This window comes from Pantoea phytobeneficialis (assembly GCF_009728735.1).
Lineage (GTDB): Bacteria > Pseudomonadota > Gammaproteobacteria > Enterobacterales > Enterobacteriaceae > Pantoea > Pantoea phytobeneficialis.
Genome location: NZ_CP024636.1, coordinates 4,182,654 through 4,240,170, shown reverse-complemented (window position 1 = coordinate 4,240,170; position 57,517 = coordinate 4,182,654). Strand labels below are relative to the sequence as shown.

Annotated in this window: 53 protein-coding genes and 1 riboswitch (1 of these 54 running past the window's edge); of the genes, 27 read left to right on the top strand and 26 right to left on the bottom strand. The window is 54.1% G+C overall.

The window, feature by feature from the left end; genetic code table 11:
• The 4 genes in view from CTZ24_RS19745 to rfaD are tightly spaced (at most 17 nt apart) and all read right to left on the bottom strand, a layout consistent with a single transcriptional unit that may run on beyond the window.
• A protein-coding gene (locus CTZ24_RS19745) for a glycosyltransferase family 9 protein (RefSeq protein WP_021186112.1) crosses the window boundary here: on the bottom strand, window positions 1-765 show its 5' portion. The gene continues 312 nt to the left of window position 1, outside the view; 765 of the gene's 1,077 nt are visible here — the first part of the coding sequence; the start codon lies at window positions 763-765; the stop codon falls past the left edge of the window.
• Window positions 762-1,739 carry a lipopolysaccharide heptosyltransferase RfaC gene (rfaC, locus tag CTZ24_RS19740; protein ID WP_021186113.1) on the bottom strand — a complete coding sequence of 326 codons (978 nt, stop codon included), beginning with the start codon at window positions 1,737-1,739 and terminating at the stop codon, window positions 762-764. Before rfaC ends, CTZ24_RS19745 begins: the two co-directional genes overlap by 4 nt.
• 2 nt (window positions 1,740-1,741) lie before the next feature.
• Window positions 1,742-2,785, bottom strand: a complete 1,044-nt coding sequence (rfaF, locus tag CTZ24_RS19735) for an ADP-heptose--LPS heptosyltransferase RfaF (RefSeq protein ID WP_208724418.1) — start codon at window positions 2,783-2,785, stop codon at window positions 1,742-1,744.
• Window positions 2,786-2,802: 17 nt separating this feature from the next.
• Window positions 2,803-3,735, bottom strand: coding sequence for an ADP-glyceromanno-heptose 6-epimerase (gene rfaD / locus CTZ24_RS19730; protein ID WP_021186115.1), 933 nt, complete (start codon window positions 3,733-3,735; stop codon window positions 2,803-2,805).
• A gap of 231 nt (window positions 3,736-3,966) precedes the next feature.
• Here rfaD and CTZ24_RS19725 point away from each other — a divergent pair, with 231 nt between their 5' ends.
• On the top strand, window positions 3,967-5,163 hold the full coding sequence (locus tag CTZ24_RS19725) for a glycine C-acetyltransferase (RefSeq protein WP_208724417.1): 1,197 nt from the start codon (window positions 3,967-3,969) through the stop codon (window positions 5,161-5,163).
• Window positions 5,164-5,173: 10 nt separating this feature from the next.
• A complete protein-coding gene (tdh, locus tag CTZ24_RS19720) occupies window positions 5,174-6,202 on the top strand; it encodes an L-threonine 3-dehydrogenase (RefSeq protein WP_208724416.1) in 1,029 nt (342 codons plus the stop codon).
• 30 nt (window positions 6,203-6,232) lie between these two features.
• Here tdh and CTZ24_RS19715 read toward each other — a convergent pair whose 3' ends face one another.
• Both CTZ24_RS19715 and envC read right to left on the bottom strand, forming a co-directional pair.
• The gene (locus tag CTZ24_RS19715; protein WP_208724415.1) at window positions 6,233-7,138 is read right to left on the bottom strand and encodes a divergent polysaccharide deacetylase family protein; all 906 of its coding nucleotides are present in this window, start codon (window positions 7,136-7,138) and stop codon (window positions 6,233-6,235) included.
• Window positions 7,139-7,141: 3 nt separating this feature from the next.
• Entirely contained in the window at window positions 7,142-8,443 is a 1,302-nt protein-coding gene (gene envC, locus CTZ24_RS19710) for a murein hydrolase activator EnvC (RefSeq protein ID WP_208724414.1), read from the bottom strand.
• Window positions 8,444-8,692: 249 nt separating this feature from the next.
• Between envC and CTZ24_RS19705 the strand changes: the two genes are divergently transcribed.
• From CTZ24_RS19705 to cysE, 5 genes are all read left to right on the top strand, one after another.
• Entirely contained in the window at window positions 8,693-9,124 is a 432-nt protein-coding gene (locus tag CTZ24_RS19705; RefSeq protein WP_013511012.1) for a rhodanese-like domain-containing protein, read from the top strand.
• A gap of 17 nt (window positions 9,125-9,141) precedes the next feature.
• Window positions 9,142-9,396, top strand: coding sequence for a glutaredoxin 3 (gene grxC, locus CTZ24_RS19700; protein ID WP_013511011.1), 255 nt, complete (start codon window positions 9,142-9,144; stop codon window positions 9,394-9,396).
• 39 nt (window positions 9,397-9,435) lie between these two features.
• Window positions 9,436-9,903 carry a protein-export chaperone SecB gene (secB, locus tag CTZ24_RS19695; RefSeq protein WP_021186120.1) on the top strand — a complete coding sequence of 156 codons (468 nt, stop codon included), beginning with the start codon at window positions 9,436-9,438 and terminating at the stop codon, window positions 9,901-9,903.
• Complete coding sequence (gene gpsA / locus CTZ24_RS19690; protein WP_208724413.1) at window positions 9,903-10,922, top strand: NAD(P)H-dependent glycerol-3-phosphate dehydrogenase; 1,020 nt, start codon at window positions 9,903-9,905, stop codon at window positions 10,920-10,922. Before secB ends, gpsA begins: the two co-directional genes overlap by 1 nt.
• A gap of 68 nt (window positions 10,923-10,990) precedes the next feature.
• Complete coding sequence (gene cysE, locus CTZ24_RS19685; RefSeq protein WP_013511008.1) at window positions 10,991-11,809, top strand: serine O-acetyltransferase; 819 nt, start codon at window positions 10,991-10,993, stop codon at window positions 11,807-11,809.
• Here the strand turns inward: cysE and trmL are convergent.
• The 3 genes from trmL to cpxR are packed head-to-tail and all read right to left on the bottom strand — an operon-like array spanning window position 11,806 to window position 14,386.
• Complete coding sequence (gene trmL / locus CTZ24_RS19680; protein WP_208724412.1) at window positions 11,806-12,279, bottom strand: tRNA (uridine(34)/cytosine(34)/5-carboxymethylaminomethyluridine(34)-2'-O)-methyltransferase TrmL; 474 nt, start codon at window positions 12,277-12,279, stop codon at window positions 11,806-11,808. The genes cysE and trmL overlap by 4 nt on opposite strands.
• 35 nt (window positions 12,280-12,314) lie before the next feature.
• A complete protein-coding gene (gene cpxA, locus CTZ24_RS19675; protein WP_021186123.1) occupies window positions 12,315-13,691 on the bottom strand; it encodes an envelope stress sensor histidine kinase CpxA in 1,377 nt (458 codons plus the stop codon).
• Entirely contained in the window at window positions 13,688-14,386 is a 699-nt protein-coding gene (gene cpxR, locus CTZ24_RS19670; RefSeq protein WP_013511005.1) for an envelope stress response regulator transcription factor CpxR, read from the bottom strand. Before cpxR ends, cpxA begins: the two co-directional genes overlap by 4 nt.
• A 149-nt stretch (window positions 14,387-14,535) precedes the next feature.
• On the opposite strand from cpxR, the gene cpxP reads away from it, so the two are divergent.
• The 5 genes from cpxP (at window position 14,536) to CTZ24_RS19645 (ending at window position 19,314) form a co-directional block, all read left to right on the top strand.
• The gene (cpxP, locus tag CTZ24_RS19665) at window positions 14,536-15,045 is read left to right on the top strand and encodes a cell-envelope stress modulator CpxP (RefSeq protein WP_208724411.1); all 510 of its coding nucleotides are present in this window, start codon (window positions 14,536-14,538) and stop codon (window positions 15,043-15,045) included.
• Between the two features lie 178 nt (window positions 15,046-15,223).
• The gene (fieF, locus tag CTZ24_RS19660; RefSeq protein WP_208724410.1) at window positions 15,224-16,126 is read left to right on the top strand and encodes a CDF family cation-efflux transporter FieF; all 903 of its coding nucleotides are present in this window, start codon (window positions 15,224-15,226) and stop codon (window positions 16,124-16,126) included.
• 208 nt (window positions 16,127-16,334) lie between these two features.
• On the top strand, window positions 16,335-17,297 hold the full coding sequence (pfkA, locus tag CTZ24_RS19655) for a 6-phosphofructokinase (RefSeq protein WP_084877898.1): 963 nt from the start codon (window positions 16,335-16,337) through the stop codon (window positions 17,295-17,297).
• Between the two features lie 142 nt (window positions 17,298-17,439).
• A complete protein-coding gene (locus CTZ24_RS19650) occupies window positions 17,440-18,429 on the top strand; it encodes a sulfate ABC transporter substrate-binding protein (protein WP_208724409.1) in 990 nt (329 codons plus the stop codon).
• A gap of 129 nt (window positions 18,430-18,558) precedes the next feature.
• Window positions 18,559-19,314, top strand: a complete 756-nt coding sequence (locus CTZ24_RS19645; protein WP_208724408.1) for a CDP-diacylglycerol diphosphatase — start codon at window positions 18,559-18,561, stop codon at window positions 19,312-19,314.
• Between the two features lie 41 nt (window positions 19,315-19,355).
• On the opposite strand, the gene tpiA is transcribed toward CTZ24_RS19645, so the two are convergent.
• From tpiA to fpr, 3 genes are all read right to left on the bottom strand, one after another.
• Window positions 19,356-20,123 carry a triose-phosphate isomerase gene (gene tpiA / locus CTZ24_RS19640; protein WP_013510999.1) on the bottom strand — a complete coding sequence of 256 codons (768 nt, stop codon included), beginning with the start codon at window positions 20,121-20,123 and terminating at the stop codon, window positions 19,356-19,358.
• Window positions 20,124-20,243: 120 nt separating this feature from the next.
• The gene (locus tag CTZ24_RS19635; protein ID WP_208724407.1) at window positions 20,244-20,834 is read right to left on the bottom strand and encodes a YiiQ family protein; all 591 of its coding nucleotides are present in this window, start codon (window positions 20,832-20,834) and stop codon (window positions 20,244-20,246) included.
• A gap of 104 nt (window positions 20,835-20,938) precedes the next feature.
• On the bottom strand, window positions 20,939-21,685 hold the full coding sequence (fpr, locus tag CTZ24_RS19630) for a ferredoxin--NADP(+) reductase (RefSeq protein ID WP_208724406.1): 747 nt from the start codon (window positions 21,683-21,685) through the stop codon (window positions 20,939-20,941).
• A gap of 290 nt (window positions 21,686-21,975) precedes the next feature.
• On the opposite strand from fpr, the gene emrD reads away from it, so the two are divergent.
• Window positions 21,976-23,172 carry a multidrug efflux MFS transporter EmrD gene (gene emrD / locus CTZ24_RS19625; protein WP_208724405.1) on the top strand — a complete coding sequence of 399 codons (1,197 nt, stop codon included), beginning with the start codon at window positions 21,976-21,978 and terminating at the stop codon, window positions 23,170-23,172.
• Here emrD and glpX read toward each other — a convergent pair.
• From glpX to CTZ24_RS19610, 3 genes are all read right to left on the bottom strand, one after another.
• Complete coding sequence (gene glpX, locus CTZ24_RS19620; protein WP_208724404.1) at window positions 23,162-24,172, bottom strand: class II fructose-bisphosphatase; 1,011 nt, start codon at window positions 24,170-24,172, stop codon at window positions 23,162-23,164. The two genes, emrD and glpX, sit on opposite strands and share 11 nt — an antisense overlap.
• Window positions 24,173-24,267: 95 nt before the next feature.
• Complete coding sequence (gene glpK, locus CTZ24_RS19615; RefSeq protein ID WP_208724403.1) at window positions 24,268-25,782, bottom strand: glycerol kinase GlpK; 1,515 nt, start codon at window positions 25,780-25,782, stop codon at window positions 24,268-24,270.
• A 30-nt stretch (window positions 25,783-25,812) separates the two neighbouring features.
• Window positions 25,813-26,655 (bottom strand): MIP/aquaporin family protein, encoded by an 843-nt coding sequence (locus CTZ24_RS19610; RefSeq protein WP_208724402.1) that lies wholly within the window; start codon window positions 26,653-26,655, stop codon window positions 25,813-25,815.
• 430 nt (window positions 26,656-27,085) lie between these two features.
• On the opposite strand from CTZ24_RS19610, the gene zapB reads away from it, so the two are divergent.
• Window positions 27,086-27,325, top strand: coding sequence for a cell division protein ZapB (gene zapB, locus CTZ24_RS19605; RefSeq protein WP_208725598.1), 240 nt, complete (start codon window positions 27,086-27,088; stop codon window positions 27,323-27,325).
• Window positions 27,326-27,384: 59 nt separating this feature from the next.
• On the opposite strand, the gene rraA is transcribed toward zapB, so the two are convergent.
• The 6 genes from rraA to priA form a co-directional block, all read right to left on the bottom strand.
• The gene (rraA, locus tag CTZ24_RS19600) at window positions 27,385-27,870 is read right to left on the bottom strand and encodes a ribonuclease E activity regulator RraA (protein WP_013510991.1); all 486 of its coding nucleotides are present in this window, start codon (window positions 27,868-27,870) and stop codon (window positions 27,385-27,387) included.
• Between the two features lie 150 nt (window positions 27,871-28,020).
• Window positions 28,021-29,352: an ATP-dependent protease ATPase subunit HslU gene (hslU, locus tag CTZ24_RS19595; protein ID WP_208724401.1), complete on the bottom strand. Its 1,332-nt coding sequence runs from the start codon at window positions 29,350-29,352 to the stop codon at window positions 28,021-28,023.
• Between the two features lie 11 nt (window positions 29,353-29,363).
• Window positions 29,364-29,894 carry an ATP-dependent protease subunit HslV gene (gene hslV / locus CTZ24_RS19590; protein ID WP_071883917.1) on the bottom strand — a complete coding sequence of 177 codons (531 nt, stop codon included), beginning with the start codon at window positions 29,892-29,894 and terminating at the stop codon, window positions 29,364-29,366.
• 88 nt (window positions 29,895-29,982) lie between these two features.
• Entirely contained in the window at window positions 29,983-30,861 is an 879-nt protein-coding gene (gene ftsN, locus CTZ24_RS19585; protein ID WP_208724400.1) for a cell division protein FtsN, read from the bottom strand.
• 152 nt (window positions 30,862-31,013) lie between these two features.
• Window positions 31,014-32,045, bottom strand: a complete 1,032-nt coding sequence (cytR, locus tag CTZ24_RS19580; RefSeq protein WP_208724399.1) for a DNA-binding transcriptional regulator CytR — start codon at window positions 32,043-32,045, stop codon at window positions 31,014-31,016.
• A gap of 167 nt (window positions 32,046-32,212) precedes the next feature.
• On the bottom strand, window positions 32,213-34,411 hold the full coding sequence (gene priA / locus CTZ24_RS19575) for a primosomal protein N' (RefSeq protein WP_208725597.1): 2,199 nt from the start codon (window positions 34,409-34,411) through the stop codon (window positions 32,213-32,215).
• A gap of 226 nt (window positions 34,412-34,637) precedes the next feature.
• Here priA and rpmE point away from each other — a divergent pair, with 226 nt between their 5' ends.
• Entirely contained in the window at window positions 34,638-34,853 is a 216-nt protein-coding gene (gene rpmE / locus CTZ24_RS19570) for a 50S ribosomal protein L31 (protein ID WP_013510985.1), read from the top strand.
• A gap of 79 nt (window positions 34,854-34,932) precedes the next feature.
• Here the strand turns inward: rpmE and metJ are convergent, their stop codons facing one another.
• On the bottom strand, window positions 34,933-35,250 hold the full coding sequence (gene metJ / locus CTZ24_RS19565) for a met regulon transcriptional regulator MetJ (RefSeq protein ID WP_013510984.1): 318 nt from the start codon (window positions 35,248-35,250) through the stop codon (window positions 34,933-34,935).
• 277 nt (window positions 35,251-35,527) lie between these two features.
• Here metJ and metB point away from each other — a divergent pair, with 277 nt between their 5' ends.
• From metB to metF, 3 genes are all read left to right on the top strand, one after another.
• Window positions 35,528-36,688 (top strand): cystathionine gamma-synthase, encoded by a 1,161-nt coding sequence (gene metB / locus CTZ24_RS19560; protein ID WP_013510983.1) that lies wholly within the window; start codon window positions 35,528-35,530, stop codon window positions 36,686-36,688.
• A gap of 2 nt (window positions 36,689-36,690) precedes the next feature.
• Window positions 36,691-39,126 carry a bifunctional aspartate kinase/homoserine dehydrogenase II gene (locus CTZ24_RS19555; protein ID WP_208724398.1) on the top strand — a complete coding sequence of 812 codons (2,436 nt, stop codon included), beginning with the start codon at window positions 36,691-36,693 and terminating at the stop codon, window positions 39,124-39,126.
• A gap of 217 nt (window positions 39,127-39,343) precedes the next feature.
• Window positions 39,344-40,237 carry a methylenetetrahydrofolate reductase gene (gene metF, locus CTZ24_RS19550; protein ID WP_208724397.1) on the top strand — a complete coding sequence of 298 codons (894 nt, stop codon included), beginning with the start codon at window positions 39,344-39,346 and terminating at the stop codon, window positions 40,235-40,237.
• A 106-nt stretch (window positions 40,238-40,343) separates the two neighbouring features.
• Here metF and ppc read toward each other — a convergent pair whose 3' ends face one another.
• Both ppc and argE read right to left on the bottom strand, forming a co-directional pair.
• Window positions 40,344-42,995 carry a phosphoenolpyruvate carboxylase gene (gene ppc, locus CTZ24_RS19545; protein WP_208724396.1) on the bottom strand — a complete coding sequence of 884 codons (2,652 nt, stop codon included), beginning with the start codon at window positions 42,993-42,995 and terminating at the stop codon, window positions 40,344-40,346.
• A gap of 244 nt (window positions 42,996-43,239) precedes the next feature.
• On the bottom strand, window positions 43,240-44,388 hold the full coding sequence (argE, locus tag CTZ24_RS19540) for an acetylornithine deacetylase (RefSeq protein WP_208724395.1): 1,149 nt from the start codon (window positions 44,386-44,388) through the stop codon (window positions 43,240-43,242).
• Window positions 44,389-44,555: 167 nt separating this feature from the next.
• Between argE and argC the strand changes: the two genes are divergently transcribed.
• The 5 genes from argC to oxyR all read left to right on the top strand — a co-directional run bounded on the left by argC (window position 44,556) and on the right by oxyR (window position 50,227).
• Window positions 44,556-45,560 carry an N-acetyl-gamma-glutamyl-phosphate reductase gene (gene argC, locus CTZ24_RS19535; protein ID WP_208724394.1) on the top strand — a complete coding sequence of 335 codons (1,005 nt, stop codon included), beginning with the start codon at window positions 44,556-44,558 and terminating at the stop codon, window positions 45,558-45,560.
• Window positions 45,561-45,578: 18 nt separating this feature from the next.
• A complete protein-coding gene (gene argB, locus CTZ24_RS19530) occupies window positions 45,579-46,355 on the top strand; it encodes an acetylglutamate kinase (protein ID WP_208724393.1) in 777 nt (258 codons plus the stop codon).
• Between the two features lie 24 nt (window positions 46,356-46,379).
• Window positions 46,380-47,597: an argininosuccinate synthase gene (locus tag CTZ24_RS19525; RefSeq protein ID WP_208724392.1), complete on the top strand. Its 1,218-nt coding sequence runs from the start codon at window positions 46,380-46,382 to the stop codon at window positions 47,595-47,597.
• A 73-nt stretch (window positions 47,598-47,670) separates the two neighbouring features.
• A complete protein-coding gene (gene argH, locus CTZ24_RS19520; RefSeq protein WP_208724391.1) occupies window positions 47,671-49,044 on the top strand; it encodes an argininosuccinate lyase in 1,374 nt (457 codons plus the stop codon).
• A 265-nt stretch (window positions 49,045-49,309) separates the two neighbouring features.
• Window positions 49,310-50,227, top strand: a complete 918-nt coding sequence (gene oxyR, locus CTZ24_RS19515) for a DNA-binding transcriptional regulator OxyR (protein WP_013510974.1) — start codon at window positions 49,310-49,312, stop codon at window positions 50,225-50,227.
• Here the strand turns inward: oxyR and sthA are convergent.
• Entirely contained in the window at window positions 50,210-51,610 is a 1,401-nt protein-coding gene (gene sthA / locus CTZ24_RS19510; protein ID WP_013510973.1) for a Si-specific NAD(P)(+) transhydrogenase, read from the bottom strand. The genes oxyR and sthA overlap by 18 nt on opposite strands.
• 193 nt (window positions 51,611-51,803) lie before the next feature.
• Between sthA and fabR the strand changes: the two genes are divergently transcribed.
• Together fabR and CTZ24_RS19500 are read left to right on the top strand one after the other, a co-directional pair.
• Window positions 51,804-52,448 carry an HTH-type transcriptional repressor FabR gene (gene fabR / locus CTZ24_RS19505; RefSeq protein WP_208724390.1) on the top strand — a complete coding sequence of 215 codons (645 nt, stop codon included), beginning with the start codon at window positions 51,804-51,806 and terminating at the stop codon, window positions 52,446-52,448.
• 18 nt (window positions 52,449-52,466) lie between these two features.
• Entirely contained in the window at window positions 52,467-52,823 is a 357-nt protein-coding gene (locus tag CTZ24_RS19500) for a YijD family membrane protein (protein WP_208716880.1), read from the top strand.
• Window positions 52,824-52,855: 32 nt separating this feature from the next.
• Here the strand turns inward: CTZ24_RS19500 and trmA are convergent, their stop codons facing one another.
• On the bottom strand, window positions 52,856-53,959 hold the full coding sequence (trmA, locus tag CTZ24_RS19495) for a tRNA (uridine(54)-C5)-methyltransferase TrmA (protein WP_208724389.1): 1,104 nt from the start codon (window positions 53,957-53,959) through the stop codon (window positions 52,856-52,858).
• Between the two features lie 115 nt (window positions 53,960-54,074).
• Window positions 54,075-54,252, top strand: a riboswitch (cobalamin riboswitch).
• Window positions 54,253-54,320: 68 nt separating this feature from the next.
• Here trmA and btuB point away from each other — a divergent pair.
• Both btuB and murI read left to right on the top strand, forming a co-directional pair.
• Window positions 54,321-56,195: a TonB-dependent vitamin B12 receptor BtuB gene (gene btuB / locus CTZ24_RS19490; protein WP_208724388.1), complete on the top strand. Its 1,875-nt coding sequence runs from the start codon at window positions 54,321-54,323 to the stop codon at window positions 56,193-56,195.
• On the top strand, window positions 56,140-56,994 hold the full coding sequence (gene murI, locus CTZ24_RS19485) for a glutamate racemase (RefSeq protein ID WP_208724387.1): 855 nt from the start codon (window positions 56,140-56,142) through the stop codon (window positions 56,992-56,994). Before btuB ends, murI begins: the two co-directional genes overlap by 56 nt.
• Window positions 56,995-57,517: the final 523 nt, after the last annotated feature.

The window sequence follows — 57,517 nt, the reverse complement described above, 5'->3', positions numbered from 1 at the left end:
CAGGCTGATAATGTTTTTTTTGTCAGCAGTCAGCGTTAATAATTCATCCAGCCAGGGTTGTTCCGCCGGAGGTCCAAAAACATAAAACGTACAAGGTAGGGAGGACAATGACTCAATGATCTGAGCCCAGATGGCAGCAGGGATAGTCTTGGCTTTATTTCCGGCAGAGATACTGATGCCAATCTTTATACCTTGTACGGGAGTACTAAGCGGCAGGGGAATCGTGGTCGGAACATACAAAGGCGAGGTGGCATGTTTGGGAAAATCGGTATAGCGATAATCCCGATTAATGAGTTTCAGGTAGCTATCCAGCGTCAAACTCTGCCTGGTATGCTCAACGATGCCCGTCGCGCTACGATAAAACACTTTATGGTAGGACTTACGAACATAGGTCAGTAAAAATTGCTTATTTGGCGCATTGCATAATGACGCGAAGAACAGATTAACACTATTCGGCTGTGTCAGATAAACATTGTCGTAGCGATTCATCAGGGTAAACGCCAGACAAAGTTTGCTCCATAAGCTGCGCTTTGCGTCTTCAATCAGATAGTAATGGGCGATGGTGTCATCATGACGTACCAAAGGCTCTACAGCGCGGCTGATTAAAACGTCAGATTGGCCTAACGCACGCAACATCGGTGTTATATTAATAAAATCGCCGATCTTCGCTGTCTGGATGACTAAACTTTTTCCGGTGGGTTTTTTAAAAAGTTTCATCATGTACTGCAATGGCAGCAGCATCAGATAGATCAGAACATAATTCATTTTGCGTCTTCCGCTATTACAGTCTGAAGATGTGCCATTACTTCATCGGCTACCAAATCACCCAATGCTCTGGTTGGAGAAACAAGCGCCATCTGATTCTTCCCATATCCACCAATCAGCCCCGGATCCGTTGGGCCATACAGGGTAATGTTCGGGCGATCCAATGCTGCCGTAAGATGGCTCAACCCGGTATCAACGGAAACCACAGCGCATGCTCCTGCCAACTGGCGAGCCACCTGCTCCAGTGTCAGACGTGGCAGCACCTCAACATGGTCAAAACCTTCCGCCAGACGCAACGCGCGCTGATGCTCATGTTCGGCACCCCAGGGTAATTTCACGCGCAGACCGGTTGGTTGCACCAATTTAATAAGCTCGCGCCAGTGTGCTTCCGGCCAATGTTTATTGTCGCGCGTCGTCGCGTGTAAAAACACCAGATACTGATGCGCATCTTGCGGCAGTGAACTCAGGAAATGTCCGGCGATCGCATAGTCACCCTGCGTGGTTGGTTTTTCATAACCGAGGCTTTTCGCGAACAGTTCACGAGTACGTTCTACCGCGTGCTGCTGTTTATTGATTTCATGGCGTTTGTCATACCACCAACTGGCGAAGGGTTCGCGAGCGCTGCGGCTGTCCTGTCCGTGCTTCACGCCTTTTGCCAGGCGAGTGACCAACGCTGCGCTTTTGATCAACCCTTGCGCATCAATCACCACATCGTACTGACGTGACTGCAACTCACGTTTAAATAACACGCGTTCTTCACGTTGCTGGCTGCCAAACCAATGCTTGCGCCAGCGGCGGATGGCGACCGGCATGACTTTATCCACGGCAGGATGCCATGCTGGAATTTGGGCAAAGTTTTCTTCCACCGCCCAATCAAAACGAATGCCGGGAATGGCCTGCATGGCATCGGTCAATGCAGGCAGGGTGTGCAGTACGTCGCCCATTGAGGACGTTTTCACAATCAGGACGTGCATGTTTACTCCTGCGCCGCAGTTAGCAAAGCGCTTAATTCCTGGTGCACGCGCATCGGTTGAATATCTATCAGACTCTGGTGATAACCTTCTGCGGCATCCCCTTTCCGGACTTTGTGATAGCCGGTGATCAGGCGAATGACTCGCGCCTGATGTGACAATGGCGGCGTGAAGTCAGGGCTGCTTGGCCCGTACAACGCGACCAGCGGGCGATTGAGCGCAGCGGCAATATGCATCAATCCGGAATCATTGCTCACCACCGCAGCACAGTGCGCCAGCAGAATGACCGCCTGCTCCAATTGGGTATCACCCGCAAGGTTTTTACAGTGATGGCGCGCGGCTTCCGGCAGGGTCTGCACAATGGTATCGCCGGTTTCGCGATCTTTAGCCGAACCGAACAGCACCACCTGATAGCCTTCGCTGATGAGTTGTTCCGCCAACGCAGCATAATGATAATGTGGCCAGCGTTTTGCCGGACCAAACTCAGCGCCGGGGCAAAAGCCAATGACAGGACGATCGGCAGAAAGTCCAAACTGGGCGGCCGTCATGCGTTTCTCATCGTCTTCAACTCTGAGCTGCGGCCACAACAATGGCTGCGGCAGCTGCTGCGCAGATGGCACAGGTTTGTCGTAGCCCAACGCCACATAACGCTGAACCATTAACGGAAACGCTGCTTTATCCAGCACCCGCACATCATTCAATACGCCGTAACGCAGCTCACCACGCCAGCCAGTACGGCGTTTGATTCCGGCAAAAAACGGTACCAGCGCCGACTTGAAGGAGTTCGGCAGCACATAAGCGCGATCGTAGCCACTCGCCTGTAAGGTTTTGCCCAGCCGACGACGTTCGCCCAGCGCCAGGGCACCATGACCGAGTGGCATCGCCAGCGCCTGATTGACTTCCGGCATACGTGACAGCAGCGGTCGGCACCAGGCGGGTGCCATAACATCAATAACAGCCTCAGGATGCTCAGCCTTGAGCGTGCGATAGAGACTTTGCGACATCATCATATCGCCGACCCAGGAGGGGCCAATAACCAGAATTTTCATCGCTGCTGCCGGATCCCTTATGCGTTACGGTTCAGCCACACCATATATTCCGCAACCCCCTGGGCCACGGTTTTGAACGGCTTGTCATAACCCGCCGCACGGAGCCTGGTCAGATCTGCCTGGGTGTAGGCCTGATAGCGGCCTTTCAGCTTGTCCGGGAACGGGATGTATTCGATCTCGCCCTGCTGATGGAATTTCAGCACCGCGTCCGCCACTTCCTGGAAGGACTCCGCACGGCCGGTACCGCAGTTGTAAATGCCGGAGATACCATTTTCCCAGCACCACAGGTTCACCGCAGCCACGTCATCAACATGGATAAAATCGCGACGGAAAGTATCGCTGCCTTCAAACAGCTTCGGATTTTCGCCGTTGCTGATTTGCGTGTTGAGGTGGAATGCTACGCTTGCCATGCTGCCTTTATGGCCTTCACGCGGGCCGTACACATTGAAGTAACGGAAGCCGCACACCGGCGAATCCGCTTCCGGCAGAATCTGGCGCACGTAGTGGTCAAACAACATTTTCGAGTAGCCATAAACGTTGAGCGGCTGCTCGTATTGACGCTCTTCGATAAAGTTGTCGTTACGACCGCCGTATGTGGCGGCAGAAGAGGCGTACAGGAAGGGGATTTCGCGTTCCAGGCAGAAGTGCAGCAGATCTTTGGAATACTGATAGTTGTTGTCCATCATGTATTTGCCGTCCCACTCGGTGGTGGCTGAGCAGGCACCTTCGTGGAACACCGCTTCAATCGGCCCCAGATCTTCACCGGACATGATGTAGGTGAGGAATTCCTCTTTATCCATGTAATCAGAGATGTCCAGATCCGCCAGGTTCACGAATTTGGTGCCATCTTTCAGATTATCCACCACCAGAATGTCAGTATGACCGCGATCGTTCAACGCCTTGACGATGTTGCTGCCAATCATGCCAGCGCCACCCGTTACGATAATCATGTGCTTTGCCTTTAAACAGTTGGGGTGAAACAGGAGGTTTCACGCACTAATACCTAACATCATAACATTTCAGCCCGCAGCAGGCAGCCAGATGACTCCGGAAGGCCGTCATATTTCACGTTCGCAGCGTGAACTATGCTGCAAAATGGAGATTTCATCGGCTGAAATGTCGTTGATGCGCTTTTCTATCAGTAATATGTGCCAAAATTTTGCTATATGAGGAGCAGAATCATGTCCAGTCGATTTTATTCGCAAATCCGTCAACAACTTGAGACAACGCGTCAGGATGGATTGTTCAAACAGGAACGCACGATTACCTCGCCACAACAGGCAGAAATCAATGTTGGCAACGGTCAGCCGGTCATCAATTTTTGCGCCAATAATTATCTGGGGCTGGCGAATCATCCGGCGTTAATTCAGGCCGCCAAAGAGGGAATGGATACACACGGTTTCGGCATGGCTTCAGTGCGCTTTATCTGTGGAACTCAGGACATCCATCAGCTATTGGAACGTAAGCTGGCTGAGTTCCTCGGCATGGAAGACGCTATTCTCTTTTCCTCCTGCTTTGACGCGAATGGCGGCCTGTTTGAAACCTTGTTGGATGCGGAAGATGCCATTATTTCGGATGCGCTTAATCATGCCTCAATCATTGATGGTGTTCGCCTGTGCAAAGCGCAGCGCTACCGCTATGCCAACAACGATATGAACGAACTGCGCGCCCGGCTGGAGGATGCACGCGACAACGGTGCGCGTCATATCCTGATTGCCACCGATGGGGTGTTCTCAATGGACGGCGTGATTGCCAACTTGCAGGGTATTTGCGATCTGGCGGATGAGTTTGATGCGCTGGTAATGGTGGATGATTCACATGCGGTTGGCTTTGTCGGGGCCAGTGGTCGCGGCACTCATGAATATTGTCAGGTAATGGATCGCATCGATATTTTGACCGGGACGCTGGGTAAAGCGCTTGGTGGGGCGTCCGGGGGGTATGTTGCCGCGAAAAAAGAGGTCGTTGAATGGCTGCGTCAGCGCTCACGCCCTTATCTGTTCTCCAACTCACTGGCCCCGGCCATTGTCGCTGCGTCGTTGCGAGTTCTGGAAATCCTCAGTGAAGGTGATGGATTGCGCCAGCGTCTGTGGGAAAACGCGCGCTATTTCCGGGAGAAAATGACCGCCGCCGGGTTTACCCTGGCTGGTGCCGACCACGCCATCATTCCGGTGATGCTTGGGGAGGCAAAAGTCGCGCAGGAGTTTGCCCGTTTGCTGCAACAAGAAGGGATCTACGTGACGGGTTTCTTCTATCCGGTGGTGCCTAGAGGCCAGGCGCGTATCCGTACCCAAATTTCAGCGGGTCATACCCAGGCGCAACTGGAACATGCGGTAGCGGCCTTCACTCGTATTGGTCAGCAGTTGGGCGTTATCGTCTGAGGAGCCGGCAATGAAAGCACTCGCGAAATTAAAAGCAGAAGAAGGCATCTGGATGATCACCGATGCGCCGATCCCTGAACCCGGTCATAACGATCTGCTGATAAAAATCCGGAAAACCGCCATCTGCGGTACTGATATTCACATCTACAACTGGGACGACTGGTCGCGTAAAACCATCCCGGTACCGATGATCACCGGCCATGAATATGTCGGGGAAGTGGTGGCTATCGGCCAGGAAGTGAAAGGCTTCACGATCGGCGATCGCGTGTCGGGTGAAGGGCATATCACCTGTGGCCACTGCCGTAATTGTCGGGCCGGGCGTACTCACCTGTGCCGCAACGCCATCGGCGTTGGGGTGAATCGCCAGGGGTGCTTCGCCGAGTATCTGGTCATTCCCGCCTTTAACGCCTTCAAAATCCCCGACAATATCTCCGATGAACTGGCGGCGATTTTTGACCCATTCGGTAATGCCGTACATACCGCCTTGTCGTTTGATTTAGTGGGCGAGGATGTGTTGATTGCCGGTGCCGGGCCAATTGGCATCATGGCTGCTGCGGTATGCAAACATGTCGGTGCACGCAATGTGGTGATCACAGACATCAACGAATATCGCCTCGATCTGGCACGCAAAATGGGTGTCACACGCGCTGTCAACGTTGCACAGGAGAATCTGCGTGACGTGATGGTATCCCTCGGTATGACTGAAGGCTTTGATGTTGGGCTGGAGATGTCCGGCGCGCCTCCGGCGTTTCGTAGCATGCTGGAAGTGATGAATCACGGTGGACGTATTGCGCTGCTTGGCATTCCGCCGGGTGAGATGGCGATCGACTGGAACCTGGTAATCTTCAAAGGACTGTTTATCAAAGGTATTTACGGACGAGAGATGTTCGAAACCTGGTATAAAATGGCGGCGTTGATTCAATCCGGTCTCGATCTGACGCCAGTTATCACCCACCGTTTCCCTGTTGATGACTTCCAGCTAGGGTTTGACGAGATGCGTTCCGGTCACTCAGGCAAAGTGGTGCTGAGTTGGGATTAGGTGATTACCCGGCGTTCAGGCCGGGTTTTATTAAAAAAGCTGCTTAAGCGAATCGATGAGTGGGCTTTCAACAATACTTTCTTCCAATATATCAACAGCCCGACTCTGCGGCACCGGAGCCAATGGTTTGCTGACCTTACAGATGCCAGGCGCCCGGAAGTGCGGCTGTGGCTCAGGTTGTGTTTTGGTCGGTGGCATTGTGGTACCCGGATGCAGTGGCTCATTCAGCAACTGGCTGGGTCTTACCAGGGTGATATCGGCAGGTAAGGTTGGCAGCATTTGTTGCAGGACCCGCACCGTATTGGGATGAGGGTGCCCGATCGCAATAGCATAGCCATCACGCTGCGCCAGTTTTACTGCGCGGGTGAATTGCTGGCGAATAGCGGCATCATTCTGGCTGTCATCAAGAAATACCCGACGTTTCAGCACCTTAACATGGGTACCCTGCGCTGCGGGAATTGACTGGCTATTGCCGATGGTCATGCTATCCAGAAAGTAAAAGTTATAGTGATTCAGTATCTGCATCACTTTCTGCATTCCCGGCAGACTTGAGGTCATCTTGCTGCCCATATGGTTGTTCAGGCCTACCGCGTAGGGCACTTTACCAACGGCATCACGAATAATGCGTTCAATTTCCGCACTGGACATCTCCGGGGTGAGCGTATCCTTCTCCAATGGCTGCTTGCTGAGAGGGGCCATTGGCAGATGGATAAGAACTTCATGCCCGCTTTGATGAGCTTTTGTCGCCATCTCGCGGGCATAGGTTGCATTGGGTAGTACGGCAACAGAAACTGCGGCAGGCATCTGCAACACTTTGTTCTCTTCGACTGGTCGATAGCCAAAGTCGTCAATGACGATGGAGAGTTTGCCTGCATGGGCGGAAAGTGACAAAAACAGGCCGCACAAGGCGGCAGAGAGTTTATGAGGTTGAAACAAAGCTTATCTTCCTAACCACGGCAGTGGGTTTACGGCCTGTCCCTGACGCCGGATTTCAAAATAGAGTGAGGGCGTACCGCGGCCGCCACTGGTACCTACCAGGGCAATAGGCTGTCCTGCCTTCACCTGGGCACCGACACTCACCAGCGCACTTTGATTGTAGCCGTAAAGGCTCATATCGCCTTTACCGTGTTCGAGCACCACAACCAGACCGTAGCCTTGCAGCCAGTCGGCCATTAATACGCGCCCATCGGCGATGGCTTTCACTTCGGTTCCTTCTGGCGCATCAATCACCAGACCTTTCCAGCGTAATTCACCCTGCATGGTTTCACCGAAACGGTGCTCCACACGTCCACGCACCGGCCAGACAGCCTGGCCGCCGGGACGGCCAAGCCCACCGGTACGCGCCATCAGCTCACGCTCGCTCTGCGTAGGTTGGTAGCTGGAACCTTTGGCTTTCGCCTGTGCCTGACGCTGACGGACTTTCTCCGCCTCGCGAGCCTCACGCTCGGCGCGTTCGCGTGCTTCACGTTCCGCTTTGGCAATTTTGTCTTGCAGGCGACTTTCGTTCTGGCGCATTTGCACCAGGTCAGCCTGGTCTTTTTGCAGCGAACTTTCCAGGGCCGTCAGGGTTTTCTTACGTGCCGCACTGGCGGATTCCAGTTTGCCCTGCTGCGTCTGCTGCTGTGCGAGGAGATTTTTTTGCTGCTGCTGTTTGTCCTGCAATGCCTGACGCTGTTCCGCTAACTGTTGCTGCGTCTGCTTCAGGTCATCAATATTCTTTTGGCGTGCCGCATTGAGGTAGCCGAAATACGCGAGGATACGTTCACTGCGTTGTGCTTCTTCACCGCCCAGCAATAACTGTAGGCCGTTGTGTTGTCCCTGGCGGAAGGCGGCATCAAGTTGTTGTGCCAGCAATTTTTCCTGCTGCGCTTGCTGTTTTTCCAGCCGGGCGATGGAGGTGTTGAGTTGGGTTATGTCGTTGTCGAGCGCACTCAGGCTGTTGCGGGTTTCGCGTAACTGGCGACTGGCCTGCGCAATCACTTTTTCCTGGCTTTCCAACTGATTCAGCAGTTTGCTACGCTGCTGTTTTTGTGCCTGAACACTTTTCTCTTTTTCGGCAATATTCTGCTGAATGGATTTCAACTGAGATTTGCTGTCATCGTCACTGTGCGCAAGGGGCGGCAATAACAGAGCGCCCGCACAGAGCAGGCTGAGGGAGAGTGCGGACCAGCGTGATGACAACGGATGCGCTGGGCCGTTGTGACAGGTCCTTGTTGGTAAAACAATCGCTTTTCCCTTCATAGTCGCTAATTATTCCACGATGAACAGCCGCTTACCAGTTTACCGGGCCGGGTTTTGCTTTTCCAAACATGTCGGCCATCAGCTTACAAGCATAAACTTTGTCTCAATTTTGCGATTAGAACACTTTTTTTGGAAAATGACGCACAAATCGTAACTCTGACCCCTTAGCGACTGTACATGCGAGGTGGCGCAGGTATACTCAGAACCCTTGTTTTAGCTTATTAGCCCGGTCTGGAGTCGTTACCCCTCATGCAAGAAATTATGCAGTTTGCAAGCAATCACCCCATCCTCAGTCTGGCATGGGTTGTGTTACTCGTTCTGGTGATTGTAACCACCGTTAAAGGTATGTTCTCTAAAGTAAAAACTATCAGCCGTGGCGAAGCGACGCGTCTGATTAACAAAGAGGACGCGGTGGTGGTAGATGTTCGTTCGCGCGACGACTACCGCAAAGGACACATTTCTGGGGCGCTGAATGTAGCGGCGGCAGACATCAAAAAAGGCAGCTTTGGCGAGCTGGAAAAGCATAAGTCTCAGCCCATAATTGTGGTATGTGCCACGGGCCAGAGCGCTGGCGAACCGGCAGCACAGCTGAGCGCAGCTGGCTTCACGCAGGTATCTGTCCTTAAAGACGGCGTGAGCGGCTGGAGCGGTGAAAACCTGCCGCTGGTACGCGGTAAATAATTCGCAGAGGTAACTGCATGGCTAATGTTGAGATTTACACCAAAGCGACCTGCCCCTATTGCCACCGGGCAAAGGCGTTGCTGAATCAGAAAGGTGTGACGTTTCAGGAGCTTCCTATCGATGGGGATGCGGTGAAACGTGAAGAGATGATTCAACGCAGCGGCAGAACGACGGTGCCACAGATCTTTATTGATGCGCAGCACATTGGTGGCTGCGATGATCTCTTTGCGCTGGATGGGCGCCAGGGACTTGATCCCTTATTACAGGCATAACTTACGGCCACACAATTCTAACTCACAGGATTTTGTAACATGTCAGAACATAGCACCAACGAAATGCAGTTCCAGATTCAACGTGTTTACACTAAAGACGTCTCTTTCGAAGCGCCAAACGCGCCTCAGGTGTTCCAGAAAGAGTGGGAACCGGAAGTGAAGCTGGATCTGGACACCGCGTCCTCTCAGCTGGCTGATGAAGTCTATGAAGTGGTGCTGCGTGTGACCGTGACCGCCAGCGTCGGCGAAGAAACTGCATTCCTGTGCGAAGTTCAGCAGGCGGGTATCTTCACCATCAGCGGTATCGAGGGCACTCAGATGGCGCATTGCCTTGGTGCATACTGCCCGAACATTCTGTTCCCGTATGCGCGTGAATGCATCACCAGCCTGGTTTCTCGCGGTACTTTCCCGCAACTCAACCTGGCGCCAGTCAACTTTGATGCGCTGTTCATGAATTATCTGCAACAGCAGCAGAGTGAAGGCGACGCACCACATCAGGATGCCTGATGACTACACGCAACGCTTCAATTAGCGTCCTCGGTGCCGGCTCGTACGGCACCGCACTCGCCATCACGCTGGCGCGCAATGGCCACCCGGTTTTGCTCTGGGGCCATAACCCTTCAAGTGTCGCGCAACTTCAGTCCGACCGTTGCAACACCGCTTTTCTGCCCGATGTACCTTTCCCCGACAATCTCGTTCCTGAAGCGGACTTAGCCCAAGTGGTTAACGCCAGCCGCGATCTGCTGGTGGTAGTGCCGAGCCATGTCTTCGGTGACGTTCTGATGCAACTTAAGCCACATTTACACGCAGACTCACGTATTGTCTGGGCGACGAAGGGGCTGGAGAAAGAAACCGGGCGTCTGTTGCAAGATGTGGCGCGTGAAATCCTGGGGGATGATATCCCGTTGGCGGTGATCTCTGGACCGACCTTCGCCAAAGAACTGGCGGCAGGTTTACCCACAGCCATCGCACTGGCCGCGACGGATGCGCAGTTTGCTGACGATTTGCAGCAAAAGTTGCATTGCGGGAAAAGCTTCCGGGTGTACAACAACCCCGATTTTATCGGTGTGCAACTGGGCGGTGCGGTCAAAAACGTCATTGCTATCGGCGCAGGCATCTCTGATGGTATCGGCTTTGGCGCGAATGCCCGCACGGCGTTGATTACCCGTGGCCTGGCGGAGATGAGCCGACTTGGCGCTGCTCTCGGGGCCGATCCGACCACATTTATGGGGATGGCGGGGCTTGGCGACCTGGTATTGACCTGTACCGATAATCAATCACGCAACCGTCGTTTCGGCATGATGCTGGGACAGGGTGAGAACGTGGATGAGGCGCAACGCATTATCGGACAAGTTGTAGAAGGTTACAGAAATACCAAAGAAGTCAGAGCATTAGCTGCGCGTATTGGTGTGGAGATGCCAATAACCGAGCAGATTTATCAGGTATTATATTGCGAAAAATCAGCGCGAGAGGCAGCATTGAGTTTACTTGGTCGTGCACGGAAGGACGAAAACAGCCAAAGCTGAAGCAGCATGCCCAGCCTTATCACCTGGAGCGCCCCATCTGGCGCTTTTTTTATCGGGAGTACACAGCAATGTCGTCTGAAGAGTTAGAACTGGTCTGGAACAACATCAAAGCAGAAGCCAGAGCGCTGGCTGATTGTGAACCCATGCTGGCCAGTTTTTTCCATGCGACGTTGCTCAAGCACGAAAACCTCGGTAGCGCGCTCAGCTACATGCTGGCGAACAAACTGGCTAACCCGATTATGCCTGCCATCGCGATTCGCGAAGTGGTGGAGGAAGCCTATCGCGAAGACCCGTCGATGATCGTGTCGGCTGCATACGACATCCAGGCGGTGCGCCAGCGTGATCCGGCGGTCGACAAGTATTCCACACCGCTGCTGTACCTGAAAGGCTTCCACGCCCTTCAGGCTTATCGCATTGGCCATTGGTTGTGGAAGGAAGGTCGCCGTGCGCTGGCCGTCTATCTGCAAAATGAAATCTCGGTTTCTTTTGCTGTCGATATTCACCCGGCAGCGCGCATTGGTCATGGCATCATGCTCGACCACGCCACTGGCATCGTTATCGGTGAAACCGCAGTGGTGGAGAACGATGTCTCTATCCTGCAAAACGTCACGCTGGGTGGTACCGGCAAAACCAGCGGCGATCGCCACCCGAAGATTCGTGAAGGGGTGATGATTGGTGCGGGTTCTAAAATTCTTGGCAATATTGAAGTGGGACGCGGGGCCAAAATTGGTGCCGGTTCTGTGGTGCTCCAGTCGGTGCCGCCGCATACCACCGCAGCAGGCGTTCCGGCACGTATTGTCGGTAAGCCTGCCAGCGATAAGCCTTCGATGGATATGGACCAACACTTCAATGGCTCGCCGGGTTTTGAATACGGCGACGGCATCTAGCTCTTGATCAGTGCGCCAGCATAATCCAACTGGCGCCACGCTTCGTATACCACCACTGACACCGCGTTCGACAGATTCATGCTGCGACTTTCCGGCATCATCGGGATGCGAATCTTATGCTCCGGTGGCAGCGCGTTAAGAATGTCGGCGGGTAAGCCACGGCTTTCCGGTCCAAACACCAGATAATCCCCCGCCTGATAGCGTACGGCGCTGTGCGCCGGGGTGCCTTTGGTCGTGAGCGCAAACAACCGCTGTGGAGCTTCAGCCGCAACGAATGCTGCGTAATCGGTATGATGTTTGATGGCGGTGAATTCGTGGTAATCCAGCCCGGCACGACGCAGACGCTTATCATCCCAGCCAAAACCCAGTGGGTGAATCAGGTGCAGCTGAAAGCCTGTATTGGCGCAGAGACGGATGATATTGCCGGTGTTAGGCGGGATTTCAGGTTCAAATAAAACGATGTTTAGCATAAGGCCCCCGGGAACGAGGGCCGAAGCATAACAAATTATTGCCGGGCGGAGTACAACGGTAACCAGAGCGTCAGACGCAGACCACCAAGTGGGCTGTCATCGGCTTTCACCCAACCACGATGTTGTTGCACCGCGGTTTCGACGATAGCCAGACCGAGGCCGGTGCCACCAGATTCACGATCGCGTGCCTCATCAGTGCGGTAGAACGGGCGGAAAATTTGCTCACGATCTTCCGGGCTAACGCCTGGGCCATCGTCATCTACATGAACGGTAATGCCCTCGATATCCACCGAGAAACTGACGCTGATGTGGGTGTGCGAATAACGCAGCGCATTGCGTACAATGTTTTCCAACGCACTTTCCAGCGCATGGGGGTTGCCATACAGAGGCCAGGGTCCCGGCGGATAGGGCACATCCATACGTTTACCCATCTGCTCCGCTTCGAATTTGGCATCTTCCAGCACATCATTCCACAGCTGATTGGCTTTCATCGCTTCGCTGACTAACGCGTTTTTATGCTGGGTGCGCGACAGCACCAGCAGGTCGTTAATCATCCCATCCAGACGCTGGGCTTCGGTTTCAATACGCTCCAGTTCTTTGCCTTCTCCGTGACGTCGGCGCAGAAGCGCGGTGGCTAATTGCAAACGCGTGAGCGGTGTACGTAACTCATGGCTGATGTCCGACAGCAGGCGTTGTTGGGCCGTCATCATGCGCTCAAGTGCGCTCACCATCTGGTTGAAGCTTGAACCCGCGGCAAGAAACTCCTGCGGTCCCGATTCCAGTTCCGGGTGTTGCCGCAAGTTTCCGCTCGCCACTTCATCCGCGGCATGCTTAAGCTTGCGCGCCGGGCGCGCCAGACTCCATGCCAGCCACAACAATAGCGGGGAGCTGATCAGCATGGTGACGATGAGCAGCAGCAACGGACGATCAAACAACAGATTGACGAAATCGAGTTGTGAACTGGTGGCGGGACGGATGAGATACAGCTGGTAGTTATCTTCGCCATCACGCACGGCAAAGGGACCGACCATCTCAACCCGTCCATACTTTTTCTTCTGCGGATGATCTGCATTGTCGGACTGACCAATAAAGTTGCGGATAACCTGCATTTCGTTGTGCTGGGCACCAATTACGCGCCCTTCACTGGTCACCAGCAGCAGCCGTTGGCCTGGCGGTGCCCATTTCTCAATTGCGCGGAATAACCGACGCCACCACATCAAATCATTCGGTGGGTCCTGCGACAGTTCTGCTTCAACATGCTGTTCAATCATGATGCCTTGCCGCTGCTCACTTTCCAGCAGCGAGGTCATCTGACGCGAGTCGAGTTTAGGTACCATTAATACCAGCATCAACACCAGCGCCAGGGTAAGCCAGAAGATGGCGAAGATGCGGGTGGTCAAACTTCCAATCATGATGCCGAAACCATCAGGTAGCCACGTCCGCGCAGGGTTTTAAACCACGGATGACCATCACGACGTTCCGGTAATTTACGACGTAGGTTAGAAATATGCATATCGATGGCACGATCAAACGGTGTCAGGCGCTTACCCAGCACTTCCTGGCTGAGATGTTCGCGTGAAACCACCTGGCCAAGATGCTGTGCCAGCAGATAAAGCAGGGTGAACTCAGTACCGGTGAGATCCAGTGTTTCATTATCGAAACTGGCCTCCTGGCGACCCGGATTCAGGCGCAAGCAATCCACTTCCAGCGTTGGCGAGCTGTTGTCGTGCTGCTGTTGCTGCTCACTCCAGTTGGAACGACGCAGAATGGCACGGATACGCGCGACTAATTCACGATCGTTAAAAGGTTTTGGTAGATAGTCATCCGCGCCCAATTCAAGGCCAAGGACGCGATCCAGTTCACTCCCGCGGGCGGTCAACATAATCACCGGAGTCTGGTGTTGCTGACGTAGTTCTTTCAGCGTATCGATGCCGTTCTTTTTCGGCATCATGACATCAAGCAGCAACAGGTCTACGGTGTTATCAAGAAGGTTGAGTGCCTGCTCGCCATCGCTGGCAACCATTACCTCAAAACCTTCCATCTCAAGCAGTTCTTTAAGCAGCGAAGTCAATTCGCGGTCATCATCAACCAACAGGATCTTATTCATTTTTTATTGCCCTCCGCAGGCAAAATACCGTGTTCCTATGTCGCCAATCCAACGCTTTACGTAGTTTTACACCCCCTGACGGATGTTTGCAGCTATCGCCGTACACTAGCCCTCGTTGAATCGCAAAACGGAACGAACTGGGGGTAACGATGCGCAACTTAACCGCCGTCGTCATTGCCTCAGCGATGGTTCTCAGTTACGTCAGCGCAGGAGCTGCGGAGACGACGATTGACGAGATGCATCAAAATGGCGGATTGACGACAGGCAGTATGACGCAAAATCCGCAAAGCCACATGTTTGATGGCATTGAATTGACTGAACAGCAACGGCAACAAATGCGAGACCTGATGCAACAAGCGCGACTGGAGCGTCCTGCTGTCAGCTTTCAGGATATAGAGGCCATGCATGACCTTGTCATTGCAGACAAATTTAACGAATCGGCCATCCGCTTGCAGGCAGAAAAAATTGCCCAAGCCCAGGTAGAGCAAAACATTGTGATGGCTCGGGTTCGTAACCAGATGTACCACCTGCTAACGCCTGCCCAGCAAGCGACAGTGCAGAAGAATTATGAGCGGCGTCTTAATGAAATGCGCCGGCTCGCAGAATTGCAGCCATCATCACCGCTGCAAGCAGTGAGTAGTACCAGCAGTAACCAGTAACATAGTATCCCTGTTTTCCTTGCCATAGACACCATCCCTGTCTTCCCCGCCATGATGGCGGGGTTTTTTTTATCTGCTGATTAAGCTCCCTAATAAACGGCCAATTCAGGCAGCGTTAACCCGCAAATGATAAACTTGTGCCATTCAGAGATGACGCGGGCGTCCGTGAGGCATTGGTATGGAAAACTCTTACGCAAAACTGGTGAAGCGTGCAGCACTGGCTGCCACGGTGATGGCAATATCGTTACTCGTGGTGAAAATTTTTGCCTGGTGGTACACCGGTTCGGTCAGCGTGCTGGCGGGCCTGGTCGATTCACTGGTAGATATCGCCGCGTCACTCACCAATTTGCTGGTGGTGCGTTATTCACTGCAACCTGCTGATGAGGACCATACTTTTGGTCACGGTAAAGCCGAATCACTGGCCGCGCTGGCGCAAAGCATGTTTATTTCGGGTTCGGCATTGTTCCTGTTTCTGACCGGTATCCAGCATCTGGCCTCACCCGAAACCCTGCATGCGCCGTTGGTGGGTATTGTGGTTACGTTGATTGCGCTCGGTTCTACGTTGGTGCTGGTCACTTTTCAACGCTGGGTAGTAAGACATACCCGTAGCCAGGCGATTCGCGCAGATATGTTGCATTACCAGTCTGATGTGATTATGAACGGTGCGATTCTGATGGCTCTGGGGTTAGCCAGCTATGGTTTTGCGCGGGCTGATGCGTTGTTTGCGCTGGGGATTGGCATATATATCCTTTATAACGCGTTGCGCATGGGCTATGAGGCGGTGCAGTCGTTACTGGATCGCGCTTTACCAGAAGAAGAACGTCAGGCGATCATCGGTGTGATTGCCAACTGGCCCGGCGTACGTGGCGCACATGATCTGCGCACCCGTCAGTCCGGTCCAACGCGCTTTATCCAGCTGCATCTGGAGATGGATGATCACCTGCCGCTGGTTCAGGCACATAAGGTCGCCGATCAGATTGAGCGGGCGATACGCGACAAGTTTCCCGGTTCAGATGTGATTATCCACCAGGACCCTTGTTCGGTAGTGCCAGAAAATCAACAAGGCTTTTTCCAGTTTTAATACTTAACAATCATGCCGTTACGTTATAAAAATGACGTAACGCTAACAACTTTGTAAAAAAATAGCGAAAACTTGTCTGACCTGAATCAATTCAGCATTCAGCCTTTGATATACTATCTCACAACTATAAGGCCGTGCGATCGCGAGCTGGTTAGCGCAGAGGCACTGGCGAGAATAATCCCTAGCTTTGAACAATCCAGAGGTTGTCATGATCAAAAAAATCGGAGTACTGACCAGCGGCGGCGACGCCCCAGGCATGAACGCAGCCATTCGCGGAGTCGTACGTTCCGCGCTGAGTGAAGGACTTGAAGTTTTTGGTATCTACGACGGCTATCTGGGACTCTATGAAGACCGGATGATCAACCTTGATCGCTACAGTGTCTCCGACATGATCAACCGTGGTGGTACCTTCCTCGGCTCTGCGCGTTTCCCGGAATTCCGTAACGAAGAAGTCCGTCAGGTTGCCATCGAAAATATGAAAAAGCGCGGGATTGATGCGCTGGTGGTGATTGGCGGTGACGGTTCTTACATGGGTGCTAAGCGCCTGACAGAAATGGGTTTCCCGTGCATTGGCTTGCCGGGCACCATTGATAACGATGTGGCCGGTACTGACTACACCATCGGTTATTTCACCGCGTTGGAAACCGTCGTTGAAGCGATTGACCGTCTGCGCGACACCTCTTCTTCACATCAACGCATTTCGATCGTAGAAGTGATGGGCCGCTACTGTGGTGACCTGACGCTGGCGGCGGCAATTGCTGGCGGTTGTGAGTTCATCGTGCTGCCAGAAATTCCGTATACCCGTGAAGAACTGGTTGCCGAAATCAAAGCCGGTATCGCCAAAGGTAAAAAACATGCCATCGTGGCGATCACTGAACATATCTGTGATATCGACGATTTGGCGCATTACATTGAAGCGGAAACCAAACGCGAAACGCGTGCGACCGTACTGGGCCACATTCAGCGTGGCGGCGCGCCTTGCGCTTATGACCGCATCCTGGCGTCGCGTATGGGGGCTTACTCTATCGAGCTGCTGTTGCAGGGCTACGGTGGCCGCTGTGTCGGCATCCAGAACGAGAAGATGGTGCATCATGACATCATTGACGCGATTGAAAACATGAAGCGTCCGTTTAAACGTGACTGGCTGGATACCGCGAAAAAACTCTACTAATCAAAAAATCAGGCGCGTTATTGAACGCGCCTTTTTTATCTCTGCTTATATTCCCCTCGGTTATAACAGCTTATTTTTAATTCTTTAATCCGTGGATTAGTTTGTGTCAGTCTTGTTCTATAACGACTTCGGAGAGCAAGCAATGAACAAGTGGAGTATTGGTGTCACCCTGTTACTGGCTTCTACCAGTGTTCTGGCAAAGGATATTCAGCTGTTAAACGTGTCTTACGATCCGACGCGTGAACTGTATGAACAGTACAACAAAGCGTTTAGCGCACATTACAAACAGGAAACCGGCGACAACGTGGTGATCCGCCAGTCACACGGAGGGTCTGGCAAACAGGCCACCTCGGTCATTAACGGAATCCGTGCTGACGTGGTGACGCTGGCGTTGCAGTCCGACGTTGATGCCATTGCCGAGCGAGGCCGTATTGATAAGAACTGGATCAAACGCCTGCCAGATAACTCTGCACCTTACACCTCTACCATTGTCTTCCTGGTGCGCAAAGGGAACCCGAAAGGGATCCACGACTGGGGCGATTTAATCAAACCGGGTGTCTCGGTGATTACACCAAACCCGAAAACCTCCGGTGGCGCGCGCTGGAACTATCTCGCGGCCTGGGGCTGGGCATTAGATCAGAACAACGGCGATCAGGCTAAAGCTCAGGCGTATGTCAAAGCGCTGTTCAAGAACGTTGAAGTGCAGGATTCCGGTGCGCGAGGCGCGACCAACACCTTTGTAGAACGTGGCATTGGTGACGTGCTGATCGCCTGGGAAAACGAAGCTTATCTGGCGGTTAACAAGCTGGGTAAAGATAAGTTTGAAATCATCACCCCGAGCGAATCGATCCTCGCAGAACCCACGGTGTCGGTGGTGGATAAAGTGGTAGACGAGCAGGGCACACGCAAAGTCGCTGAAGAGTACCTGAAATATCTCTACTCGCCGGAAGGACAGACCATCGCTGCGGAAAACTTCTACCGTCCACGCGATGAAGCGGTGGCGAAGAAATTTGCCAGCACCTTCGCGCCGGTAAAACTGTTTACTATCGACAGCAAATTCGGTGGCTGGGATAAAGCACAGAAAACCCACTTCTCCGATGGCGGTACTTACGATCAGATTATGAAACCGTAATCGTTTTGCCATCGTCTTATAACGGTCAGCGTAAGCTGGCCGTTTTGCTTTTCTGGCGTGGTGAAAGTCCGTGACATTCGTCACGCGACAGGCGAGGATGCAGGCAGATGATGAACAGAGGATCGAGCCATGCAGGGAAGCCGCCGTGCCCTGAGTCTGATTATCTTACTGCTTGCCGTTGTGGTTGCCGGTTTATTGCTGGCCGCCGGACACTTCCAGAAAAATTCTAATGCCTTGTGGAAAATCATCAGCGAGAAGTGCCTGCCAGGCATGACGCAAAAAGGCAACCCCGCACCCTGTCAGCGGGTGGATGTGGCAAAAGGTTACGTTACGCTGAAAGATCTCAATGGCCCTTTGCAATATCTGCTGATGCCAATCGAAAAAATCACCGGAATGGAAAGCCCACTGTTGTTGAACCCGAACACGCCAAATCTGTTTGCGGATGCCTGGGGTGAGCGGGTATTGCTGGCACAGCGCCGTGGTAAACCTATTGAGGATAGCGCGCTATCGCTGGCGATTAATTCGCAATATGGCCGCACGCAAAATCAGCTACATATTCATATTTCTTGCTTGCGACCAGATGTGCGTCAGCGGCTGGATTTGCTGGCTCCACAGCTTAACGAGCAATGGCAAAGTGAAGTGCTGCAAAACCACCGTTATCAGATCCGTACCCTGACAGCTACGCAACTGGCACAGCAGAGTGTTTTTATTCGTCTGGCAACGGAAGTCCCTGACGCCCGTTCGGAGATGGGTAAATACGGCATGGCGCTGGCTGCGTTACCGGATGGTCGTCTGGCGTTGATGGCAATTGAACGTAACTGGACCCGATTAAATAGCGGCTCGGCAGAGGAATTGCAGGATCATCGCTGCCAGATTCTGCAATAAAAAAGGCGGCTCATCAGCCGCCTCGTCAGATATCAGAATACTCAGGCGTTTTTCGCTGCCGCTGCGGCTTTGACGATCACGGCAAAGGCGTCAGCTTTCAGCGATGCACCACCAACCAGCGCACCATCGATGTCCGGCTGAGTAAACAGCTCTGCGGCATTTTTATCGTTTACAGAACCGCCGTACTGAATGATAACCTGAGCAGCAACTGCGGCATCTTTCTTCGCAATATGGTCACGAATAAATTTGTGTACCGCCTGCGCCTGCGCCGGAGTGGCTGACTTGCCGGTACCAATCGCCCATACTGGTTCGTAGGCAATCACGGCACCCTGGAAGGCTTCCGCACCCTGAGTTTCCAGCACTGCATCGATCTGACGTGCGCAGACTTCTTCTGTTTTGCCTGCTTCGTTCTCTGCGTCAGTTTCACCAATGCACAGCACCGGTACCAGACCTGCGGCTTTCAGCACAGCGAATTTCTTCGCGATAAATTCATCGCTTTCTTTGTGATAAGTACGACGCTCAGAGTGGCCGATGATGATGTATTTAGCACCGATATCCTTCAGCATGTCAGCTGAAGTTTCGCCGGTGAAAGCACCAGACAGGTTGACGTCCACGTTCTGAGCACCCAGCGCAATGTGGCTACCGGAAATGGCATGTTTCGCCTGGCCAAGGTAGAGTGCCGGTGGCGCAATTGCCACGCCGCAACCCTCAACACCTGACAGCTCTTTACGCAAACCTGCGATCAGCTCTTCCGTCATGTGCTTGCTGCCGTTCAGTTTCCAGTTACCCATAACCAGTGGATGTCGCATTCTTTCCTCCGCATAACGCGATTCATGAAATAGCGCTGCTCAGTGGCAGCGATGTCTGCCAGACAGTATAGAGATCAAATATGCTGCTGGCTTTGCTTTTCGTCATTTTTGCCGGGGTGATCAGGGGGTGGCGAGTGCCAGTTTTATCGGCTCGACGGCGAAGGTCAGACCCTTGTCGCCATTGTCGGCAACGACAAAACGCAACGCCCCTTCATTACGGGCAAAATAGCGTGAACCTTTGCCTGCACTGAGCAGCGAATCGAGTTTTTTGCGTCCATCTTCCGCTGATAAGCCGGGAGAGAAAAAGCGTAGCAGGGCAGTCATGTAGGCCATCGCCTTTTCCTGGGCATTCTTCTCGTCGGGACCGGGTAGCGGGAGCCAGGTAATTTGCAGGGTTTTGATCTTCCCGGTGCCTTGCTCCAGGGCCGTGGAGGCGTACAGCGTTTCGTTGATTTTGCTGGCAGCACGCGTCAGATTGCTTTTGTCATCGCGACTGTCGATAGCGCGATACTCCAGCAACTGCAAGTCAGGATTGGCGGCATTGTACTTTTCACGAAACTGCGCAATGGTCATATCAAAGGTGGGTGCACCAGGGAGCAAATAGGGGGCAGCAGGCAGATGATCGCTGCGATCCTGTGGTGGTGCGTCTTCTGCCCAGACGGGAAATGTCAGTGCGAGGCTGAGCAGCAACGCGCCTGGCAAATTCTTCATTGCTTCGGTCCTAACCCAATAACGTAGCCCACGATTAGAACGGTTTTTACCGGCGAAAGTCAAAACCCACGCCGGTAAAAAACTGTCATTATTCGTGGCGAATCTTACCAGTAGTGTTCGCTGCTCATATGCCCGGGTTTACGTTTGAAATGTTTACGCATATCGCGGCTGTCTTTCAGCAATTGTTGGGTGTCGCGTACCATTTGCGGATTGCCGCACAACATGATGTGACTGCTCTCGGCATCCATCGATAACCCGACCGACCGCTCCAGTTCCCCACTTTCGATCAGCTGAGGGACCCGTCCGTGCAGCGAACCTGCAATCTGTTCACGGCTGACCACCGTCTCAATGCGTAATTTGCCCTGATAACGTTGCTGCAATTGCTGCATCAGGGGCAGAAAACTGAGATCGGCGGCAAAGCGAGCCGCATGCACCAGCACGATATTCTCAAAACGTTCCAGTCCGTCCCCTTGTTGCAGAATCGACAGATAGGGACCGATCGCGGTGCCGGTTGCCAGCATCCACAGCGTCTGACAATCGGGGATCTCATCCAGCACAAAAAAACCGGAGGCTTCTTTGGTCACCATCAGCTGATCACCGGGACGCAGTGCCTGGAGCCTTGGGCTGAGTTTGCCTTCTGGTACCGTCACCAGATAGAACTCCAGCAGCGGGTCCTGCGGTGCATTGACGTAAGAATAGGCGCGCTGCACGCGTTCACCGTCGATTTCCAGCGCCAGTTTGGCAAATTGCCCGGCAATAAAAGGATCGATCGGCGCCCGCACGCGCAGGCTGAACAGGGCATCGGTCCAGTTTTTCACCTCTTGTACTTCAGCATTGACCCACTCTGCCATGCTCACTCCTTATTGTTGATTTTTCAGGCATGTCACTATCTTCGTCAGCAGCCGGGAAGATTTCCAGTCTCTACGGGGGTAAATGGCTCTCAGCGACAAATGCAGCGCACTCAGCTTCAACTGTAGCGGACGCTTTACAAGCTGGTGTCGCAGCTTGACGATGATCGGGCAACGGCTTTGTACTCAACCCTCGCTTTGTCATCGAATCCTGATATTTTTGCCGCCATTCATGACAGCCAGCCTTTTTTACTGCTGTCTTTACTTTGTTTATCAGGCAGACATTTTGTTCCATGTTGATATCTAAAACGGAAAACCGCCTGCTGCTGTTGATGCTGATTGTGCTGGTCGCTGTCGGACAGATGGCGCAAACCATCTATGTACCCGCCATGGCAATCATGGCGGATGCGCTCAGCGTGCACAGTGGCGCGATGCAGCAGGTGATGGCGGGCTACTTAATGACCTATGGTGGATCGCAACTGATCTATGGTCCGCTGTCAGATAGCATCGGGCGGCGACCAGTGATCCTTGCCGGGATGACGATCTTTGCTGCGGGCGCGTTGATCGCATTGTTCGCTCCCTCGCTGCATATCCTGGTGCTGGGCAGCGCGATTCAGGGATTGGGTACCGGCGTGGCCGGTGTGATGGCGCGTACCATGCCGCGCGATTTGTATGCCGGTGTGGCGTTACGGCAGGCCAATAGCTTACTGAACATGGGAATTCTGGTCAGTCCGCTGCTGGCCCCGGTGATCGGGGCGCTGCTGACCAAATTATTTGGCTGGCATGCCTGTTTCGCTTTCCTGCTGTTGTTGTGCGTTGGCGTGACGCTGGCGATGGCGCGCTGGTTACCGGAAACCCGACCGACCGAAACGGCGGTGACACCTTTTATGCGGCGCTACGCCACCCTGCTCAGTGATGGTAACTTCGTCCGTTATCTGCTGCTGCTGATTGGCGCGCTGGCGGGTATCGCGGTATTTGAAGCCAGTTGTGGCGTGCTGCTGGGGGGTGTGCTCGGTCTGGATGGTTTGACGGTCAGTATCCTGTTTATTCTGCCGATCCCGGCGGCTTTCTTTGGTGCCTGGTTTGCCGGGCGCGAGCAGAAATCCTGGCACATGCTGATGTGGTATGGCGTAAACAGTTGCCTGCTGGCAGGCTTGATGATGTGGGTGCCGTCCTGGTTTGGCGTGATGAACATCTGGACGTTGCTGGTGCCTGCGGCGCTGTTTTTCTTCGGCGCAGGGATGCTGTTTCCGCTGGCAACTTCCGGCGCGATGGAGCCGTATGCGTGGCTGGCTGGCAGCGCCGGTGCGCTAATTGGCGGTTTACAGAACCTCGGTTCCGGTCTGGTGGCGTGGCTGTCAGCGTTGATGCCGCAGCGCGATCAGTTCAGCCTCGGCATGCTGATGTTCGTTACAGCGCTGGTGATGTTACTGTGTTGGTGGCCGCTCTCACGCCATCCCGAGAGCGGCAAGCAGACGGTTACAGGATAAACGGATGCAGCGCCGCGTCTTTACGGTCCAGATAATGGATCGACTGGATGCGGCGAATGGTACGGGATTTACCGCGAATCAGCAGGGTTTCGCTGGTGGCGATGTTACCTTTACGGGTAATGCCTTTAAGTAAGTCGCCGGTAGTGATGCCGGTGGCGGCAAAAATCACGTTATCGTTACGCGCCATTTGTTCCAGGGTCAGCACTTTACCCGCTTCAATGCCCATCGCGGCACAGCGTTGCAATTCCTGCTCACCAAGGCGGCGATTCTCCTCGCTGTCACCTTTGACCTGATGGCGCGGCAGCAAACGCGCCTGCATATCGCCATCCAGTGCACGGATCACCGCGGCGGATACCACACCTTCCGGCGCACCGCCAATGCCATACATGACATCGACTTCGCTGTCGGGCATACAGGTCAGAATCGATGCTGCGACATCGCCATCCGGGAAAGTAAACACACGTACACCGAGTTGCTGCAACTGCGCAATCACCGCATCGTGGCGCGGTTTCGCCAGAATCGACACCGTTAGCTGACTGAGCGCTTTGCCCAGCGCTGCGGCGATATTCTTCAGGTTAGTTTCCAGCGGTAGATTGAGATCGATAGCGCCTTGTGCGCCCGGTCCGACAATCAATTTTTCCATGTACATATCAGGTGCATGCAGGAAGCTGCCTTTATCACCCACTGCCAGTACTGCCAGCGCATTGGCCTGGCCCAGTGCGGTCATACGCGTACCTTCAATCGGATCGACGGCGATATCGACGGCATCACCCTGGCCGGTTCCGACTTTTTCGCCGATGTACAGCATAGGCGCTTCATCGATTTCGCCTTCACCGATCACAATCTGGCCGTCGATATTGATGGTGTTCAGCATAATACGCATGGCGTTGACAGCAGCGCCGTCGGCAGCATTCTTGTCGCCGCGTCCTAACCAGTGATAGCCCGCCAGCGCGGCGGCTTCGGTAACGCGGGAAAATTCAATCGCGAGTTCTCGTTTCATGGTCTGCACCTGACAAAAAACAGGCGGGCAGTGTAGCACAGCGGGGAAAAGCGGCGGGAAAAACCCGCGGCAGGGAGCCGCGGGTCGAAGGGGCATTACTCGTCCTGTTCTTCCCAGGCCTGAGAGCGAGCCACGGCTTTCTTCCAGCCAGCGTAACGGAAATTACGCTCGGTGGTTTCAATGCTCGGACGAAATTCACGTTCAATGACGGCTTTGGAACGCACTTCTTCCAGGTCATTCCAGAAACCGACCGCCAGACCGGCCAGATACGCTGCACCCAACGCGGTGACTTCACGCACTTCCGGACGCTCCACACGGGTGCCAAGGATATCGGCCTGGAACTGCATCAGGAAGTTGTTGGCAACGGCACCACCATCCACGCGCAAAGATTGCAGGCGGGTGTTAGCGTCGTTCTGCATCGCTTCCAGCACATCACGCGTCTGGAAGGCAATCGACTCCAGGGTGGCGCGAATAATGTGGTTACCGTTAACACCACGGGTCAGACCGAAAATGGCACCGCGAGCATACGGGTCCCAATACGGAGCACCGAGGCCGGTAAAGGCGGGCACCATATATACGCCGTTGCTGTCTTTGACTTTCTGCGCGAAATATTCGGAGTCAGCGGCATCGCTGAACAGCTTCATCTCGTCACGCAGCCACTGAATCGCCGCACCACCGATAAACACCGCACCTTCCAGCGCATAGTTCACTTCACCACGCGGGCCACAGGCGATGGTGGTCAACAAACCGTGGGTCGAGGTTACCGCTTCAGTGCCGGTGTTCATCAACATAAAGCAACCGGTGCCGTAGGTGTTTTTCGCCATACCCGGTTGAACGCACAGTTGGCCGTACAACGCTGCCTGTTGGTCACCCGCAATACCTGCGATTGGAATACGCGTACCGCCTTTACCACCAATGTTGGTCTGGCCGTAGATTTCAGATGAACCTTTTACTTCTGGCAACATTTCACGCGGAATGTCGAGGATTTCGAGCATACGCTCATCCCACTCCAGTTTGTGAATGTTGTACATCATGGTACGAGAGGCGTTGGTGTGGTCGGTGATGTGCACACGGCCCTGGGTCATTTTCCATACCAGCCAGGTATCCACCGTACCGAACAGCAACTCGCCACGTTTTGCACGCTCACGCGCACCTTCAACGTTATCGAGAATCCACTTCACTTTGGTGCCGGAGAAGTAGGGGTTAATCACCAGACCGGTGGTGTGCTGGATATACTCTTCCAGACCCTCTTTCTTCAATTTATTACAGTAATCCGCAGTACGCGGATCCTGCCACACGATGGCGTTATAAACCGGGTTGCCGGTGGCTTTATCCCAAACGATGGCGGTTTCACGTTGGTTGGTAATACCAATGGCGGCGATTTCGTCCGAACGGATGTTAGCGTGAGCCAGCACTTCAACCAGGGTTGAACTTTGTGATGCCCAAATATCCATCGGATCATGCTCAACCCAACCCGCTTTCGGGTAGATCTGAGTGAATTCGCGCTGAGAGACGGCGACGATGTTCGCGTCGTGGTCCAGTATCACGGCGCGTGAACTGGTTGTGCCCTGGTCGAGCGCGACGATGTATTTTTTATCTGTCGTAGTCATATGATTTTCCTGATGATCTAAATGTGAAACTTAGGCTTTACGCTGCTCAGCATGCGCAACCGGACTTTCTGACTTGCTGGTTGCTACGCTCGGCAGGTGTCGTGCAATCAGAGCGCGGTAACCAAAGGCACCGAGACAGGCACCGACCAGCGGGCCAAAAATCGGAACCAGGAAGTAAGGAATATCTTTGCCACCGGTGAAGGCGACGCTACCCCAGCCTGCCAGCCATGCGAAAACTTTCGGGCCGAAATCACGCGCCGGGTTCAGGGCGAAGCCAGTGAGCGGACCCATTGAACCACCAATCACAGCAACCAACAGACCAATCAGCAGCGGGGCCATTGGGCCACGCGGCACACCGTTACCGTCATCGGTCAGCGCCATGATGACCGCCATCAGCACGGCGGTAATAACCATCTCAACCAGGAATGCCTGACCTACACTGATATGAGGGTTGGGATAGGTTGAGAAGATCCCTGCCAGTTGCAGACTGTCTACGCTGCCGCGCACCATCTGATGGCTTTGCTCGAAATCGATAAACAAACTGTAGTAAAGACCGTAGACCAGCGCCGCCGCACAGAACGCACCGGCAACCTGCGCCACAATGTAAGGCAGCACTTTGCGGCCTTCAAAGTTGGCGAACAGGCAAAGCGCTACGGTCACTGCTGGATTGAGATGAGCGCCTGAAACCCCAGCACTCAGATAAACCGCCATGGAGACAGCTAAACCCCAGATAATACAAATCTCCCATTGACCGAAGCTGGCTCCGGCAAGTTTCAGAGCAGCGACACAGCCCGCGCCGAAAAAGATAATCAAACCGGTACCAAGAAATTCGGCGATGCACTGACCTGTTAGCGTATTCGTTGTCTGACTCATAATGGCATTCCTGAAGCGAGGTTAAATTTTATCAGTTGTTGTTCTCAATCCGTTGAGTCACCCAGCTCTCTTGTAGGGCTGCTGTAAATTTATCGTTAACGAGCATAAACGAGAAATAGCGAAATTGAATTCTGTGTGGTCTGTCATAAAAATGCGCGTTTTCGCGTTTTTTGCGGTTTTTTAAGCACTATTTCCCCTACAGCCAATAAGGAATTTCTCGGCGAGATGGAAAATATGCTCCTTGTGGCGCTTTTTTTTAGGCATTAACTGAAAAGTGTTACAGACTTCCTTCGCAAGCCTTGCGCCGCTGGACTTGCCGGGGCGCGCTACATACAATCGGGACATCGTTGCTGGCCACGTCATGGACGGGCGCGCGTTGCGTCTGGTCAGCACCATCAACGCCTTGCAAGATTTAGGAGAGGTCAGAAAGATGTCATTTGAAGTGTTCGAAAAACTGGAAGCGAAAGTACAGCAGGCGATTGATACCATCACCCTGTTGCAGATGGAAATCGAAGAGCTGAAAGAGCAGAACAATCACCTGAAGAATGAAGTACAGCAATCTTCAGGCAATCAGGATGCGCTGGTGCGTGAAAATCAGCAGCTGAAAGAAGAACAGCATGTGTGGCAGGAGCGTTTACGCGCACTGCTGGGAAAAATGGAAGAAGTCTAAGCGTACTTTGAACGGCTTATCACAACGGGTGCTGATGGCACCCGTTTTCGTTTCCGATGCTATTCGATATCAAGCGCGTCTTCAGACAGGATCATACCGGTATTGTCGGCGTAGAGATGATCGCCGGAAAAGAAAGTCACGCCACCAAAGTTGACGCGCACATCGCTCTCACCGATACCTTCACCAGCGGCACCCACCGGGATGGCTGCAATCGCCTGAATACCAAGTTCCAGCTCTTCCAGTTCGTCGACCTGACGCACCGAGCCGTACACCACAATTCCTTCCCACTCGTTTTGTACTGCCAGGCGTGCCACCTCGGCATCAACCAGCGCGCGACGCACCGAGCCGCCGCCATCGACCAGCAGGACTCGACCCCGGCCATTCTCTTCCAGCAGGTCATACAACAGGCCGTTGTCTTCAAAACATTTCACTGTGGTTATCTGGCCACCGAATGAAGTGCGTCCACCAAAGTTCGAAAAAAGCGGTTCAACAACGTTCACTTCTTCATGGTAGATGTCGCAGAGTGCAGATGTATCGTATTTCATAGTGATGTCGTCTGTTTGCCACAGGAGCGGTAAGTATATCGCTATCTGGCAAGTGTTGGCAAAATCATCACCTGCTAAAAAAAGCGCTACATCAATATCCTGTGCAAAAAAAAGCCCGGCACAGTGGCCGGGCTTCGTTGAAGCGATGACTTACAGGATAAAGCGGCTAAGGTCTTCGTCAGCCACCAGTTGGTCAAGATGCTTACCAACATATTCAGCGTCGATGGTGATGGACTCACCGTTACGATCGCTGGCGTCGTAGGAGATATCTTCCATCAGACGCTCCAGCACGGTATGCAGACGACGCGCACCGATATTCTCGGTGGTTTCGTTGACCTGCCATGCGGCCTCGGCGATACGACGGATACCATCCTCGGTGAAATCAACGTTCACACCTTCGGTCGCCATCAGCGCTTTGTACTGTACGGTGACAGAGGCGTTCGGTTCAGTCAGGATGCGCTCGAAATCATTCACCGTCAGTGCCTGCAATTCCACACGAATCGGCAGACGCCCCTGTAATTCCGGGATCAGGTCCGACGGACTGGCCACCTGGAATGCACCCGAAGCAATAAACAGGATATGGTCAGTTTTCACCATGCCGTGTTTGGTCGAAACGGTGCAGCCTTCTACCAGTGGCAGCAGGTCACGCTGAACACCTTCACGCGAGACATCCGGGCCAGACGTCTGGCCGCGTTTACAGATTTTGTCGATCTCATCGATAAACACGATGCCGTGTTGTTCAACGGCTTCGATGGCGTCCTGTTTCAGCTCTTCCGGGTTCACCAGTTTGGCGGCTTCTTCTTCAATCAGCAGCTTCAGGGCATCTTTGATTTTCAGCTTACGCGGCTTCTGCTTCTGACCACCCAGGTTCTGGAACATGGATTGCAACTGGCTGGTCATCTCTTCCATACCCGGCGGTGCCATGATCTCCACACCCATTGGTGCGGCAGCCAGATCGATCTCAATTTCTTTATCGTCCAGCTGACCTTCACGCAGTTTCTTGCGGAAAGCCTGGCGTGCGGCTGAAGGTTCCGAGGCGTGCTCTGGCTGGCCCCAGTTATTTTTGGCCGGCGGGATCAGCACGTCGAGAATGCGCTCTTCTGCCATCTCCTCGGCACGGTATTTGTTCTTCTCAATCGCCTGAATGCGCACCATTTTCACGGCCGCGTCAGTCAGATCGCGAATGATGGAGTCCACTTCTTTCCCGACGTAGCCAACTTCGGTGAATTTGGTGGCTTCCACTTTGATGAACGGCGCATGAGCCAGTTTAGCCAGGCGACGGGCAATTTCGGTTTTACCGACACCGGTCGGGCCGATCATCAGAATGTTTTTCGGGGTGACTTCATGACGCAGCTCTTCGTCGAGCTGCATACGACGCCAGCGGTTACGCAGCGCAATCGCCACAGCACGTTTTGCGCCGTCCTGGCCGATAATAAAGCGATTCAGTTCGCTGACAATCTCGCGGGGAGTCATCTCAGACATGGTTTTGATCCTTACGCCTTAGACGGTAATTCTTCGAAGTTAACGTTATGGTTGGTGTAGATGCAGATATCACCCGCGATATCGAGCGCTTTCGCCACGATATCCTTAGCACCCAACTCAGTATTTTCCAGCAGGGCGCGTGCTGCGGCCTGGGCGTAAGGTCCACCCGAACCGATGGCAATCAGATCATTTTCTGGTTGGATGACATCACCGTTGCCGCTGATGATCAGTGAAGCCGATTCGTCAGCCACTGCCAGCAGCGCTTCCAGACGACGTAGCATCCGGTCGGTACGCCAGTCTTTAGCCAGCTCAACCGCAGCCTTCACCAGATGACCCTGGTGCATTTCCAGCTTGCGTTCGAACAGTTCGAAGAGGGTGAAGGCATCTGCGGTGCCGCCAGCGAAACCGGCAATCACTTTGTCGTTGTAAAGACGACGCACTTTTTTAACGTTGCCTTTCATTACGGTATTGCCGAGAGTAGCCTGGCCATCACCGCCAATCACTACCTGGCCGTTGCGTCGCACACTTACTATTGTTGTCACGGGCAGACCCCTTGTTGCAGTAGAAAAGGACTCCGCGCACCGGGCGCGGAGTATCATGCAACCTGATATGGGGTAAATTGAGAGGGTTTCAACCCCCCAATGCGAGGGGAATACAGTTTCCGTGACCGGAACTGTGCAGGCGTTTTACGGTGCTGTCAGCGCTGCTGCGATCTTTAAATGGCCCAATGACCACGCGATTCCAGCCGCCACCGGTAGTGATCCGGCTTTCAAAACCTTCGAAAGCGAGCGCGGCGCGAGCAGACTCGGCCTGCTCGGTGCCTTTGAATGAACCACACTGCACCATCCAACGTTGTGACGGCGCTTTCTCGACGGGTTTCGCCTTCACCGTTTCCTGTGGCCGGGTTTGCGGCTCTGGCTCACGGGTAATCGGAGCGGGTTGCTGGCGGGTTACCGGCTGTTGCTGTTGGGCTTGCTGCTGACGTTGCAACTGTTGTTGCTGAACCTGCTGCTGACGCTGCAATTGTTGCTGCTGTTGTTGGCGCTGCAACGTTTGTTGACGTTGCGCCGGAGTTTGTTCATTCCACGGCACTTCATTCAACTGGGTTGGCTGCTGACGCATATCTGCCTGCATCTGTTCCAGTAGCTGGCGTTGTTCATCGGTCAACTGCGTTTGTGATTGTATTCCGCCACCTGCTGAAGGTTCAGTGGGGGTAGGGACAGTGAGCTGACGATTCTCCAGCTCTTTGATGTATTTCCAGCGCTCTTCCGGCTTCGGCGGTAAGCCATTACCGGCTGCTTTATGGTCCGGGATAACCGGTGACTCTTCTTTCTTATGATGGGAGATGAACCATAAGCCACCGGCAAAGGTGACCAGTACAGCCGCAGCCAGTACGATCATCAGTTTGGAGGTGCCAGAACCGCCCTTACTTTTCTTGCTGCGGCCTGTGCTTTTTTTGCGACGCGTCCCTGTTGAACGCCCGCGGCCTACGTAATCTCTTTGTGCCACTCTCGTTCTGATACCCTTTAAAAAATGCGGGCCTGTAAATGTGCTGTTAATTGCCCGGCAAGGAATGCGCCATGTTACTCAAGGGCTGGAACTTTGACCAGCGAAGACTGCCTTAAGAATCCGCTGAAAATGCGCTGTAAAGGTAGTCATTTTTAACGTTTTGCGACAGGGGCGGTGCTGCCACGCACACGTAATTCCGCATCGAGCAAGCGTGAACCATTGTTGACGCGCTTGCCTTGTAACTCATCCAACAGCAACAACATCGCTTCACGGCCAATATCAAAGCGCGGCTGAGCAACAGTGGTTAACGGGGGATCGTAATATTGCGCCAGTTCGATGTCGTCGAAACCCACCACGGAGAGATCCTGAGGGATACGCATACCCAGCTTGCGAGCCTGGTTCATGGCACCCAGCGCCATCAAATCGCTATGACAAAACAGCGCTTTTGGTGGGTTAGGCAAACTCATCAGCTGCTTCAGCGCCGTGGCTCCGGCTTCAAAGGTAAAATCACCGTGCACAATCAGCGTGGGATCGACCGGGAGATTACTGCGCCGCAGCGCCTGGATGTAGCCCTGTAAACGGTACTGGCACAATGGAACATGTTCTGGACCGGTAATGCATGCAATCTGGCGATGGCCCAGTTGCAACAGGTGATTCACCGCCTCGAAAGCGGCGGTCAGGTTATCGATATGCACCGTAGGCAGCGCCATTTCAGGTGCGAATTCGTTACCCATCACCATTGGCGGCAGGTTACGTTGATCTTCAACCCCCGCCTCAAACGGCAGTTGTGAACCGAGTAGCACCATGCCATCAATCTGACGCGTCAGCATCAGGTTGAGAAAGGTTTTTTCCTGCTGGTTCTGGTGGGCGCAATCGCCAATTAACACCAGGTAACCCTCTTGCGCCGCGGTCACTTCTACGCCACGGATAATCTCGCTGAAAAAGGGATCACAGATATCCGGCACGATGACGAGGATAGTTTGTGTTTCACCGCGTTTGGCGTTGCGCGCCAGACCGTGAGGTGCATACCCGACGGCAATCACTGCCTGTTCCACCTTCTGTCGGGTGGCTGCCGAGACTTTTTCCGGGTTCATCAACGCACGAGAAACCGTGGCGGTCGAAACGCCCGCTTTCTCAGCCACATCTTTCATGGTGGCGGTGGTTGAGGGTTGCTTCTGGTCCAACGTTTTACTCCTGACGCGGTACGGCGCGTTGAATTTCTGACTAAAGGCGGGCATCTGTCGGGTCGGCACTATTGTTAACCGAACCGCGGGCAGTGTTGTTACTTAATTTGCATAAAAATTGTGACTTGTGCGACTTTTTTCGATCCGCCTCGCAGATATGACGCGACTCAGCTCTCAGTCGGGTCAATATCCAGCGTCCATTTGACTTTGCGGGCGGCGGGTAACGTTGAGAGCAGTGGCAGCGAGCTACTCAGCAGCTGTTGCAGCCGTTTGCGCGATGGGTGTTGCAGCAACAGCTGCCAACGCCAGCGGCCACTGCGCTTGGGTTGCAGCGCCGGAACGGGTCCCATCAGCCACAGCGCCTGATCTTTCAACGGGCTGGCCTCGATCAGGTTACGTAACTGATTGAGAAACTCGGCGGCCTGCTGGTTATCCATATCTTCGGCGCGAAATAGCGCATGGCTGGTCCACGGCGGTAGATGCACAGACTGACGCTCCAGTAGCGCCTGCTCGGCAAAGGCAAAATAACCACGATGCAACAGGGTTTGCAGCAGCGGATGTTCCGGGTGGTGCGTCTGCAACAGCACTTCTCCCTGTTTACCTGCACGGCCCGCGCGGCCTGCAACCTGAGTATAGAGCTGTGCGAAACGTTCAGCGGCGCGGAAATCGGCGGAGAACAGCGCGCCATCAACATCTAACAACGAAACCAGCGTAACATCCGGGAAATGGTGGCCTTTTGCCAGCATCTGCGTGCCGACCAGAATGCGTGCGCCACCGCGATGCACATCCGCCAGGTGTTGCTCCAGCGCGCCTTTGCGGCTGGTGGTATCACGATCGATGCGGGACACCGGCACGCCGGGAAATAGCGTACCGAGCTGCTGTTCTAACTGCTCGGTTCCGACACCCACCGGCATCAAGTGGGTTGATCCACATTGTGGGCACTGATGCGGCAACGGGCGTTGACTGTCGCAATGGTGGCAACGCAGCTGACGATGGTGCTGATGCAGCGTGTAGTAGCGATCGCAGCGTTGACACTCGGCTAGCCAACCACAGTCGTGGCACATCAGGGCCGGTGAGAAGCCCCGGCGGTTGAGGAACAACAGTACCTGATTATTTGCCTGTAAATGCTGACGCATTTTGCCCAGCAGGGCTGGGGCCAGACCGCCTTTCAGTTGTTGTCCTTTCAGATCAATCAATTGCTGCAACGCCGGTTTAGCGTTACCGGCGCGTTTGGTGAGGTTGAGCTGACGATATTTGCCGTTGCGCACGTTGTGCAGCGTTTCCAGCGCGGGCGTGGCCGATCCCATTACAATCGGGATATCTTCCTCATGGGCGCGAAACACCGCCAGGTCGCGCGCCTGATAACGCCAGCCTTCCTGCTGTTTATAGGAACTGTCGTGCTCTTCATCAATAATGATCACGCCGGGACGTGCCAGCGGCGTAAACAGCGCCGATCGTGTGCCAATCACAATCGCGGTTTCACCACTGCGCGCCCGCAGCCAAACGGCGAGGCGCTCGCTGTCATTCAGCGCCGAGTGCAGCACATCAATCGGCGCATCGAAACGTTCACGAAAGCGGGCGATGGTTTGCGGCGTCAGGCCAATTTCCGGCACCAGTACCAACGCCTGTTTACCGCGCGCCAGCACGTTTTCCAGCACGCTCAGGTAGACCTCCGTCTTCCCTGAGCCGGTGATCCCGGCCAGCAACCAGGCAGCATAGCGATCGTCTTCGCTGCGAATCGCGCCGACCGCCATGGCCTGATCGGTGTTAAGCCGCAGCCTCTCCCCTTTAACGGCAAACGTGTCCCGCCAGTCGTGTAATGGCGCAGCGTGCTCACGCAGATCACACAAGCCTTTGGCACGTAGTGCCTGCAAGGCCGCATCGGTGAGATCGTGGTCGCCAATCTGATGACGATAGAGTGGCTGCTGGCGCAGTGCCGCCAGCGCCTGCTGCTGTTTGCGGGCGCGTTTCAGGCTATCCAGCGCCACTTCACGCCCGGCGTCATTGATTACCCATTGCCACAGCGGGGCTTCCTGCGCAGGTTTGCCCAGGCGCAACAGCACCGGCAAGGCATGGTTCAACACTTCGCCCAACGGGGAGTGATAATACTGCGCTGCCCACTGCAAAATGCGCCACAGCGCGGGTGAATAGAGGCTGCTGTCATCCAGCAATTCATCAATCTGCTTTAGTTGTGTCAGGGGCAGGTCGCTGGTTTCGCGTATGCCGACCACAATGCCCACCATTTTCCGGTTGCCGAATGGCACACTGACGCGCACGCCTGTCACCGGCAGCGGTGCATCGGCAGGCAGCAGGTAGTCAAACAGGCGAGGCAGCGGAACGGGCAGGGCAACCTGAACAACGGGCATGTCGATCTCTATCCGGTTCTGTAATAAGGAGAAGTAGTGTACACGCTGACGCGGCGAGCGGATATCCATCCGCGCCATTTGCCAAAAGCGGTCATTTTCTGTATACTGCGCCGCCTTTGATGAGAAACGCTCGTCAAAGATTACACATTAATTGTTCAACCGCGTGTGGTGCTGTGCAGGTATAGCCTGGCACGGAGAGCGACACGGCCTTTTATGAGGTTCTCCCATGAAACAAGGTATTCACCCGAAATACGAAGCAGTGACCATCACTTGCTCTTGCGGTAACGTGATCAATACTCGCTCTACTATGGCTCACAACCTGAACCTGGACGTGTGCGGCAAATGCCACCCGTTCTACACTGGTAAGCAGCGTGTTGTTGACACCGGTGGCCGTGTTGATCGCTTCAACAAGCGTTTCAGCCTGCCGACCAGCAAGAAATAAGATTTGTTTGTCGTCGACGCCTGTGGGTGTCGGCTACAAGAAAAAACCCAGCTTCGGCTGGGTTTTTTTGTTTCTGGCGTCAGTATTCCCAGGTATCGGGATTGATGCCCATCTCACGCATGATCTTCTTCGCTTCTTCCGGGATCTCATCACTACGCTCTTTACGTAGATCTACGTCGTCCGGCAGAGGTTGGCCGGTGAAGGCATGCAAAAAGGCTTCGCACAGCAGTTCACTGTTGGTGGCATGACGCAGGTTATTAACCTGACGACGGGTGCGCTCATCCGTTAGAATTTTCAGCACTTTCAGCGGGATAGATACCGTGATCTTCTTGACCTGCTCGCTCTTCTTACCGTGCTCAGCGTAAGGGCTGATATATTCGCCGTTCCATTCAGCCATGGGTTACCTTAATCAATAAAAGTGGAATGTGGGGAAATCCGTTGATTATGCCCGATTTCTTGGTGCCTGACCCCTGAAAATGCAGGTTTTATGCTTAAACATCACTTTCCCGGAGAAAGCGCGCTGAACACCAGGCGATGACGCGTAATTTTAGCGGGTATTGATGCTTTGCTCAATCTATACGCAAAGACATTTAGATGTCCAGATGTATTGACGTCTATTGTCGGAATGCTATCCTGTTGCCTCTTCTTTTTACTCTTCAGGAACAGTAAGCACCATGACGCGTAAACAGGCAACCATCGCAGTACGCAGCGGTTTGAATGATGACGAGCAATATGGCTGCGTTGTCCCACCGATTCACCTCTCCAGCACCTATAACTTCCTTGACTTCAACCAGCCACGCGCCCATGACTACTCTCGTCGTGGTAACCCGACGCGTGACGTGGTGCAACGTGCGCTGGCAGAACTGGAAGGTGGCGCAGGTGCGGTATTAACCAATACCGGCATGTCAGCGATTCATCTGGTGACCACCGTGTTCCTGAAGCCGGGTGATTTGCTGGTGGCACCGCACGATTGCTATGGCGGCAGCTATCGTCTGTTCGACAGCCTGAGCAAGCGCGGCGCGTACCGGGTTAAGTTTGTCGATCAGGGCGATAAAGCGGCGTTACAGGCGGCTCTGGCAGAAAAACCGAAGCTGGTGTTGGTGGAAAGCCCCAGCAATCCTTTATTACGCGTGGTGGATATTGCCGCGATTTGTCAGGCCGCGCGTGAAGCGGGTGCCATCAGCGTGGTGGATAACACCTTCCTCAGCCCGGCACTGCAAAACCCGCTGGCGCTGGGTGCCGACCTGGTGATTCACTCCTGCACCAAATACCTGAATGGCCACTCCGATGTGGTGGCGGGTGCGGTGATTGCTAAAGATCCGGCATTGGCGACGGACCTTGCCTGGTGGGCCAACAACATTGGTGTAACCGGTGCGGCCTTCGACAGCTATCTGCTGCTGCGTGGCCTGCGTACTCTGGGGCCGCGTATGGCGGCCGCACAGCGCAATGCGCTGGCAATTGTTGATTACCTAAAGCAACAACCGTTGGTGAAAAAACTGTATCATCCTTCCCTGCCGGAAAATGCCGGTCACGAGTATGCGGTACGTCAACAGCGCGGCTTTGGTGCCATGTTAAGTTTCGAGCTGGACGCCGACGAAGCGCGCCTGCGCCGTTTCCTCAAAGCGTTGCAGCTGTTCACGCTGGCTGAGTCACTGGGTGGTGTTGAGAGCCTGATATCGCACACCGCCACCATGACGCATGCCGGCATGTCGGCCGAAGCGCGTGCCGCAGCGGGAATTTCCGAAACGTTGCTACGTATTTCTGTCGGAATTGAAGATCACGAAGATTTAATCGCCGATCTGGATAATGCATTCAGGATCGCAGCCGAGGGGTAACCATGACGATTTCAGCAGGCGCGGGAACGCCGACCAGTAAGCAGTTGCATAAATTTGGTGGCAGTAGCCTGGCCGATACCCGTTGCTATCAACGCGTTGCCAGCATCATGGCGGATTACAGCCAGCCGGGCGATTTGATGGTGGTTTCTGCCGCAGGCAGCACCACCAACCAGCTGATCAGTTGGCTCAAGCTGAGCCAGAGCGATCGGTTGTCAGCGCACCAGGTGCAACAGGCGTTACGGCGTTTTCACAGCGAGCTGATTGCATCGCTGTTACCGGCTGAAATGGCAGAAACCCTCACCGCGACTTTTATTCGTGATTTGGAAAAACTGGCGGCGCTGTTGGATGGCACCATTACCGACGCGGTATACGCCGAGGTGGTAGGGCACGGTGAAATCTGGTCAGCACGGCTGATGGCGGCGGTGCTGAGCCAGCGTGATATCGAAGCCGTATGGCTGGATGCCCGCGATTTTCTGCGTGCCGAGCGTGCCGCGCAACCGCAGGTTGATGAAGGAAAATCCTTGCCGCTGTTGCAGGCGCTGCTGACACAGCATCCGCATCAGCGCCTGGTAGTAACCGGTTTTATCAGCCGTAACGATGCCGGTGAAACCGTGCTGCTGGGCCGTAACGGCTCGGACTATTCCGCCACGCAGATTGGTGCGCTGGCCGGTGTCGGACGCGTAACCATCTGGAGCGACGTGGCCGGGGTGTATAGCGCTGACCCGCGCAAGGTGTCGGATGCTTGCCTGTTACCGTTGCTGCGCCTCGATGAGGCAAGTGAACTGGCACGTCTGGCTGCACCGGTGCTGCATACCCGTACCTTGCAGCCGGTGTCGAATAGCGATATCGACCTGCAACTGCGTTGTAGCTACCAGCCGGAACAGGGTTCGACGCGCATTGAGCGTGTGCTGGCCTCGGGCACGGGCGCACGCATTGTCACCAGCCACGATGACGTCTGCCTGATTGAAATCCAGATCCCCAACAGCCATGATTTCGCCACCCTGAATAAAGAAATCGATCTGCTGCTGAAGCGCGCACAATTGCGTCCATTAGCGGTGGGTACCCATCCTGATCGCCAGTTGCTGCAACTGTGCTACACCTCGGAAGTGGTGAACAGCGCCTTTAACCTGTTGCAGGACGCGGCGTTGCCTGGCCATTTGCAACTGCGTGATGGTTTAGCGCTGGTAGCGTTGGTGGGAGCGGGAGTCACGCGTAACCCCCTGCACAGCCATCGTTTCTGGCAACAAATTAAAGACCAGCCGGTGGAGTTTGTCTGGCAGTCAGAAGAACATATCAGCATCGTGGCAGTACTGCGTGTCGGCCCGACCCAGCATCTGATTCAGGGTCTACATCAGTCGCTGTTTCGCGCCGAAAAGCGTATTGGCCTGATGCTGTTTGGTAAAGGCAATATCGGCTCCCGCTGGCTGGAGTTGTTTGCGCGCGAGCAGGAGACGCTGTCGGCACGCACCGGATTCGAATTTGTGCTGGCAGGGGTGGCAGACAGTCGCCGCAGCCTGCTGAGCTACGACGGTCTTGATGCCAGCCGCGCCCTGGCTTTCTTTGATGATGAAGCCGAGGAGCGCGATGAAGAGTCGTTGTTCCTGTGGATGTGCGCGCATCCGTTTGATGATCTGGTGGTGCTGGACGTTACCGCCAGTGAGCCGCTGGCGCAGCAGTATCTCGATTTTGCCAGCCACGGCTTCCACGTTATCAGCGCCAACAAGGTGGCTGGTGCGTCGAACAGCCAGAGTTGGCGACAGATTCGTGATGCTTTCACCAAAACCGGCCGCCATTGGTTGTACAACGCCACCGTGGGTGCGGGTCTGCCGGTGAACTATACGGTGCGCGATTTGCGTGAAAGCGGTGATTCGATTCTCGCCATCAGCGGCATCTTCTCCGGGACGCTCTCCTGGCTGTTTTTGCAGTTTGACGGCACCGTGCCGTTTACCGAATTGGTGGATCAGGCGTGGCAGCAAGGGCTGACCGAGCCGGATCCACGCGTTGACCTCTCCGGTCAGGATGTGATGCGCAAGCTGGTGATTCTGGCGCGTGAAGCGGGCTATAACATCGAACCAGACCAGGTTCGCGTGGAGTCGCTGGTACCCGCCAGCTGCGAAGGCGAATCGATTGATCACTTCTTTGAGAATGCTGATGAACTGAATGATCAGATGATCCAGCGTCTGGAAGCAGCACAGGAGATGGGGCTGGTGCTGCGCTATGTCGCGCGTTTCGATGCCAATGGCAAAGCGCGTGTTGGCGTAGAAGCGGTGCGTCCGGAACATCCGCTGGCGGCGCTGCTGCCGTGCGATAACGTGTTCGCCATTGAAAGTCGTTGGTATCGTGATAACCCGCTGGTCATTCGTGGGCCAGGTGCCGGGCGTGATGTCACCGCCGGAGCCATCCAGTCGGATATTAACCGCCTCGCGCAACTGCTGTAACCCGCCTTATGATGCAGACGGTGACGGGCCGTCTGCATTTTTCATTTTTTTCCCACCATCGTGAAATTCCTTCATGTTGGTTGAATATTTGTCACGCCTGGACATTAATTTTCAGTTGACGCTAAGTCGGGAATCGTTCATTTTGTGCATCTGGACGTCTAAACGTATGGATGTTCGAAAACCACAAATAATCGATGTGTGAAGGTGAGGTAACAGGATGAGTTTCTTTCATGCCAATCAGCGCGAAGCGCTGAATCAAAGCCTGGCTGAGCTGAACGGGCAAATTAATGTCTCTTTTGAGTTTTTTCCGCCACGTACCAGCGAAATGGAAGCAACCCTGTGGAACTCTATTGACCGTCTTAGCAGCCTGAAGCCGAAATTTGTTTCGGTTACCTATGGTGCCAACTCGGGCGAGCGTGACCGTACCCATAGCATCATCAAGGGCATTAAAGAGCGCACCGGCCTGGAAGCAGCACCGCATCTGACCTGCATCGATGCCACGCGTGATGAGTTACGCACCATCGCGCGCGATTACTGGAACAGCGGCATTCGCCATATCGTCGCGCTGCGCGGCGATTTACCACCGGGTAGCGGTAAACCGGATATGTACGCGTCTGATCTGGTCGAATTGCTGAAAGATGTGGGCGATTTTGATATCTCGGTTGCCGCCTATCCTGAAGTGCATCCGGAAGCGAAAAGCGCACAGGCAGACCTGATCAACCTGAAACGCAAGATTGATGCCGGTGCTAACCGTGCCATCACGCAATTTTTCTTCGACGTCGAAAGCTACCTGCGCTTCCGCGACCGTTGTGTGGCGACCGGTATCGATGTGGAAATCGTGCCGGGCATTCTGCCGGTGTCCAACTTCAAGCAGCTGCAACGCTTCGCCACCATGACTAACGTGCGTGTGCCGGGCTGGATGAACGCGATGTTTGAAGGGCTGGATGATGACGCGGAAACGCGCAAAATGGTCGGTGCGAACATTGCGATGGATATGGTGAAAATCCTGTCGCGTGAAGGGGTGAAAGATTTTCACTTCTACACCCTGAACCGTGCGGAGATGAGCTACGCGATTTGCCACACCCTGGGTGTACGACCTCATCATAATTAGTCATACAAACTCGTAGCGGCGCGATTTATCGCGCAATCCCATGCGCGATAAATCGCGCCGCTACGGGCCACATCAAGAAGGGGCCGAAGCCCCTTGATATGTCTGCTTAACCGGTATTACGCATACCCGCTGCGACACCCGCGATAGTCACCATCAACGCTTGCTCAACACGCGCATCCGGCGCATCACCACGCTCTTCCTGCGCACGCGAACGGTGCAGCAATTCAGCCTGCAACACGTTCAGCGGGTCGGTGTAGACATTACGCAGCGCGATGGATTCGGCAATCCACGGCTGATCCGCCATCAGATGCGCATCGTTGGCGATGGTCAGCACTGCTTTGATATCCGCATCCAGTTGGTCACGCAGTTGCTGGCCCAGCGGCCACAATGATTTATCCACCAGACGCTGATCATAATATTCTGCCAGCCACAGGTCGGCTTTCGAGAACACCATCTCCAGCATGCCAAGACGGGTGGAGAAGAATGGCCAGTCGCGGCACATCGCTTCCAGTTGATCCTGGTGACCTTGCTCCATCGCTTTCTGGATTGCCGCACCGGCACCCAGCCAGGCTGGCAGCATCAGACGGTTCTGCGTCCAGGCAAAAATCCACGGAATCGCGCGCAGCGACTCCACGCCACCGGTGGCACGGCGTTTGGCCGGGCGTGAACCCAATGGCAGTTTACCCAGTTCCTGTTCCGGCGTTGCAGAGCGGAAATAGGGAACGAAATCAGGATTTTCACGTACATAGCCACGGTACATCGCACAGGAGTGAGCCGACAGACCGTCCATAATGTCGCACCATTCGCTTTTTGGCTCCGGTGGCGGCATCAGGTTGGCTTCGAGAATCGCACCGGTATACAGCGACAGGCTGGCGATAGTCACTTCCGGCAGGCCGTATTTGAAGCGGATCATCTCACCCTGTTCAGTCACGCGCAGGCCACCTTTCAGGCTACCCGGCGGCTGCGACAGCAGCGCAGCATGCGCCGGTGCGCCACCACGACCAATGGAACCGCCGCGTCCGTGGAACAACGTCAGGGCGATACCGGCTTTTTCACAGGTCTTGATTAACGCGTCCTGGGCCTGATACTGCGCCCAGCTTGCGGCCATCACGCCAGCATCTTTCGCGGAGTCAGAATAACCAATCATCACCATCTGCTTGCCCTGAATAAAGCCGCGATACCAGTCGATGCCCAGTAGCTGGCTCATCACGTCGTTGGCGTTGTTCAGGTCGTCGAGCGTTTCAAACAGCGGTGCCACTGGCATGGCGTAGGTGATACCGGCTTCTTTCAGCAGCAGATGCACCGCCAGCACGTCGGATGGCACTTTTGCCATAGAGATGACGTAAGCGGCAATCGAGCCTTGCGGCGCTTCGGCTGCCACTTTGCAGGTATCCAGCACTTCGCGGGTATTATCGCTCGGCTCCCACTGGCGTGGCAGCAGGGGACGTTTGGAATTCAGTTCACGGATCAGGAAAGCCTGTTTGTCGGCTTCTGACCAGCTTTCATAATCACCGAGGCCGAGATAGCGCGTCACTTCGGCAATCGCTTCGGTATGACGGGTGCTCTCCTGACGCAGATCGATACGCACCAACGGCACGCCAAAACACTTCACGCGGCGCAGCGTATCCAGCAGCTGACCATTAGCGATGATGCCCATGTCGCATTGTTGCAGTGACTGATAGATGGCAAACAGCGGTTGCCACAGCTGATCGTTGGACACCAGCAAATCAGCAGGACGTGGCACGCGCTCGCCTTTCAGACGACGCTCCAGGAAGGCCTGGGTGCTCATCAACTGACTACGGATGCGTTTCAGAATCACGCGGTAGGGTTCCAGCGCTTCCGGGTCGCCACACAGTTCACGTACTTCGTCGCTGCACTCGGACATTGACAGCTCGGAAATCAGCACGCCGACATCACGCAGGAACAGGTCGGCAGCTTTCCAGCGGCCGAGCTGCATAGCCTGTCGCGTGATGGTAGCGGTAACGTTCGGGTTGCCGTCGCGGTCGCCGCCCATCCAGGAGGTAAATTGTACCGGGACAAAATCCACTGGCAGCTGCATACCAAAGGTTTCTTCAACCTGCTCGTTCAGCTCGCGCAGAAACGCCGGTACGCCTTCCCACAGGCTGTTTTCCACCACGGCAAAGCCCCATTTGGCTTCATCAACCGGGGTCGGGCGATATTTACGAATTTCATCGGTGTGCCAGGCCTGGGCAACCAGTTGGCGCAGACGGCGCATCACCTGGTTGTATTCATATTCGGTGATATCGCTATGGTCGAGCTGTTGCAGGCAGCTATTCACCTCAACCAGCTTATGAATCAGCGTCCGACGCGTGATCTCGGTTGGGTGCGCAGTCAGCACCAGCTCCAGCGACAGTGACTCAATCGCCGCGCGGATATCGCTCTCATTCAGGTCTTTCTGCTGCTTCAGGCGATCGAAGGTGCTTTTCAGCAGCTCCGGGTGGTTGGCACCTTCGCCACTGCGCGCAATGGTCTGATATTGTTCAGCCACGTTGGTAAGATTCAGGAACTGGCTAAATGCACGCGCCACCGGCAGCAACTCGTCATTGGACAGGTTTTGCAGCGTGGACAGCAGTTCCTTACGATGAGTGTCATTTCCGGCACGGGATGACTTAGAGAGTTTGCGGATGGTCTCCACCTTATCGAGGATGTTCTCTCCCAGTGCATCCTTTATCGTATCCCCGAGCAGTTTGCCGAGCATACTGACATTACTTCGCATTGCGGAATATTGTTCGTTCATGTGACCCTGACACCCTTATCGTCTTTTTAATTCATATACCCAACGGGCATAACTTCGTCTTTTATCTAGCCACGTATCGCTCTGTTCGTCAATTGCCTTAAACTGACGAAATTTCGCTGCTAAATGCTGGAAATTCAAAGAATTTAACCAGAGCGAAGCGAGATAAGTTATTCTTATTATCAAATCCCGAACATTGACGGGGCATTTTGCTGATTAAACAGTGAAATGCCCCATCGATTGTCCATCAGTGACAAAAATGATGGACAACCTGCGTGATGAGCGCATGGGTTGGCTTAATAAATGCGGTATCAATAAATTCATCAGGCTGATGGGCCTGATTGATAGAACCGGGGCCTAACACCAGCGTTGGGCAAAGTTGCTGAATAAACGGTGCTTCGGTGCAGTAGTTCACCACTTCGGTCGGCGTACCCAGCAGTTTTTCCACCACTTTCACCAGTTCATGGTCGACCGGGCACTCGTAACCCGGAATCGGCGGATGCAGTTCACCGACGGTCAAACGACCCGGCCAACGCTCACTCACCGGAGCCAGCGCTTCATTCAGCAGACCATCCAGATCACTCAGGGTTAACCCCGGTAACGGTCGAATATCCATATGCAGTTCGCAGCAGGCGCAAATACGGTTAGCGGCATCGCCGCCGTGAATATGGCCAAAGTTCATGGTCGGGTACGGAATGGCAAAACCGTCATGGTTGTAACGGCTTTTCAACGTATTACGCAGCTGCATCAATTGGGTGATGGATTCATGCATCAGCTCAATGGCGTTCACGCCGCGTGAGGGATCGCTGGAGTGGCCCGATTGTCCCTGAATACGAATCACATTGGAGAGATGGCCTTTGTGCGCGCGTACCGGTTTCAGCGAAGTCGGTTCGCCGATGATGGCGCAGTCCGGGCTCAGTTGGGTGGATTCAGCGAAGTACTTCGCACCTGCCATCGTCGTCTCTTCGTCGGCGGTGGCAAGAATGTAGAGCGGTTTGCTCAGTTTGGTCACGTCTACGTCACGCAGCGCATCCAGAATAAAGGCGAAGAAGCCTTTCATATCTGCCGTGCCTAAACCGTAAAGCTTGTTGTCATGCTCAGTCAGGGTAAAGGGATCGCGCGTCCAGCGGCCATCATCGAACGGAACCGTGTCGGTATGGCCTGCTAATAATAAACCACCCGCGCCGGAACCCGTGCGCGCCAGCAGGTTAAATTTATGCCGTGTACCCGGTACAGGTTGCACTTCAGTATCGAAGCCAAGATCGCGAAACCAGCCCGCCAGCAAATTGATTAAAGTTTCATTGCTCTGATCGAGCGCGGCGTCGGTGGCGCTGATTGATGGTGTGGCAATCAGCTGGCGGTAGAGTTCGATAAAAGGTGGTAATTTTGTCTTCACTGTTGACGGTCCTTGGGTTAGGATGTATCAATATTCATGCATTAATAGTGAATAAAAATACATTAACGTCGTCTGCATGTGAACAGTAAATCTGTGCAAACGGCATCGTGGGCAACGGGGCAAGGCCGCGACCCGGAACGTGTGACTGTAATAAGGTATACAGCCTGATGTTGAATACGCTGATCGTTGGTGCCAGTGGTTACGCTGGCGTAGAGCTTGCCACCTACCTGAATCGCCATCCGCATATGAACATAACCGCTTTAGCGGTTTCAGCGCAAAGCCCGGATGCCGGAAAGTTACTTTCAGACCTGCATCCGCAGTTGAAAGGTATTGTCGACCTGCCATTGCAGCCGCTGAGCGATGCCGCTGAGTGGGCGGATAAAGTCGATGTGGTGTTCCTCGCCACCGCACATGAAGTCAGTCACGATCTGGCGCCGGAATTCCTGAAAGCCGGTTGCGTGGTATTTGATCTCTCCGGTGCGTTCCGTGTTAACGACGGTGCTTTCTACAATCAATATTACGGTTTCACCCATCAACACGGCGACTGGCTGGACAAAGCGGTTTACGGCCTGGCGGAATGGCAGCACGAAAAAATCAAAGAAGCCCAGCTGGTGGCGGTACCGGGATGCTACCCGACCGCCTCTCAACTGGCGTTGAAACCGCTGGTGGAAGCGGGCCTGCTGAATCAAGACCAGTGGCCGGTGATTAACGCGACCAGCGGCGTCAGCGGTGCCGGGCGTAAAGCCAGCGTCACTACCAGTTTCTGTGAAGTCAGCCTGCAACCTTATGGCATCTTCAATCATCGCCACCATCCGGAAATTGTTGCCCATCTCGGTACGCCGGTGATCTTTACGCCGCATCTGGGCAACTTCCCGCGTGGCATTCTTGCTACCGTCACCTGCCGCCTGAAACCGGGCGTCAGCGAACAGGACGTGGCAGAAGCTTTCCATAACGCCTACCACGACAAACCGCTGGTGCGTCTGTATAAGAAAGGTGTGCCTGCGTTGAAAGGTGTGGTTGGCCTGCCATTCTGTGATATCGGTTTTGCCGTGCAGGGTGAGCACCTGATTGTGGTTGCCGCAGAAGATAACCTGTTGAAAGGTGCTTCTTCGCAGGCGGTGCAGTGTCTGAATATTCGTTTCGGCTTCCCCGAAACACTGTCTCTGATTTAACGGGCGAGTAAGTAAACCATGACCAATCCTCTGATTATTAAACTGGGTGGCGTCCTGCTGGATAGCGAAGAAGCGCTGGCTCGCCTGTTCGATGCGCTGTTGGCGTATCGTAACGAGTATCAGCGTCCGCTGATCATTGTGCACGGCGGCGGCTGCCTGGTGGATGAGCTGATGAAGAAGCTCGCGCTGCCGGTGAAAAAGAAGAACGGTTTGCGCGTGACGCCAGCCGATCAGATTGACATTATTACCGGTGCTCTGGCGGGTACGGCGAACAAAACGTTGCTCGCTTGGGCGAAGAAGTATGGCATCAACGCGGTGGGCCTGTGCCTGGGTGATGCGGGTCTGGTAAATGTGGCGCAGTTTGATGAAGAATTGGGCCACGTCGGTAACGCCACACCGGGCAACCCGGCATTGATCAACACGTTGCTGGGCGCGGGTTATATGCCGGTGATCAGTTCCATCGGGATCACTGATGGTGGCGATCTGATGAACGTCAACGCTGACCAGGCGGCGACTGCGCTGGCGGCCACCATTGGTGCGGATCTGGTACTGTTGTCTGATGTCAGCGGCATTCTCGATGGCAAAGGTCAACGCATCGCAGAGATGACGGCCGCGAAAGCGGAACAGCTGATCGCCCAGGGCATTATTACCGATGGCATGATTGTTAAAGTTAACGCAGCGCTGGACGCGGCACGTACTCTGGGTCGCCCGGTGGATATTGCCAGCTGGCGTCATGCTGAACAGCTGCCAACTCTTTTCAACGGCGTGTCGATTGGCACCCGGATTCTCGCTTAACGATACTGATTCAAGGATTACGAAATGCAAACGCAAGGCATCAAAAAAATTGTTCTGGCTTACTCCGGTGGCCTTGATACGTCTGCCATCATTCCATGGCTGAAAGAGAACTACGGCGGCTGTGAAGTGGTCGCGTTCGTGGCGAATATCGGTCAGGACCCGGCAGATCTGGAAGGCGTTGAGAAGAAAGCGCTGCAATCCGGTGCCTCTGAATGTCATGTGGTTGACCTGCGCGAAGAGTTCATCAGCGAGTACGTTTACCCGGTGCTGCAAACCGGTGCGCTGTACGAAGGCACCTACCTGCTGGGTACCTCAATGGCGCGTCCGATTATCGCCAAAGCGCAGGTTGAGCTGGCGCTGAAAGTGGGTGCCGATGCCCTGTGCCACGGCGCAACCGGTAAAGGTAACGACCAGGTACGTTTCGAAACCACCTACACCGCACTGGCACCACAGCTGAAAGTGGTGGCGCCGTGGCGTGAATGGAACCTGCGTTCGCGTGAAGCGCTGCTCGACTACCTGAAAGAGCGCAACATCCCGACCACCGCGTCGCTGGAAAAAATCTACAGCCGTGATGAAAACGCCTGGCACATCTCCACCGAAGGTGGCGTGCTGGAAAGCCCGTGGAACGCACCGAACAAAGATTGCTGGGTGTGGACCGTTGACCCGCTGGAAGCACCGGATCAGGCGGAAAACGTCACCGTGACTGTGGAAAAAGGTCGCGTGGTTGGCGTTAACGGCGAGAAGCTGAGTCCGTTCGCCTGTCTGGAAAAACTGAACGCGCTGGGTGCGAAACACGGCGTAGGTCGTATCGACATCGTGGAAAACCGTCTGGTCGGCATCAAATCTCGTGGTTGCTATGAAACCCCGGGCGGCACCATTATGGTTAACGCGCTGCGTGCCGTTGAGCAGCTGGTGCTGGATCGCGACAGCTTCAAATGGCGTGAGCAGCTGGGCCAGGAGATGTCATACGTGGTGTACGATGGCCGTTGGTTTGCGCCGCTGCGTCAGTCCATCCAGGCGGCGGCTGAGTCCCTGGCTGAACTGGTGAACGGTGAAGTGGTTCTGCAACTTTACAAAGGTCAGGCGACAGCGATTCAGAAAAAATCGATCAACAGCCTGTATTCAGAAGAGTTTGCGACCTTCGGCGAAGACGAAGTGTACGATCACCGTCACGCGGGTGGCTTTATCCGTCTGTTCTCACTGTCTGCACGCATCCGTGCACTGAACGAGCAGAAGAAGTAATTCCGCACCAACGACATAGTTTCAAGGGCGGCTACGGGCCGCCCTTTGTTTAACCGTATTCAGGAGTATTCAGATGGCACTTTGGGGTGGACGCTTTACCCAGGCAGCAGACCAACGCTTCAAACAATTCAATGATTCGCTGCGTTTCGATTATCGCCTGGCGGAGCAGGACATCATCGGTTCCGTCGCCTGGTCAAAAGCGCTGGTGACGGTTAATGTTCTGAGCAGCGACGAGCAGCAGCAGTTGGAGGCGGCGCTGAACGCGTTGCTGGCCGAAGTGCGTGCCAATCCTGAGCAGATTCTGCAAAGCGATGCCGAAGACATTCATAGCTGGGTCGAAGGCAAGCTGATCGACAAAGTCGGCGCACTGGGTAAAAAACTGCATACCGGTCGTAGCCGTAACGACCAGGTCGCCACCGATCTGAAACTGTGGTGCAAAGAGCAGGTTGCAGTGCTGTTGGATGCCACTCGCGAGCTGCAAAAAGCGCTGGTTGCCACCGCCGAAGCCAATCAGGATGCAGTGATGCCGGGTTATACCCATCTGCAACGCGCCCAGCCGGTGACCTTTGCGCACTGGTGCCTCGCCTATGTCGAAATGCTGGCGCGTGATGAAAGCCGTTTGCAGGATACGCTGAAGCGCCTTGACGTCAGCCCGCTTGGCTGCGGCGCATTGGCCGGGACTGCATACGAGATCGATCGTCAGCAACTGGCGGGCTGGTTGGGTTTCGCCTCCGCCACGCGCAACAGCCTCGACACGGTATCTGACCGTGATCATGTGCTGGAACTGCTGTCTGATGCCTCTATCGGTATGGTGCATCTGTCGCGCTTTGCTGAAGACATGATCTTCTTCAACACCGGCGAAGCTGGGTTTGTCGAGTTGTCGGATAAAGTCACTTCCGGTTCTTCTCTGATGCCACAGAAGAAAAACCCCGATGCGCTGGAACTGATCCGTGGCAAATGTGGCCGTGTACAAGGCGCGCTGACCGGTATGATGATGACGCTGAAAGGCTTGCCGCTGGCGTACAACAAAGATATGCAGGAAGACAAAGAAGGGCTGTTTGACGCGCTCGACACCTGGCTGGATTGCCTGCATATGTCAGTGCTGGTGCTGGACGGTATTCAGGTGAAACGTCCACGTTGTCAGGAAGCGGCGGAGCAGGGCTATGCCAACTCTACCGAACTGGCGGATTATCTGGTCGCCAAAGGCGTACCGTTCCGCGAAGCGCACCATATTGTCGGCGAAGCGGTGGTGGAAGCGATTAAGCAGGGCGTGGCGCTGGAAGCGTTAAGCCTGGCGCAACTGAAGCAATTCAGCGCGACGATTGAAGAGGATGTCTATCCGATCCTGTCACTGCAATCCTGCCTGGATAAGCGTAACGCCCGTGGCGGCGTGGCACCGCAGCAGGTAGCTCTGGCGATTCAGGAAGCGCAGCAGCGTCTGAAGTAAGCCAATAAAAAAAGCGGGCTATGATATAGCCCGCCAACCTCTAGCTTCGGAATTTCATCTTGTTATAGGCACATCATCAAAGGGCAGGCACTCCAGCCAGCTCAGTGATTTGTCAGACTGATTGCAGGTGTTACTCCGTACTCTTTCAGCCTTTTTTCATATTGCTTCTGATGGCACTTATTATTCCTGTCAGTGGCTTGATAGGGCTAATCGTTCATTGCTATTCTATCTATCGCCACGGGCTATCGTGGTTCGGAGGATATCAATGAACATTCGTGATCTGGAGTATCTGGTTTCGCTTGCGGAGCATCGTCATTTCCGCCGTGCAGCGGATGCCTGTCATGTCAGTCAGCCAACGTTGAGCGGACAAATTCGTAAGCTGGAAGATGAATTAGGCGTTATGTTGCTGGAACGCACCAGCCGCAAGGTTTTGTTTACCCAGGCAGGGCTGCTGCTGGTAGACCAGGCTCGCACCGTGCTGCGTGAAGTCAAGGTGCTGAAGGAGATGGCGAGCCAGCAGGGCGAAACTATGTCCGGGCCACTGCATATTGGCCTTATCCCCACCACTGGCCCTTATCTGCTGCCGCACATCATCCCGATGCTGCATCAGACTTTCCCCAAGCTGGAGATGTATCTGCACGAAGCTCAGACGCAGCAGTTGCTGGCGCAACTCGACAGCGGCAAGCTTGACTGTGCGATTCTGGCGTTGGTGAAGGAGAGCGAAGCCTTTATTGAGGTGCCGCTGTTTGATGAACCGATGAAACTGGCGATCTACGAGGATCATCCGTGGCACGATCGCGACCGTGTTCCTATGTCAGATCTGGCGGGTGAAAAGCTGCTGATGCTGGAAGATGGTCACTGCCTGCGCGATCAGGCGATGGGTTTCTGCTTTGAAGCCGGTGCGGATGAAGACACTCATTTCCGTGCTACCAGCCTGGAAACGCTGCGCAATATGGTCGCCGCAGGGAGCGGAATCACCTTACTGCCGTCGCTGGCGGTGCCAAATCAGCGCGTGCGTGATGGCGTTTGCTATCTGCCTTGTTACAAGCCGGTACCACAGCGCACCATCGCGCTGGTGTATCGTCCGGGATCGCCTCTGCGCAGCCGCTATGAGCAGCTGGCAGAAGCAATTAAAACCCATATGCAGGCTTATCTCGATAACACGTTAAAACAGGCGGTTTAAGCCATTTAACGCGGCTACGCGATAGGCTTCGGCCATCGTGGGGTAGTTAAAGGTGGTATTCACGAAATATTCAATCGTGTTACCGCCATTTTTCTGCTCCATGATGGCCTGGCCGATATGGATGATCTCTGCCGCACGTTCACCAAAGCAATGAATTCCCAAGATTTCTTTGGTTTCACGATGGAACAGAATCTTCAAACTTCCCACATTCATGCCGACAATCTGCGCGCGCGCCAGATGTTTAAACTGCGCACGTCCCACTTCATAAGGCACTTTCATTGCCGTCAGCTGCTGCTCAGTTTTGCCGACTGAACTGATCTCCGGAATGGTGTAAATCCCGGTAGGAATGTCTTCAATCAGGTGCGCCGTCGCTTCACCTTTCATGATGGCCTGAGCAGCGATACGTCCCTGGTCATAGGCGGCGGAGGCAAGGCTGGGATAACCAATCACGTCGCCGACCGCATAGATATGAGGCTGTGCCGTCTGGTACATGCTGTTGACCTTCAGCAGACCGCGACCATCCGCCTCAAGACCGACATTTTCCAGCGCCAGTGAATCGGTATTACCGGTGCGGCCGTTGGCGTAAAGCAGGCAATCCGCTTTCACTTTTTTGCCGGATTTAAGATGCATGATGACGCCATCATTCACACCCTCAATCTTCTCAAACTCCTCGTTGTGACGAATCACCACGCCGCTGTTCCAGAAGTGGTAAGACAGCGAATCTGACATCTCCTGATCAAGGAACGCCAACAGACGATCACGGGTGTTGATCAGGTCAACCTTGACGTTCAGCCCACGGAAGATTGAGGCGTATTCACAGCCGATCACCCCGGCACCATAGATAATGACGTGGCCCGGTTCATGGTGCAGATTAAGAATCGAATCGGAGTCATAAATACGTGGATGGGTGAAATCGACGTCAGCCGGATGATAAGGGCGCGAACCACAGGCGATAACAAATTTCTCTGCGGTCAGGCGCTCGCGGGTGCCATCTGGCTGCTCTACTTCGATGGTGTTGGCATCAACAAAATGCGCATCGCCCTGATACAGCTCACAGCGGTTACGTTCATAAAAGCCCTGCCGCATTGCGGTTTGTTGGCTGATGACGTTTTCCGTGTGATTGAGGATATCCGCAAAGGAGGAACGCAGAAGCCGGGTATGATCACTGTAGAGGGGATTTTGATTGAACTCGATAATACGGCTGACAGCATGACGTAACGCTTTGGAAGGGATGGTGCCCCAGTGAGTACAACCGCCGCCGATGTTATGGTAGCGTTCGATCACTGCGATGCGCGCTCCCTGCTTCACCAGCCCCATGGCCGCACCTTCACCGCCCGGACCGGAGCCAATCACAATGGCATCGTAATCGTAAGACTTTTGCATACCAGTACGTCCTATGTTTCTATACATTTTTACAACGAGATTCTAACATCTCGCCGCGCACTTCTGAATTCTATCAGTGATTTTTGCCCACTTTTGACAAAGCGTGAGGTTAACAGGCGGTCACAAACTTTGCGCCGCTGTACGCTGAAAAGTTTGTTATAGTGCCTGCCTGATTACTCACAAGGCAGAGAGAATGGGCGTCAGAGCGCAACAAAAAGAACGTACAAGACGTACACTGATTGAAGCCGCCTTCAGTCAGCTAAGTGCAGAAAGGAGTTTTGCCAGCCTGAGTTTGCGTGAAGTTGCGCGTGAAGCCGGTATTGCGCCCACCTCATTTTACCGTCATTTCCGGGATGTGGATGAACTGGGTTTGACGATGGTTGACGAAAGTGGCCTGATGCTGCGTCAGCTGATGCGTCAGGCACGCCAGCGCATTGCCAAAGGCGGAAGCATTATTAAAACTTCTGTTGCAACTTTTATGGAGTTTATCGGGAACAATCCCAACGCTTTTCGTCTCTTATTACGCGAGCGCTCCGGAACGTCGGCGGCGTTTCGTGCTGCTGTAGCGCGTGAAATTCAACACTTTATTGCCGAACTGGCGGATTACCTTGAGCTGGAAAACCGCATGCCGCGTAGCTTCACCGAAGCACAGGCCGAAGCGATGGTCACCATCGTGTTCAGCGCCGGTGCGGAAGCGCTGGATGTGGATATTGAACAGCGTCGCAAGCTGGAAGACCGTCTGGTGCTACAGCTGCGGATGATCGCCAAAGGTGCTTATTACTGGTATCGCCGGGAGCAGGAACGGCTGGCGGTAACACTGGAAAAACCCGAAGAGTAATGTGATAAGGATAATGAAATGATTGAGCAAAACCCCCGCGATAAAGGAACGCTTTTACTGGCTTTTATCACCGGTTTGGCCATCAACGGCTCCTTTTCGGTGCTGTTCAGTGCATTTGTACCATTTTCAATTTTTCCGCTGATCGCCCTTGGCCTGGCGGCCTGGTGTCTGCATCAGCGTTACCTGAACCGTAATATGCCGGACGGCATGCCGTCACTGGCGGCGGCGTTTTTCCTGTTGGGGATTCTGGTCTACAGCGCGCTGGTGCGAGCGGAGTACCCGGATATTGGCTCCAACTTTATCCCGACCATCCTGATGGTCGCGCTGGTGTTCTGGATTGCGACGCGCTTTAAGCGACCGAAGAACAAGAATTAAAAAAACGGGAACCTCAGGGTTCCCGTTTTTTATTAGGCTTTGCGCGTCAAAAGTACGCCGCTTTCCATATGATGGGTATAGGGGAACTGATCAAACAACGCGAGACGTGCAACCTCATGGGTTTCTGCCAGCGTGGCGAGGTTATCGCATAGCGTTTGTGGATTGCAGGATATATAGAGGATACGTGGATAAGCCTGCACCATCTTGACCGTTTCGGCATCCAGCCCGCTACGCGGAGGGTCGACGAAAATGGTTTCACATTGATAACTTTGTAGGTCAATGCCTTCCAGTCGGTTAAAGCTACGCACGCCGTTCATTGCCTGAGTAAATTCCTCGGCGGCCATACGGATGATTTGCACGTTATCAATGTGGTTAGCGGCGATGTTGAACTGCGCGGCGGCTACCGAGGGTTTGGCAATTTCGGTGGCTAATACACGACGGAAATTACGCGCCAGCGCCAGGGAGAAATTACCGTTGCCGCAATACAGCTCCAGCAGGTCTCCGCGCGCGTTTTGCGTCACGTCCAGCGCCCACTCCAGCATCTGAATATTCATCGCGGCATTCGGCTGGGTAAAACTGTTCTCCACCTGACGATAAATCAGTTCTTTGCCCGCCACCGGCAGACGCTCATCGATGTAATCGCGATCGAGACAAATTTTGGTTTTGGTCGCGCGCCCAATCAACTGCACATCAAAACCTTCGGCGCGCAGGGCGTCACGTAATGCGCTGGCTGCCAGTTGCCACTCCTCTTCCAGTTTGCGGTGGTAGAGCAGGGAAATAACGATCTGATTGCTGAGGGTCGACAGGTAATCGATCTGAAACAATTTATGGCGCAGTGCACGGTTATCACGGGCAGCGTTGATCATTTTGGGCATCAGTTGGTTGATCAACTCGCTGGCGGCCGGAAATTGATCGACGCGAATACGCTGTTTGGTCTGCTGATCAAAGATGATGTGATACAGATCGTCGCCATCATGCCAGATGCGGAATTCGGCTCGCATACGGTAGTGACTGACCGGTGAACGGAACACCTCAACCTCTGGCGCAGCAAACGGTGCCATCATCGCCTGTAAACGGCTGACTTTTTCTGCCAGTTGCGCGTCATATTGTTCAATCGGGAGCTGTTCGGGTGTCATCTTCAATCCTGGTAATAAGCCTGCTTGCCGGGCGATTGTAGGCATTCGATTGCTGTTGTCCAGCCTTGTGCAAAAGAAGATGGCTGGAAGTCTGGATTTCTGGCCTTCTTGTCCGTAGACTGCGACGGCCGGCCTCCTTGAGTTAAAAGGGAATCCAGTGTGAATCTGGAGCTGACGCGCAGCGGTAAAGAATGTCGTGGTGATTGCTGATGCAGACACTGTCCTGCGGGATGGGAAGTCTTCACCATTAATGATTCTCAGCCCGAAGACCTGCCGGTGTGACGTCGCAATTCGTACGGTCATCGCGTGCTATCGATCGTATGCCTGCGGCATCCTGCTTTGTCTTTTGGATGCTATAACAATGAAAAAAACACATGCTTCGCTGTTTGCCTTCAGTGCAACGGCGGTGTCCCTCTGGGCGCAATTTGGCTATGCCCAGCAGGATGATGATACGCAAATCGTTACCGCTAATCGTTTTTCACAGCCAGTTTCTTCCGTGCTGGCGCCCACGACAGTTGTTACCCGCGAAGACATTGACCGCTGGCAGGCAAAAAGCCTCACGGATGTGATGCGTCGCCTGCCTGGCGTGGATATTGCGCAAAACGGTGGCATGGGCCAAAGCAGCTCCATGTTTATTCGTGGCACCAACTCCAGCCACGTCCTGATTCTGATTGACGGTATTCGTTTGAATCAGGCAGGCATTTCCGGATCGTCCGATCTCAGCCAGATTCCACTCTCGCTGGTACAACGCATCGAATATATTCGTGGCGCGCGTTCGGCGGTGTATGGTTCTGACGCGATTGGTGGTGTGGTGAACATCATCACGGGTCGTGATAAAAACGGTACCACGCTGACCGCAGGCGTTGGGTCGAAAGGCTACCAGAGCTACGATGGCTCTACCCAGCAGCAACTGGGCGATGCGACTAAGCTGACGCTGGCGGGCAACTATACCTACACCAAAGGCTACGATGTGGTGGCAAACCTGCCCGACATCTATGGCGATCCGGCGCAGAAAGACCGCGACGGTTTCATGAGCAAAACGCTGTACGGTTCGCTGGAGCATCAGTTTAGCGATCAGTTCAGCGGTTTCGTACGCGGCTATGGTTTTGACAACCGCACCGCTTATGATGGCTATCCCACTTATGTGGAACCCAACACCTTTGTCGATACCCGCCAGCTCTACAGCCAGACCTGGGATACCGGACTGCGCTTCAACCAGGGTATCTATTCATCGCAGCTGATTGCCAGCTACAGTCATACCAAGGATTACAACTACAGCCCACAGCTTGGCAAATATGACGCCACGGCGTCGCTGAATGATGTCCAGCAATACAACCTGCAATGGGGCAACTCGGTACAGGTGGGGCATGGTACGGTGAGTGGCGGTGTTGACTGGCAGAAACAAACCTCAGAACCAGGCACCAATTCTACCGTTGAAGGCCAGGAACAACGTAACACCGGTATATACGCCACCGCTCAACAGCAGTTTGGTAGCGTGACGCTGGAAGGCGCCGTGCGCGGAGATGACAACAATGCCTTTGGCTGGCATAACACCTGGCAGAGCAGCGCCGCCTGGGAGTTTGTTGATGGTTATCGCGTGTTTGCCTCTTACGCGACCGCCTATAAAGCGCCGAATCTGGCCCAGCTTTATAGCCAGACTTATGGCAACCCAAATCTGAAGCCGGAAGAAAGCAAGCAGTGGGAAAGTGGTTTTGAAGGTTTAACCGGGCCGGTCAACTGGCGTGTGTCGGGCTATCGCAATGACATCGATAACCTGATTGATAGCGATCCGAACACCTATGTTTACTACAACATCGATAAAGCGCGTATTAAAGGTGTGGAAGCCACGGCGTCTTTCGATACCGGTCCACTGAGTCATACCGTTTCTTATGACTATGTTGACGCGCGTGATGCCGAGACCAATCAGCAATTGTTGCGTCGTGCTAAGCAGCAGGTGAAATACCAGCTCGACTGGACGGTCTTCAATTTCGACTGGTCCATCACCTATCACTACCTCGGTGAGCGTTACGACAACGATTACAACCACTCCTATACGGCACAGCGCATTAAATTGGGCGGCGTAAGTTTATGGGATCTGGCGGTATCGTATCCGGTCACCTCTCAGCTCACCGTTCGTGGTAGAATTGCCAACCTGTTCGATAAAGACTACGAGACAGTGTATGGCTACCAAACTCCAGGAACGGAGTACTACCTCAGCGCCAGCTACAGCTTCTGATCTGCGTCCCACCGTGCTGGTTTTTGACTCTGGCGTCGGTGGGCTCTCCGTCTATGAGGAGATTCGGCAATTGCTGCCGAATCTCCATTATCTCTACGCCTTCGACAATGAAGGTTTTCCTTACGGTGAAAAAACCGAAACCTATATTGTCGATCGCGTTGTGGCGATCGTTGAGGCGATTACGCGGCGCTTTCCACTGGCGCTGGTGGTGATTGCCTGTAACTCGGCCAGTACAGTTTCTTTGCCAGCCCTGCGTGCAAAGTTTGGCTTCCCGGTGGTCGGGGTGGTGCCCGCCATTAAACCTGCCGCACGCTTAACGCGTAATGGGGTAGTGGGTTTGCTGGCGACACGCGGTACGGTAAAACGTCCTTATACACACGAACTGGTGGCGCAATTCGCTCGCGAATGCCAAATCAAGATGCTGGGCTCGGCAGAATTGGTAGAGCTGGCCGAGGCAAAGCTGCACGGTGAAGAGGTACTGCTGGAGGATGTACGTCGTGTGGTGCAACCCTGGCTGCGGATGAAAGAGCCGCCCGATACGGTAGTGTTAGGCTGTACTCATTTTCCTCTGCTGCGTGACGAGTTGCAGTTGGTGTTGCCGGAAGGGACGCGGCTGGTGGATTCCGGCGCGGCAATTGCGCGTCGTACCGCCTGGTTGTTGGAGCATGCGGCACCTGTTGCGCTTTCTGATGCGCCTAACATGGCATTTTGTACGCAGATGAATGAAGAAGTGCTGCAATTATCACCGGTTCTGCAACGTTATGGCTTCCCATTGATGGAAAAACTGGCGCTTTTGTGATGTTTCGTTGAAAAAAACAGCACTCAGAAATTAATTTGCATTTAGCGCTTGTCAGCCTCAAAGAACTCCCTATAATGCGCCTCCACTGACACGGAACAACGGCTTACGAAGCGATGTGTTGGTGAGGTCGCCTTAAGTGGCAACCTTCAGAAAAGCAAAAATAAATGCTTGACTGAAAACGCGGAAAGCGTAATATACGCAACCCGCGCCACACGAGAAATGTGGCACTGCTCTTTAACAATTTATCAGACAATCTGTGTGGGCACTCGCAGGATTGATATCAAAAGTCTACGGACTTAAAAAATATCAAGTCTCAAGAGTGAACACGTAATTCATTACGAAGTTTAATTCTTTGAGCATCAAACTTTAAATTGAAGAGTTTGATCATGGCTCAGATTGAACGCTGGCGGCAGGCCTAACACATGCAAGTCGAACGGTAGCACAGAGGAGCTTGCTCCTTGGGTGACGAGTGGCGGACGGGTGAGTAATGTCTGGGGATCTGCCCGATGGAGGGGGATAACTA

Excerpts from the sequence above, each read along its gene's own strand:
- metF (WP_208724397.1), top strand. The coding sequence starts at position 39,344 with ATGAGTTTCTTTCATGCCAATCAGCGCGAAGCGCTGAATCAAAGCCTG.
- argC (WP_208724394.1), top strand. The coding sequence starts at position 44,556 with ATGTTGAATACGCTGATCGTTGGTGCCAGTGGTTACGCTGGCGTAGAG.
- CTZ24_RS19705 (WP_013511012.1), top strand. The coding sequence starts at position 8,693 with ATGCAAGAAATTATGCAGTTTGCAAGCAATCACCCCATCCTCAGTCTG.
- trmL (WP_208724412.1), bottom strand. The coding sequence starts at position 12,279 with ATGCTAAACATCGTTTTATTTGAACCTGAAATCCCGCCTAACACCGGC.
- CTZ24_RS19525 (WP_208724392.1), top strand. The coding sequence starts at position 46,380 with ATGCAAACGCAAGGCATCAAAAAAATTGTTCTGGCTTACTCCGGTGGC.
- rfaF (WP_208724418.1), bottom strand. The coding sequence starts at position 2,785 with ATGAAAATTCTGGTTATTGGCCCCTCCTGGGTCGGCGATATGATGATG.
- CTZ24_RS19610 (WP_208724402.1), bottom strand. The coding sequence starts at position 26,655 with ATGAGTCAGACAACGAATACGCTAACAGGTCAGTGCATCGCCGAATTT.
- CTZ24_RS19555 (WP_208724398.1), top strand. The coding sequence starts at position 36,691 with ATGACGATTTCAGCAGGCGCGGGAACGCCGACCAGTAAGCAGTTGCAT.
- rfaD (WP_021186115.1), bottom strand. The coding sequence starts at position 3,735 with ATGATTATCGTAACGGGTGGCGCTGGCATGATTGGCAGCAACATCGTC.
- cpxA (WP_021186123.1), bottom strand. The coding sequence starts at position 13,691 with ATGATTGGAAGTTTGACCACCCGCATCTTCGCCATCTTCTGGCTTACC.
- fabR (WP_208724390.1), top strand. The coding sequence starts at position 51,804 with ATGGGCGTCAGAGCGCAACAAAAAGAACGTACAAGACGTACACTGATT.
- cysE (WP_013511008.1), top strand. The coding sequence starts at position 10,991 with ATGTCGTCTGAAGAGTTAGAACTGGTCTGGAACAACATCAAAGCAGAA.
- glpK (WP_208724403.1), bottom strand. The coding sequence starts at position 25,782 with ATGACTACGACAGATAAAAAATACATCGTCGCGCTCGACCAGGGCACA.
- priA (WP_208725597.1), bottom strand. The coding sequence starts at position 34,411 with ATGCCCGTTGTTCAGGTTGCCCTGCCCGTTCCGCTGCCTCGCCTGTTT.
- hslU (WP_208724401.1), bottom strand. The coding sequence starts at position 29,352 with ATGTCTGAGATGACTCCCCGCGAGATTGTCAGCGAACTGAATCGCTTT.
- envC (WP_208724414.1), bottom strand. The coding sequence starts at position 8,443 with ATGAAGGGAAAAGCGATTGTTTTACCAACAAGGACCTGTCACAACGGC.
- oxyR (WP_013510974.1), top strand. The coding sequence starts at position 49,310 with ATGAACATTCGTGATCTGGAGTATCTGGTTTCGCTTGCGGAGCATCGT.
- emrD (WP_208724405.1), top strand. The coding sequence starts at position 21,976 with ATGTTGATATCTAAAACGGAAAACCGCCTGCTGCTGTTGATGCTGATT.
- trmA (WP_208724389.1), bottom strand. The coding sequence starts at position 53,959 with ATGACACCCGAACAGCTCCCGATTGAACAATATGACGCGCAACTGGCA.
- rpmE (WP_013510985.1), top strand. The coding sequence starts at position 34,638 with ATGAAACAAGGTATTCACCCGAAATACGAAGCAGTGACCATCACTTGC.
- CTZ24_RS19650 (WP_208724409.1), top strand. The coding sequence starts at position 17,440 with ATGAACAAGTGGAGTATTGGTGTCACCCTGTTACTGGCTTCTACCAGT.
- fpr (WP_208724406.1), bottom strand. The coding sequence starts at position 21,685 with ATGGCAGAGTGGGTCAATGCTGAAGTACAAGAGGTGAAAAACTGGACC.
- CTZ24_RS19500 (WP_208716880.1), top strand. The coding sequence starts at position 52,467 with ATGATTGAGCAAAACCCCCGCGATAAAGGAACGCTTTTACTGGCTTTT.
- fieF (WP_208724410.1), top strand. The coding sequence starts at position 15,224 with ATGGAAAACTCTTACGCAAAACTGGTGAAGCGTGCAGCACTGGCTGCC.
- sthA (WP_013510973.1), bottom strand. The coding sequence starts at position 51,610 with ATGCAAAAGTCTTACGATTACGATGCCATTGTGATTGGCTCCGGTCCG.
- ppc (WP_208724396.1), bottom strand. The coding sequence starts at position 42,995 with ATGAACGAACAATATTCCGCAATGCGAAGTAATGTCAGTATGCTCGGC.
- tpiA (WP_013510999.1), bottom strand. The coding sequence starts at position 20,123 with ATGCGACATCCACTGGTTATGGGTAACTGGAAACTGAACGGCAGCAAG.
- gpsA (WP_208724413.1), top strand. The coding sequence starts at position 9,903 with ATGACTACACGCAACGCTTCAATTAGCGTCCTCGGTGCCGGCTCGTAC.
- metJ (WP_013510984.1), bottom strand. The coding sequence starts at position 35,250 with ATGGCTGAATGGAACGGCGAATATATCAGCCCTTACGCTGAGCACGGT.
- argB (WP_208724393.1), top strand. The coding sequence starts at position 45,579 with ATGACCAATCCTCTGATTATTAAACTGGGTGGCGTCCTGCTGGATAGC.
- zapB (WP_208725598.1), top strand. The coding sequence starts at position 27,086 with ATGTCATTTGAAGTGTTCGAAAAACTGGAAGCGAAAGTACAGCAGGCG.
- rraA (WP_013510991.1), bottom strand. The coding sequence starts at position 27,870 with ATGAAATACGATACATCTGCACTCTGCGACATCTACCATGAAGAAGTG.
- CTZ24_RS19635 (WP_208724407.1), bottom strand. The coding sequence starts at position 20,834 with ATGAAGAATTTGCCAGGCGCGTTGCTGCTCAGCCTCGCACTGACATTT.
- murI (WP_208724387.1), top strand. The coding sequence starts at position 56,140 with ATGGCTACCAAACTCCAGGAACGGAGTACTACCTCAGCGCCAGCTACA.
- grxC (WP_013511011.1), top strand. The coding sequence starts at position 9,142 with ATGGCTAATGTTGAGATTTACACCAAAGCGACCTGCCCCTATTGCCAC.
- btuB (WP_208724388.1), top strand. The coding sequence starts at position 54,321 with ATGAAAAAAACACATGCTTCGCTGTTTGCCTTCAGTGCAACGGCGGTG.
- CTZ24_RS19725 (WP_208724417.1), top strand. The coding sequence starts at position 3,967 with ATGTCCAGTCGATTTTATTCGCAAATCCGTCAACAACTTGAGACAACG.
- secB (WP_021186120.1), top strand. The coding sequence starts at position 9,436 with ATGTCAGAACATAGCACCAACGAAATGCAGTTCCAGATTCAACGTGTT.
- argH (WP_208724391.1), top strand. The coding sequence starts at position 47,671 with ATGGCACTTTGGGGTGGACGCTTTACCCAGGCAGCAGACCAACGCTTC.
- metB (WP_013510983.1), top strand. The coding sequence starts at position 35,528 with ATGACGCGTAAACAGGCAACCATCGCAGTACGCAGCGGTTTGAATGAT.
- cpxR (WP_013511005.1), bottom strand. The coding sequence starts at position 14,386 with ATGAATAAGATCCTGTTGGTTGATGATGACCGCGAATTGACTTCGCTG.
- glpX (WP_208724404.1), bottom strand. The coding sequence starts at position 24,172 with ATGAAACGAGAACTCGCGATTGAATTTTCCCGCGTTACCGAAGCCGCC.
- CTZ24_RS19645 (WP_208724408.1), top strand. The coding sequence starts at position 18,559 with ATGCAGGGAAGCCGCCGTGCCCTGAGTCTGATTATCTTACTGCTTGCC.
- rfaC (WP_021186113.1), bottom strand. The coding sequence starts at position 1,739 with ATGCACGTCCTGATTGTGAAAACGTCCTCAATGGGCGACGTACTGCAC.
- tdh (WP_208724416.1), top strand. The coding sequence starts at position 5,174 with ATGAAAGCACTCGCGAAATTAAAAGCAGAAGAAGGCATCTGGATGATC.
- cpxP (WP_208724411.1), top strand. The coding sequence starts at position 14,536 with ATGCGCAACTTAACCGCCGTCGTCATTGCCTCAGCGATGGTTCTCAGT.
- pfkA (WP_084877898.1), top strand. The coding sequence starts at position 16,335 with ATGATCAAAAAAATCGGAGTACTGACCAGCGGCGGCGACGCCCCAGGC.